The organism is Hamadaea tsunoensis DSM 44101, from assembly GCF_000428945.1.
Classification (GTDB): domain Bacteria; phylum Actinomycetota; class Actinomycetes; order Mycobacteriales; family Micromonosporaceae; genus Hamadaea; species Hamadaea tsunoensis.
In genome coordinates, this window is the sequence record NZ_AUAX01000002.1 from 1 (window position 1) to 57,671 (window position 57,671).

At 71.4% G+C, this 57,671-nt stretch carries 44 protein-coding genes (1 of these 44 running past the window's edge); 31 read left to right on the plus strand and 13 right to left on the minus strand.

Features of this window, described 5'->3' with window-relative positions:
• Positions 1-414 (plus strand): non-reducing end alpha-L-arabinofuranosidase family hydrolase (locus G401_RS42955; protein ID WP_034590608.1); only part of this gene is annotated, 414 nt, incomplete at its 5' end.
• 70 nt (positions 415-484) lie between these two features.
• Here G401_RS42955 and G401_RS0102660 read toward each other — a convergent pair.
• Entirely contained in the window at positions 485-1,714 is a 1,230-nt protein-coding gene (locus G401_RS0102660; RefSeq protein WP_051366045.1) for a PP2C family protein-serine/threonine phosphatase, read from the minus strand.
• Positions 1,715-1,999: 285 nt separating this feature from the next.
• Here G401_RS0102660 and G401_RS0102670 point away from each other — a divergent pair, with 285 nt between their 5' ends.
• The 6 genes from G401_RS0102670 to amaP all read left to right on the plus strand — a co-directional run bounded on the left by G401_RS0102670 (position 2,000) and on the right by amaP (position 4,591).
• The gene (locus tag G401_RS0102670) at positions 2,000-2,458 is read left to right on the plus strand and encodes an Asp23/Gls24 family envelope stress response protein (RefSeq protein ID WP_027341295.1); all 459 of its coding nucleotides are present in this window, start codon (positions 2,000-2,002) and stop codon (positions 2,456-2,458) included.
• Entirely contained in the window at positions 2,458-2,829 is a 372-nt protein-coding gene (locus G401_RS42960; protein ID WP_034590609.1) for a hypothetical protein, read from the plus strand. Before G401_RS0102670 ends, G401_RS42960 begins: the two co-directional genes overlap by 1 nt.
• Entirely contained in the window at positions 2,826-3,014 is a 189-nt protein-coding gene (locus tag G401_RS0102680; protein WP_027341296.1) for a DUF2273 domain-containing protein, read from the plus strand. The genes G401_RS42960 and G401_RS0102680 overlap by 4 nt, the downstream gene beginning before the upstream one ends.
• On the plus strand, positions 3,011-3,421 hold the full coding sequence (locus G401_RS0102685; RefSeq protein ID WP_027341297.1) for an Asp23/Gls24 family envelope stress response protein: 411 nt from the start codon (positions 3,011-3,013) through the stop codon (positions 3,419-3,421). The genes G401_RS0102680 and G401_RS0102685 overlap by 4 nt, the downstream gene beginning before the upstream one ends.
• A 64-nt stretch (positions 3,422-3,485) precedes the next feature.
• Positions 3,486-4,019, plus strand: a complete 534-nt coding sequence (locus G401_RS0102690; protein WP_027341298.1) for a DUF6286 domain-containing protein — start codon at positions 3,486-3,488, stop codon at positions 4,017-4,019.
• Positions 4,019-4,591 carry an alkaline shock response membrane anchor protein AmaP gene (gene amaP, locus G401_RS42965; RefSeq protein WP_034590610.1) on the plus strand — a complete coding sequence of 191 codons (573 nt, stop codon included), beginning with the start codon at positions 4,019-4,021 and terminating at the stop codon, positions 4,589-4,591. Before G401_RS0102690 ends, amaP begins: the two co-directional genes overlap by 1 nt.
• A gap of 111 nt (positions 4,592-4,702) precedes the next feature.
• Here the strand turns inward: amaP and G401_RS57015 are convergent, their stop codons facing one another.
• The 4 genes from G401_RS57015 to pnuC all read right to left on the minus strand — a co-directional run bounded on the left by G401_RS57015 (position 4,703) and on the right by pnuC (position 7,084).
• Entirely contained in the window at positions 4,703-4,924 is a 222-nt protein-coding gene (locus tag G401_RS57015; protein ID WP_211240655.1) for a hypothetical protein, read from the minus strand.
• A 91-nt stretch (positions 4,925-5,015) separates the two neighbouring features.
• Positions 5,016-5,255 carry a hypothetical protein gene (locus tag G401_RS57020; RefSeq protein WP_211240656.1) on the minus strand — a complete coding sequence of 80 codons (240 nt, stop codon included), beginning with the start codon at positions 5,253-5,255 and terminating at the stop codon, positions 5,016-5,018.
• Between the two features lie 67 nt (positions 5,256-5,322).
• A complete protein-coding gene (locus tag G401_RS42975; RefSeq protein ID WP_245601587.1) occupies positions 5,323-6,462 on the minus strand; it encodes an AAA family ATPase in 1,140 nt (379 codons plus the stop codon).
• 1 nt (position 6,463) lies between these two features.
• On the minus strand, positions 6,464-7,084 hold the full coding sequence (gene pnuC / locus G401_RS0102710; RefSeq protein ID WP_027341299.1) for a nicotinamide riboside transporter PnuC: 621 nt from the start codon (positions 7,082-7,084) through the stop codon (positions 6,464-6,466).
• A 114-nt stretch (positions 7,085-7,198) separates the two neighbouring features.
• Between pnuC and G401_RS0102715 the strand changes: the two genes are divergently transcribed.
• The 8 genes from G401_RS0102715 to G401_RS0102750 all read left to right on the plus strand — a co-directional run bounded on the left by G401_RS0102715 (position 7,199) and on the right by G401_RS0102750 (position 25,042).
• Complete coding sequence (locus G401_RS0102715; protein ID WP_027341300.1) at positions 7,199-7,795, plus strand: hypothetical protein; 597 nt, start codon at positions 7,199-7,201, stop codon at positions 7,793-7,795.
• Between the two features lie 198 nt (positions 7,796-7,993).
• Positions 7,994-8,860: a DUF4132 domain-containing protein gene (locus tag G401_RS0102720; protein ID WP_027341301.1), complete on the plus strand. Its 867-nt coding sequence runs from the start codon at positions 7,994-7,996 to the stop codon at positions 8,858-8,860.
• Positions 8,857-13,590: a hypothetical protein gene (locus G401_RS42980; RefSeq protein WP_034590611.1), complete on the plus strand. Its 4,734-nt coding sequence runs from the start codon at positions 8,857-8,859 to the stop codon at positions 13,588-13,590. The genes G401_RS0102720 and G401_RS42980 overlap by 4 nt, the downstream gene beginning before the upstream one ends.
• An 11-nt stretch (positions 13,591-13,601) precedes the next feature.
• Positions 13,602-14,735: an ATP-binding protein gene (locus G401_RS0102730; RefSeq protein WP_027341302.1), complete on the plus strand. Its 1,134-nt coding sequence runs from the start codon at positions 13,602-13,604 to the stop codon at positions 14,733-14,735.
• Complete coding sequence (locus tag G401_RS0102735; protein WP_027341303.1) at positions 14,728-18,105, plus strand: DUF5682 family protein; 3,378 nt, start codon at positions 14,728-14,730, stop codon at positions 18,103-18,105. Before G401_RS0102730 ends, G401_RS0102735 begins: the two co-directional genes overlap by 8 nt.
• On the plus strand, positions 18,102-19,802 hold the full coding sequence (locus tag G401_RS42985; RefSeq protein ID WP_051366047.1) for a hypothetical protein: 1,701 nt from the start codon (positions 18,102-18,104) through the stop codon (positions 19,800-19,802). The genes G401_RS0102735 and G401_RS42985 overlap by 4 nt, the downstream gene beginning before the upstream one ends.
• A gap of 67 nt (positions 19,803-19,869) precedes the next feature.
• Complete coding sequence (locus G401_RS42990; RefSeq protein WP_051366048.1) at positions 19,870-22,398, plus strand: AMP-binding protein; 2,529 nt, start codon at positions 19,870-19,872, stop codon at positions 22,396-22,398.
• 85 nt (positions 22,399-22,483) lie between these two features.
• Positions 22,484-25,042: a P-loop NTPase fold protein gene (locus tag G401_RS0102750; protein ID WP_027341304.1), complete on the plus strand. Its 2,559-nt coding sequence runs from the start codon at positions 22,484-22,486 to the stop codon at positions 25,040-25,042.
• Here G401_RS0102750 and G401_RS0102755 read toward each other — a convergent pair.
• Genes G401_RS0102755 through G401_RS0102765 form a run of 3 tightly spaced genes read right to left on the minus strand, consistent with a single transcriptional unit; the run spans position 25,021 to position 29,798 of the window.
• The gene (locus G401_RS0102755; RefSeq protein WP_027341305.1) at positions 25,021-25,680 is read right to left on the minus strand and encodes a hypothetical protein; all 660 of its coding nucleotides are present in this window, start codon (positions 25,678-25,680) and stop codon (positions 25,021-25,023) included. The two genes, G401_RS0102750 and G401_RS0102755, sit on opposite strands and share 22 nt — an antisense overlap.
• A 43-nt stretch (positions 25,681-25,723) precedes the next feature.
• Positions 25,724-28,540: a tetratricopeptide repeat protein gene (locus G401_RS0102760; RefSeq protein WP_027341306.1), complete on the minus strand. Its 2,817-nt coding sequence runs from the start codon at positions 28,538-28,540 to the stop codon at positions 25,724-25,726.
• 10 nt (positions 28,541-28,550) lie between these two features.
• Positions 28,551-29,798, minus strand: coding sequence for a CHAT domain-containing protein (locus tag G401_RS0102765; protein ID WP_169734132.1), 1,248 nt, complete (start codon positions 29,796-29,798; stop codon positions 28,551-28,553).
• A gap of 87 nt (positions 29,799-29,885) precedes the next feature.
• Between G401_RS0102765 and G401_RS52255 the strand changes: the two genes are divergently transcribed.
• The 6 genes from G401_RS52255 (at position 29,886) to G401_RS43010 (ending at position 42,390) form a co-directional block, all read left to right on the plus strand.
• Positions 29,886-31,058: a toll/interleukin-1 receptor domain-containing protein gene (locus G401_RS52255; protein WP_084556748.1), complete on the plus strand. Its 1,173-nt coding sequence runs from the start codon at positions 29,886-29,888 to the stop codon at positions 31,056-31,058.
• Between the two features lie 217 nt (positions 31,059-31,275).
• A complete protein-coding gene (locus G401_RS43000; protein ID WP_157545241.1) occupies positions 31,276-32,886 on the plus strand; it encodes a PP2C family protein-serine/threonine phosphatase in 1,611 nt (536 codons plus the stop codon).
• The gene (locus G401_RS0102780) at positions 32,883-33,905 is read left to right on the plus strand and encodes a cobalamin B12-binding domain-containing protein (RefSeq protein WP_027341309.1); all 1,023 of its coding nucleotides are present in this window, start codon (positions 32,883-32,885) and stop codon (positions 33,903-33,905) included. Before G401_RS43000 ends, G401_RS0102780 begins: the two co-directional genes overlap by 4 nt.
• A 56-nt stretch (positions 33,906-33,961) precedes the next feature.
• Entirely contained in the window at positions 33,962-34,783 is an 822-nt protein-coding gene (locus tag G401_RS43005) for an MEDS domain-containing protein (protein WP_051366050.1), read from the plus strand.
• Positions 34,780-35,748: a sensor histidine kinase gene (locus G401_RS0102790; protein WP_027341310.1), complete on the plus strand. Its 969-nt coding sequence runs from the start codon at positions 34,780-34,782 to the stop codon at positions 35,746-35,748. The genes G401_RS43005 and G401_RS0102790 overlap by 4 nt, the downstream gene beginning before the upstream one ends.
• A 141-nt stretch (positions 35,749-35,889) precedes the next feature.
• Positions 35,890-42,390 (plus strand): RHS repeat domain-containing protein, encoded by a 6,501-nt coding sequence (locus G401_RS43010; protein WP_051366051.1) that lies wholly within the window; start codon positions 35,890-35,892, stop codon positions 42,388-42,390.
• Positions 42,391-42,493: 103 nt separating this feature from the next.
• Here the strand turns inward: G401_RS43010 and G401_RS43015 are convergent, their stop codons facing one another.
• Positions 42,494-43,351: a DUF1996 domain-containing protein gene (locus G401_RS43015; RefSeq protein WP_051366052.1), complete on the minus strand. Its 858-nt coding sequence runs from the start codon at positions 43,349-43,351 to the stop codon at positions 42,494-42,496.
• Positions 43,352-43,644: 293 nt separating this feature from the next.
• Here G401_RS43015 and G401_RS43020 point away from each other — a divergent pair, with 293 nt between their 5' ends.
• Positions 43,645-45,900, plus strand: a complete 2,256-nt coding sequence (locus G401_RS43020; RefSeq protein ID WP_034590614.1) for a discoidin domain-containing protein — start codon at positions 43,645-43,647, stop codon at positions 45,898-45,900.
• Positions 45,901-46,048: 148 nt separating this feature from the next.
• Entirely contained in the window at positions 46,049-46,402 is a 354-nt protein-coding gene (locus G401_RS43025) for a hypothetical protein (protein WP_157545243.1), read from the plus strand.
• Between the two features lie 45 nt (positions 46,403-46,447).
• Here the strand turns inward: G401_RS43025 and G401_RS0102815 are convergent, their stop codons facing one another.
• Complete coding sequence (locus G401_RS0102815) at positions 46,448-46,855, minus strand: hypothetical protein (protein ID WP_027341311.1); 408 nt, start codon at positions 46,853-46,855, stop codon at positions 46,448-46,450.
• 127 nt (positions 46,856-46,982) lie between these two features.
• On the opposite strand from G401_RS0102815, the gene G401_RS52260 reads away from it, so the two are divergent.
• Positions 46,983-47,726: a class I SAM-dependent methyltransferase gene (locus G401_RS52260; RefSeq protein WP_051366054.1), complete on the plus strand. Its 744-nt coding sequence runs from the start codon at positions 46,983-46,985 to the stop codon at positions 47,724-47,726.
• A gap of 97 nt (positions 47,727-47,823) precedes the next feature.
• The gene (locus G401_RS43035) at positions 47,824-49,548 is read left to right on the plus strand and encodes an MFS transporter (protein ID WP_051366055.1); all 1,725 of its coding nucleotides are present in this window, start codon (positions 47,824-47,826) and stop codon (positions 49,546-49,548) included.
• Between the two features lie 7 nt (positions 49,549-49,555).
• Here the strand turns inward: G401_RS43035 and G401_RS0102830 are convergent, their stop codons facing one another.
• Positions 49,556-50,161: an MBL fold metallo-hydrolase gene (locus G401_RS0102830; protein WP_027341312.1), complete on the minus strand. Its 606-nt coding sequence runs from the start codon at positions 50,159-50,161 to the stop codon at positions 49,556-49,558.
• 59 nt (positions 50,162-50,220) lie between these two features.
• On the opposite strand from G401_RS0102830, the gene G401_RS0102835 reads away from it, so the two are divergent.
• Complete coding sequence (locus G401_RS0102835; protein WP_027341313.1) at positions 50,221-50,862, plus strand: TetR/AcrR family transcriptional regulator; 642 nt, start codon at positions 50,221-50,223, stop codon at positions 50,860-50,862.
• Positions 50,863-51,024: 162 nt separating this feature from the next.
• Positions 51,025-51,936 (plus strand): LLM class flavin-dependent oxidoreductase, encoded by a 912-nt coding sequence (locus tag G401_RS52265; RefSeq protein ID WP_051366056.1) that lies wholly within the window; start codon positions 51,025-51,027, stop codon positions 51,934-51,936.
• 93 nt (positions 51,937-52,029) lie between these two features.
• Here G401_RS52265 and G401_RS0102845 read toward each other — a convergent pair whose 3' ends face one another.
• Together G401_RS0102845 and G401_RS0102850 are read right to left on the minus strand one after the other, a co-directional pair.
• The gene (locus G401_RS0102845) at positions 52,030-52,962 is read right to left on the minus strand and encodes a 5,10-methylenetetrahydrofolate reductase (RefSeq protein WP_027341314.1); all 933 of its coding nucleotides are present in this window, start codon (positions 52,960-52,962) and stop codon (positions 52,030-52,032) included.
• A 198-nt stretch (positions 52,963-53,160) separates the two neighbouring features.
• Positions 53,161-54,576: an FUSC family protein gene (locus G401_RS0102850; protein WP_169734133.1), complete on the minus strand. Its 1,416-nt coding sequence runs from the start codon at positions 54,574-54,576 to the stop codon at positions 53,161-53,163.
• A 115-nt stretch (positions 54,577-54,691) separates the two neighbouring features.
• Here G401_RS0102850 and G401_RS0102855 point away from each other — a divergent pair, with 115 nt between their 5' ends.
• The 4 genes from G401_RS0102855 to fdhA all read left to right on the plus strand — a co-directional run.
• Positions 54,692-55,153 carry a MarR family winged helix-turn-helix transcriptional regulator gene (locus G401_RS0102855; RefSeq protein ID WP_027341316.1) on the plus strand — a complete coding sequence of 154 codons (462 nt, stop codon included), beginning with the start codon at positions 54,692-54,694 and terminating at the stop codon, positions 55,151-55,153.
• Positions 55,154-55,516: 363 nt separating this feature from the next.
• Complete coding sequence (locus G401_RS43045) at positions 55,517-55,948, plus strand: ester cyclase (RefSeq protein WP_211240657.1); 432 nt, start codon at positions 55,517-55,519, stop codon at positions 55,946-55,948.
• Between the two features lie 225 nt (positions 55,949-56,173).
• Positions 56,174-56,584, plus strand: a complete 411-nt coding sequence (locus G401_RS0102865; protein ID WP_027341317.1) for a GlcG/HbpS family heme-binding protein — start codon at positions 56,174-56,176, stop codon at positions 56,582-56,584.
• Between the two features lie 22 nt (positions 56,585-56,606).
• A protein-coding gene (gene fdhA / locus G401_RS0102870; RefSeq protein ID WP_027341318.1) for a formaldehyde dehydrogenase, glutathione-independent crosses the window boundary here: on the plus strand, positions 56,607-57,671 show its 5' portion. The gene runs 150 nt beyond the window's last position; only the first 1,065 of its 1,215 coding nucleotides appear in the window; its start codon is at positions 56,607-56,609; its stop codon lies beyond the right edge, outside the window.

A 57,671-nucleotide genomic window follows, 5' to 3' on the forward strand; every position in this document is an offset into this window, starting at 1 on the left:
AACTTCCCCGGCAGCTTCGGCTCCTCCTACACCACCGTCCTGAGCGACTCGACCAACAACCTGTTCGAAGCCGTCCAGGTCTACAAAGTCCAGGGACAGAACCAATACCTCATGATCGTCGAAGCCATCGGCAGCCAGGGCCGCTACTTCCGCTCCTTCACCGCCACCAGCCTCAACGGATCCTGGACACCACAAGCCGCCAGCGAAAGCAACCCCTTCGCCGGCAAGAACAACAGCGGCGCCGGCTGGACCAACGACATCAGCCACGGTGACCTCGTCCGCAGCAACCCCGACCAGACCATGACCGTGGACCCCTGCAACCTGCAACTGCTCTACCAGGGCAAGTCCCCCAGCGCCGGCGGCCCCTACGACCAGCTGCCGTGGCGGCCGGGCCTGCTGACACTTCAGCGATAGCGGTACGAGCTCGCTCGACGGGGCCGCGACGTACGGTCGCGGTCCCGTCGTCCGCGAGGAGGCGACTGCGTCACGGCAACGCGTCTTCGACGGCGCGGGCCGACCATTCACAGACCACGATGGTCGAGTCGTCGTCGGGCGGCCCGCCGTGGAAGTCGACCACGCCCTGGTTCAACCGCCGTGCGGTCTCCGGCACCGTCTGCCCATCGGCCGCCAGCGCCCGCGCCGAGGCGATCAATCGCTCCACCGTATAGAACTGCCCGTCCGCGTCGCGTACGTCGACAGCGCCGTCGGTATAGAAAAGCAGCCGGTCGCCGTCCTGCAGCTGGTGTTCGCCGGGCCATGCGGTGTCGGGCGCCATGGCCAGTGGCAGTCGGCGGCCGCCCGAGAGAAGGGTCGTGCCGCCGTCCGCGCCGAGGACCACCACGGGCGGATGACCCGCGTTGACATAGGTCACCTGCCCGCTCGTCAGATCCATGCGGAGCATGACGGCAGTCACGTAGGTGGTGGTGCCGAACTGCGCGGTCAGTTCCGCCTCGGCATCGTGAGCCATCTCGGTGAGGCTGGCGCCGTTGCGCCGCGCGGCGCGGGTCGCGGACAGGGCCACCGCCACGGCAAGGCCGGCTTCCAGCCCGTGCCCGACCGCGTCGAACACCCCCACGTAGGCGATGTCGTCGTCGAGGGCGTAGTCGTAGGCGTCGCCTCCGATCGCGTACGCGGGCCGCATGCTCGCCGAGAGGATCCACCTGTCGGCGGTGAAGGTGGAAGGCGGCAGCAACTGGCGGAGCAGCACGGATTTGACGGTCATCGGCCGGCTGCTGCGGGTCTGGTGCAGCCGGTCGCCGTAGGGCAGTTTGGCCGCGATCAGATGTCCCAGAAGGTTGGCGAACTGCACGACCGGGCCCCCGTGGTGGAACGCCTCGTCCGGGTCCGAGACCTCGGTCGCGACCCGCAGGACGCCGAGCCGCTCAGCGCTGTCCATGAGGGGTATCCAGGTCACCGCGGGCTGCTCAGGGTCGGTCTGCGGTTGTCCATTCTGGAATGTGAGCCCCGCGAGGCTGCCTTCCACCGGCTGCGAGTCGCCGTCATGGATGCCCGTTCCGGTCAGCTCCCGAAGATGGTACTGCTCATAGTCAACCAGGTAGATTGTGAAGTCGCGGGCGAGGCCCGCGGTCACCGCCCGCAAAAGCTGCGGCAGTTCGTCGGGCGAGGTCAGATTCGCCTCGCGCAGCAGATCCAGGATCGCTTCGTACCATTGTTCGGACCGAGACAGCACGGTCAGTCCAGCCGGATCGAGCACCGAGGCGATCTCATGGTTCCCACAGTAGGCCTCCGAGTGGCTGTCGGCCGGGGATGCCGCCGTGAGTGCCGGCGACCGGATCCTCGGCGGTGAGGACGGGATCCTCGAAACAGACGATGGCACGCAGGCCACCACGCCCGGGGACATAGCGACGCCCTTGCGGCGGAGGCACCCCCCGACCGCCACCGCGATCTCCTCCGATGGACTCTGACCTGCGCAAACTCTCGGTTGAACTGGCGAGAACGGGGTAATCGTGCCGTGGCTCGAAGTGAAGGAGGGCTGGCCATGACACAAACTCTGGAACAGAGCGCGGGACAGGCGCCAGAGAAGAGCAGGTCGCCGGGGCTCGACCGGCTTACCACCGACGTGGGCAAGATCAGCGTGGCGCAGGGCGTGGTGCAGAAGATCGCCGGTATGGCCTGCCGCGAAGTAGCGGGCGTCCACTCGATGGGTACCGGATCGACCCGTGCCTTCGCCGCGATCCGCGAACGTATCCCCGGCAGCGCGGGACCCAGCGTCTCGCAGGGGGTCAGCGTCGAGGTAGGCGACACACAGGCGGCGGTCGACCTCGACATCGTGGTCGACTACGGCGCGAGCATCTCCGACCTGGGACACAGCGTGCAGCGCAACGTGAAGCAGTCCGTGGAGCGGATGACCGGGCTCGAAGTGGTCGAGGTCAACGTCAACGTCGACGATGTGCACATGCCCGACGAAGATCAGTCCACACCGTCTCGGGTGACGTGATGGCGGCGGCCGCGCCGCTGCCGGCGACCGCCGAGACCGTCGACGTGGACGCGATCGCCGCCGCGGTACGCGCGTGTCCGGGAGTCGCCGATCTGGACGCGGGCCATCCCGCTGAGCTGGCGACGTATCTCCCGGGGCGGCGGGTGGCCGGAGTGCGGGTCGCCGACGCCACCGTGGAGGTGCAGGTCCGCGCCCAGTGGGGCAGGCCGCTGCCGGAGATCGCCGGCGAGGTGCAGGTCGCGGTCGCGCCCCTGGCCGGGGGACGCCGGGTCGATGTGCTGATCGCCGACGTCGTGGACATCTCGACGCCCGCGAGCGCCGCCTGGACAGACGGCGTGGAACCGCCCGTGAGGGGAAGTGGAGAACAATGAACCGGACCACTGTCGGCGCCGCGATCGGGTTGATCCTGGGACTCGTCGTGGTCCTGGTCGGCTTCTGGCAGATGCTGGTCGTCGCCCTGTTCACCGTCATCGGCTGGGCCGTCGCGAAGGTCGTCAGCGGAGAGCTGGACCTCGGCGACCTGAACCTCAGCCTCCAGCGACGGAGTCCGCGGTGAGCGTCGCGGAGCCCGCGGCCGTCTCCGTGGCCGATCTGCCGCTCGGCCGCATCCACATGGCGGACGGCGCGGTCGCGAAACTCGCCGCGTACATCGCCGGTGAGGTACCCGAGGTGGGAGGGCCCGCCCGGGGCCTCGGCAGGCTGCCCGTCGGCGGCCTCACGAGCATGGGCAAGGCCGACCTGGACCAGCGGCCCACCGTGTCGGCTCACGTCGACGGCGGCCATGTCGCCGTCGACGTGGTCGCGAGCGTCCGATGGCCGGCGTCGGTCGCTCTGACGACCGAGCGGCTTCGGCAGCATCTACGGGATCGGCTCGCGGAACTGACCGGTCTTCAGGTCGACGAGGTACGCGTCGACATCACGAATCTCATCACGGCGCCGGCCCGGTCGGCCCGGGTCGCTTGACGAAAGCCCGGTCCTCGAAAGCCCGGCCCACGAAAGCCCGGTCCGCGAACGAAGGAAGCGATCGATGAGGAGAATTGTCAACCGGCTGCTGGGCGTGGTTCTCGCCCTCGCCCTCGTGGCAGGTGCAGCGGTCGTCATCGTGGAAGTGGTCGGTGTGCTTGTCGGCGCCCGCCCGGTGCTCGTCGACTGGCCGGCGGCTCTGGACTGGGCTCGGCGTACGCGATGGGATGCCGGCGTCGTGCGGACCGCAGGTGCGGCGATCCTCCTCGTGGGCCTGGCTTTGACCGTGTTCGAACTGTGGCCGTCGCGGGCGGGTCGCCTGCCGGTCGACAGTGATGAACCGGGCCTGGAGGCGGCCGTTACGCGTCGCGGGGTACAGCAGGAGGTCAGGGCGGCGGTCGCCGAGGTGGACGGGGCGTCGCCGAGGCATGTGTCGGTGCGCCCCGGCCGGATTCGAGTGCGGATCGCCTCGCGCATCGCCGGGCAGGAACCGCAAGGTCTGCGGGACGCCGTTCTGGCATCGGTCGGTTCGCACCTGGATCGGCTCCACCTTCGCCGCCGGCCGAGCCTCGCGGTCAGTGTCGAGAGGAGATCCTGATGCATGCCGATCGTACGAGTCGTGTCGTCCTCCTGCTGCTCGGGCTGCTGATGGTGGCGGCCGGGCTCGCGGCGACGCTGGCGTCCTCCGGCGTGTACGGCAATGCCTGGGCGGCCCGGACCCTGACGGGAAACCCCGTCGGTACCTACGCCGGCGCCCAGGGCCGATGGCTGTGGCCGGTGGTAGGCGTCGTCGCCCTGGCGATACTCGTGCTCGCCCTGCGCTGGCTCGTCGCCATCCTGTTCGGCACCGACCGCGTCCGTGATCTGGCCTTCCCGACCGGGAGCCGGGACCGTGTCGTCCTGGCGGCGTCGGCGGTGAGTGAGGCGGTCGCGGCTGAGGTGGAAGGCTACCGTGGCGTGCGGACCGCGCGCGCCCGGCTGGTCGGATCCGACGAGCACCCGGAGCTCGCGCTACGGGTCGAGACCGACATCGACGCCGATCTCGCCGCCGTCCGCGAACGGATCGAACACGATGCCGTCGCGCATGCCCGCCAGGCCCTCGACCGGCCAGAGCTGCCGGTACGCCTTGACCTGGAGACCAAAGCGCAGCCGGGCCGCCGGGTCCTGTGACCCGCCGCGCGCACATGTCCGCTGCCTGAGTTCTGGTCGTGGCGCTGTGACAGCGCGTCCAGGGCGTGGCCCCGCGCCTGACGGTGGGTCCTCACGGACAGGCTGTAGGTCTCAGCACGCGACATTCCACTCCCAGGGCAGATCCCCGTCGCAGGCAGCGCAGACGAAGTCATCTCCCTTGACGATGTTGACCTGGCCGCAGTCCGGGCAGCGGCGGAACTCGAAAGCCGCGGTGAAGCCTCCCGGATGCGCCAGTCCCGCCCGTTCGCACGCGGCGGCCACGGCGGGCCACGAAGCGGGCTCGGGGCAGTATCCGGTCGACTGATTGCTCACCGCGACGACTGTCCAGCGCCCGTCCTCCCAGGCAAAGTCGATCTCTCCGGCGCTGAGTACGGCATGACCGGCCGCGCAGGCGACGTGCTCGCTACGCCTGGGCGCCCACCCGCAGATCGCCGGCCTCGTCGACCACGAACGTCTGCGGCCCGCTGCGATCCGCCTGCGCCAGGGCCGCCAGCCACGCGGTCAGATCGTCCACCGACGCGATCAACCGCCCGCGCTCCCCCGGCGTGATCGCGGCAAGCACGTCCGCCGGGCCGGCGTACGCGTACGGCCTCGGATTCTGCGCCGCGCACATTGCCGCCTCCAGGTCCTTCCAGTAGTGCATGACCGCCAGCGTGGCCCCGTCATGCCTCACCGACCCGGCACGTGGTACGCGACCGGGGCGCCGGTCTTCATCTCGTCGGGGAAGTCCTCGAACAGGAAGGGCTGTTCGCCAATTCCTTCTCTTGGTCGGTCCGGCTCGGCGGTACGAGCGGATCGGCGAGGCTCCAACCCTGCCTGATCAGCTCGTCGCAGGCCGAGAGCGCCACGGCCAGCCGCGCCTCGGGTGCCCCGCTCACCTCGACGAACGGCAGCCCCCGCGTACGCAGTTCGGACCGGAACCGCTCGTTCATCCACGTGCGCAGGTGTTCCCCGTCGCGCAGCCCGTCGTCCTCGAAGGGCACGTCCTTATCGTCGGTGAGCAGGTACAGCGCCGGCCGACGGGCGGCTGCGCGGACCGCCGGAGAGGTCGAGCCGAGATACCGTTCCTCCCAGATCGCGGTGGCCCACGAGTCGGTGTCGCAGACGAGTATCGGCGACCCCGTACGCGCCGCCGCGTCCTCGGCCGCGTTCTGCGCCTCGGCGACCTCGACGAAGTCGTCCCGATCCCAGGTCACGTCGAAGACGGTCGCCTCCGGGTCACGCGTACGCAATGCGGCCAGTTTCCGCTCGGTGAGCTCACGCCCGTACTCGGGCACCCAGCCCGTGGCCGACCAGACTCCGCCTCGATCTCGCAGTGCCGCGGCCAGCGCCCGGGACAGCGTCGTCGTGCCGGTCGACTCCGCGCCGACCACGACGATCCGCCGGGTGAACCAGGCCCGCACCGGAGGCGCGAGCATGTCCCAATACGCCACCGGATCCATGCGTACGGCGGTTCCCGACACCGGGGCGGCGGCCCGGCGGGGATCGACGGCGACATGCTGTGCGCCGAAGCGCCGCGCCAATTCCTCCCCGTACGCCTCCGAGCTGAAGACGGCATCCACGTCCGCGTCCAGAACGGACTGGAACACCGCGCAGTGGGCGTCCCACACCTCGGGGTCGGCGTAGTCGATCGGATGGTCGTCGATGACGCCGGCGACGCGTACACCGTCCGTATCGGCGTGCACCTCGCGCAGCCAGTCCAGCCGCACAGCGAGCGGGATCGACTCCCGGCTCGACGGCGCCACCACGACCGTGACCCGCTCGCACGCGGCGGCCGCCACCCGGATCAGATGATGATGTCCCGCATGGGGCGGATAGAACTTCCCGACGACCAGCCCGTGCCGGTACACCTCACACCGCCACGGCCGGCACTCGCGGCTCCCGCTGCCACGTGCGCAGGCCCAGCACACACAGCGCCAGGAAGCCCGCGTACAGGATCGAGGTCAACCACAGGCCCTTGTACGCGTAGAGCGGTATGTAGACGACGTCGGCGGCGATCCACAACCACCAGTTCTCGAGCAGCTTGCGAGCCTGGCCATAGGTAGCCAGCAACGACAACGCCGTTGTCAGCGCATCCGGGACCGGCACCGTGGAGGACGTGAACCGGTCGAGGAAGACTGCCAGCCCGGCGGTGAGCACGACTCCCGTCCCCGCCAACGCCAGCCACTCCCCGCGCGTCGTACGCCGAACCGGCATCGCGTCGCGTACGGAACCGTGCGCTGCCCACTGCCACCATCCGTATGCGCCGAGCACCACGTACAGGACCTGCAGTCCGGCATCCGCGTAGAGCCCCGCGTACGCGAACACCACCATGAGCAGCAGCACGTTGAGGATGCCGACCGGCCAGTTGGCAATGTGCTGGCGTACGACGAGCCACACGCACAGCGCCCCGGTCGCGAACCCGAGCAGCTCACCCCATGTGGTCGGAGTACCGAAGAGGGTGAAGGCGGCCGAGGTCAGCCAGGCGAGCATGAGGTCCTCCCGTGATCAGGTCGGCACACCCTACTCTGCCGTTCCATGCCGTGCGCGCCGTCTCCACGAGGTAGCCGCCGCCACCGAACGGGACGGCAGCCTATCGTGTCTGGCATGGACGGGGCTGAACTATGGTTCGACCGGGCGGACAAGCTGGCGACACTGGGAGGTCATGAGGCGGAGGCCGAGCGCCTTCTCCGCGACGCGATCGCCGCCGGTCATGAACCCGCGTTGGCACGGTTGGCCGATTTCCTGTGGTACGAAAGCGGTCGCGACGAGCAGACCGTCTTCACGGAGGTGGCGGAGCTGCTCTCGCGGGCAGTGGACAAGGCGGTGCCGGGCGCGGCCAACGCCTTCGCCAACGTCCTGGTCGACATGGAGCAGGACGAGCGCGCGGAAGCCATGTACCGGCGGGCGATCTCCGCCGGTGATCGGGCGGCGGCAACCAACCTCGCGGCTCTGCTGCATGGACGCGGCGACGACCGCGCCGCCTATGACGTCCTGGTCCCGGCCGCGAAGGGTGGCGACGACTTTGCTTATCAGATCCTCGGCATGAACCTGAGCCCGACCGATCCGGTGTGGGCCGACATCACCGAGGCCTGGTCGGCGGCGCGGGCGACCGACGACCCACCGTCGGTGTTCTGTCATAGGCCTGGCGCCTGGGCTCTCGATCTGACCGACAAACCGGGTGAGACCCAGGCCTCTGCGTGATCAAGCGGATTTCCAGGCTCTCCGGCAGCTTGCGTGGGCGATCTGGTGGCGGACTCGCACCGCTCCCATGATCGAGGTGGGTTTCCGCCTCGATCATGCAGGTGGTTGCGCCTTTCCCGTTTCATCGGGACCGACCCGGCGCGGAATGTCGGCCGCCGGTGGCACAATCCGCCTCACGTTTTCGACGAGGGGATGGCGATGGGCTGGCTGCCGGCGGGTGCCGACTACGAGATAACCCTGGACAAGGGCAAAGTCGTCGCGCGGAATGCGCAGGGCAAGGCGCTGCGGAGCCTGCCCAAGGCGCTCAAGGAGCACGAGTCCGTCGCCGGGCTGCGCCAGGTCGCCGAGTGGCTGGCCCGGCATGAGGCGTCCTGCCGGGCCGAGGCCGAGCAGTGGATGATCCGTTCGCTGCCGGTGCCGGTGAGTGTGCTGGCGCAGGTGTGGGCTGACGAGTCGTGGCGGTCGGTGCTGCGCGACCTGGTCGTCGTGCCGGTACGCGACGGTGCCTGGGATCTGGCCGCCGCCGGTCTGCTGCGCGACGCCGACGAGGCGAAAGGCTTGGGTGTCGTGGACCTCGACGGGGAGTCGGCGTTCATCACCACCGAGACGGTCGCGATCCCCCATCCGGTACGCCTGCCGGACCTCGACGATCTGCGCGAGTTCGCCGCCGACCTGGGCGTGGAGCAGGGCACGTTGCAGCTGTTCCGGGAGGTCTGGCGCAAACCGGAGGGCGAGGCGGAGCAGCGCCGCGAGCTGTCCCGCTACGCGCAGGGGCACTTCAAGGAGCTGCGGCACGTGCAGAGCCGGGCCGGCGCGCAGGGCTACCGGGTCCAGGGCGGCACGGCGGTGTGCCGGATCTGGGAGGAGGGCGCCGTCGTGGTGGCGTCGGTGTGGATCGGCGAGGGCGATCCGAGCTATGAGACGGAGACCGGCGACCTGACGTTCGCCGACGCTGCCGGGGAGAGCGTGCCGGCTGCCGGCGTACCGCCGGTCGCGTGGTCGGAAGGTCTGCGGATGGCCGCCGCGCTGTACGCCGGCCGCGTGGTCGAGGAGGAGGCGCGATGAGCGAGGTGCTGCTGGACGCCGGGGCGATCCTGCCGGGCGGGACCCGGGCCACCGCGACGGACACGGTGACGGCGCGCGCGTACCGGCATCCGGTGCTGGACGGGCGGACGGTCGTGCGGCTGGTCGGTGCGGCCGTCGGCCCGGCCGAGGACCTGACGATGGAGTTCCTCGGGTTCGCCCCGGCCGCCGCGCCGGTGCCGGTCGGCGTCGCCCGCCGTCAGGCGCTCGGTTTCCCGGCCTGGGCGCTGGTGCACGATCCGGCCAACGGGCGGCACGCGCTGGCGCTGGTCAAGGAGATGGAGAAGCTGGCCCGGGTGGCGCGGTCCAAGCCGGGCAACGCCCGCGACGGCTACGAGGAGCTGGCCGGGCGGCTGGGCGCGGCGGCTCCGCAGTTCCTGCCGACGTTCTGGGAGCAGGCGGGGCGCGCGTTCGTGGCGGCCGACAACCAGCGGATGGCGGGCTCGTGCTTCACCGACGCCCGCCGGGCCGAGCAGGTGCACGGTCTGGTGATCGACGAGGAGCGCGTACGCGATGTGCATCTGGAGTTCGCGTTCGCCGGTGCGCTGACCGCCACGATGCTCGGCGAGTACGCGCGCGGCGTGTCCGACCGCCGGCCGGCCGCGGAGGCGTACCAGCTGGTGAAGACGTTGGCGTTGCGCCGGGTGGCGGGCGGTCTGGCCCCGCACGCGTCGATGGCCGCCGACCTGGCGCGGCTGGCGAAGGCCGCCGGGCTGGACGCCGAGAAGGAGGCCGACGCGGTCGTCGGCCAGCTGCTGGGCTATCCGGCGATGGGCCGCGCGCATCCGTCGGTCTGGAAGTCCTATCGCAGGAGCCTGGTGCGGCTGGGCAAGCGCGATGCGGAGGTCCGGGGCCGGCTGCTGGCCATCGTCCCGGAGCCGCCGGGCTGGCGTACCGACATGACGGACGAGTGGCTGGAACTGCTGGAGGCCTGCGGTGCCGCCGCCGATCTGGTCGCGCCCGCCGGGCCGGGATCGGCGAGCCGCTGGCTGGAGCGGATGCTGAGCGGGCGGCGGGTCGCGCGGGCCGGCCACCGCAACGTCCTCATGGTGTCCCTTGTGGAGCGTATGGCGCCGCGGCTGATCGCCGAGGGCGGCGTCGAACTCGCCGCGAACCCGTGGGGTGTCGACCTCGACATCCTCGACGTGTGCCTGGCCGCCGGCGTACCGGTGCGGATCGGCAGTCCGCACAACAATTCCGCGCCGGAGTTCAACGTCGCCTCGTGGGCGATCGACACCCGGCCGGGCCGCCGCGACCTGGCCCCGATCGCCGCCGATCCGGTGTGGCGGCCCGCGTTGGCGCGCGGCGTACGCGCCGCGATCTCACGGATGCGCGACGGGCGGGCGCTGACGAGTCCGGCGCTCGCCGACAGCACCCTGCGCGAGGCGTTCGGTGCGCCGGGGGTCCAGTCGGTCCTCATCGGACTGATCGAGGAGCAGACGACCCGGGCGGGCGGCAGTACCGTCGTCGAACTGGACCACGACCTGACCGAGCTGGCCGCGCTGTGGTCCCCGGCCGGCATGGCGCTCGCCCCGGCGGCGTTCCGGCGGCTGATGGACATCGACGTGCCCGCCGTCCTGGCCCGGTCGCTGCGGGCCGGGCTGCCGGCCGAGCTGGGCTGGCCCGGGTACGAGGAGGTCGCCCGGCCGAAGAAGTCGCTGCGGGTCGGCGAGAGCTGGCCGGAACTCGTGCTGCACGACGAGCACTCGGCGCACGTCGTCGCGCCGGACGGTCAGGCGTCCGAGCACGTGTTCCGCTACCCGCCGAACGGGCATCCGCAGGCCCGGGCGGGGTACTCGTCGACCAGCTGCTGGCTCGTCGACGGTGAGCTGCGGGTGGGCTGGTCGGCGTACGTCGACAACGTCTTCTACTGGGCGTCGCGGCCCGACGAGCGGATCGAGGGCGATCCTCAGCCGCCGTCGGAGGGCTGGGGTGTGCGGAGTCTGCCGCTTGCGGTCGCGGGTGGCGGCGTCACCACCGGCGGGCGGCCGATGCACGCCGGGGACAGCCGACGCCCCGGCGATACCCGCTACCCCGTCGTCAGTGACGGGCAGGCGTTCTGGCGGTGCGAGTTCGTCCGCGACTCCGACGTGTACCACTGGCGGTGGCGGGAGTTCGATCCGCGTACCGGTGAGGCGGGGCGGATCAGTGAGCCGTCGTTCTTCGCCGCGGCCACGTCCGGGCAGGTGCCCGGGACCGCGGTGGTCCCCGAGTCGTGCGAGCTGCGGCCCGCTCCGGCCGAGTTCGCCGGTTCGCCGCTGGGCTGGCGCGACGGGCTGGTCGGCTGGCGGGTGGTCCGCACCGCCGACGGTACGCAGATCGGCGAGGGCCTCGACGGGCGCCGGGTCGAGTGGCGGCCGGACGTCCGGCGGCCCGGCATCGCCGAGTTCCTGGTCGGCGCGCTGATGCTGCCCGGCGCCACGGCCCCGCTGCCGTTGACCCGCGTACGCGGCTACGGCCAGCAGAGTGTTCGGCTGTGGACGGCCGACGGCCGGTTCGTGCTGGCCGAGCCGAGCGAGCCGACCTCGACGCTGCCGCCGCTGGACTGGTGGCATGCGCTGCGCCCGCGCGACGAGGCGGGTTCGGCGGCCCTGCGCGCCCTCGACGAGGTCACCGCGGCGGCGCTGATGGCCGTCGACGACGAGGTCACCGGGACGGAGAAGGTCAAGGCGGCGGTGGCGGCGACGGTCGCGGCCCACCTGCCGGCCGTGACGGACGCGGTGCTGCGTGACCGGATCGTCGAGGTGGTGTCGCGCGCGGTGCGGCTGCGCCGCCGGATCGCCACGGTCGCCGCGCATCTGGAGGCGGTCCCGCGGCCGGCGCCGGCCGTGGCGACGGTGTCGGACGAGGCGCTGCGCCTGGCGTGGGACGGCCTGACCGACGGGCACCGCGGTTACTACCACAGCGGCCAGTCCGGCGCCCGGTATCAGACACTGGAGCAGATCTCGCAGGTCGCCGAGGTGCTCGCGGGCGCCACTCGTCCGGCGATCCCGGGCGTGTCCGCCGCGTGGACGCAACTGCTGGCGGGGCTGGGCGCGGTGGCGATGCGGGCCGCGGCCCCGTCGACCACCGACGCCGACCGGACGGCGCTGGCGGCGCTGCTCGCCGAGGTCGCCGGGACGCCCCTGTCCGGCGACGGGCCGCCGCTGCGGGTGCTGGAGCTGATCCATTCCCGGACGGCCGAGCATCCGATCGAGGTGACCCGCGACGGCGACCGGATCACGGTCATGTTCCCGGTCGAGCAGCGGTACGTGGCCAACGGCAGCCACTGGCGGCGCTCCGCCCTGCAGGTCTCGCCGGACGGAACGTTCGCGGTCCCCGAGGGCTTCACGGTCGCCGCGGAGGCCCGGGTCTCCACGCGGCACGGCGGCGCCCGGCTGCGGGAGTTCTGCGCCCTGCTCGCCGAGCGCGGTCCGGCCCCGTGGCGGCCCGCCGCGGCCGAGCAGTTGGCGGCGGCCACCGGCATGACGCGCGCCGAGGCGATCCTGCTGCTGGCCGGCCTGCCCGGGATCGCCATGTGGGAGGCCAACTTCCTCACCGCCGAGCAGCGCGGCGTCCTCGGCATCACCGCCACGCACGCCAAGGTCGCCCGCGCTTCCCTGCAGGAGCTGACGCCCCAGCAGCGGGTCCGGCTGCTCGACGCGGCGCTGCCCGTCGAACCCGCCGACCTGTGGGAGCACGGACCGGATGTGGACGCGGTCGCGCAGGCCTGGATCAAGGTGCGCGGGCGGCGGGTCGTGATCCCCGAGGACCTCGTCGCGGACCTGGCCCGCGTCGTCGACAAGGCCAAGGTCACGGCGCTGCTGCAGGCGATCACCGCGCCGTCGGACGGTGATCTGCTGTCCACGGACGGCCGCAGCACGTCGCGCGCCTACTACGAGCTTGTCACCAGGTCCGACACGGGCGAGGCCTTCGACGGGCCGTGGCTGTGCGCCGCCGCGATCGCCCTGCCTTGGCTGGCGTACCGGTTGAGCTGGGATGATCCGCTGCGGGCCGCGCTCGCCCCGGCCCTTGCCCTGGTACGCGCGCGGCTGCGCAATCCGGATCTGCTGGTCGGCCACGGCGTGCACGATCCCGATGAGCGACCGGACATCGGCCCGGCGCTGGTGGACGGGCACGCGACCGGTTACTACGCGTCGCATCACGTCGCCCCGGCCCAGCTGACCGGCCCCGACGATCCGGCCCTCGGCTTCATCGACGAACAGAACGGGACCGCGCTGCGGGTCGTGCTGTCCGGCTGGATCGACGACGTCGTGTCCACACCGGACGGTGCTCACGGCGACCCGCACGATCCGGCCGTCAGCGCGCCCGGTCTCGTCACCCAGGTACGCGAGCGGTTCGGGCTCGACGATGCGGCCGCCGCGTACTATCTGCAGCTTCTGGCCCTGCCGGATCCGACCGACAAGGCGGTGCTGGCCTGGAACGGCTGGAAGCCGGCGCAGTTGAAGGCCGCGCAGGCGGCGCTGGCGGCGGCCGACCTGGTGGTGGCGGCCAAGCGCGAGCGGGCGGGGCGGCCGGTGTTCCTGCCGGGCGGCTGGCAGCCGGCCAAGGCGCCGCGGCATCCGGTGGAGGCGTGGAAGCAGCCGTTCTACCTGGACGCCGCCCAGGCGCAGCTGGTGACGCTGCCGCTGCCGCGCCTGTTCACCGCGGCGTGGGACCGGGTCGTCGCCGGTGACGTGCCGCGTTACCTCGATCTGGCGAGCAAGCCGTGACCGCCCAACCGATGCAGGGAGAGACCGTGACCGCCCGCCAGATCGACCCGCCCGAGTTCCGGTACGCCGACGAGCTGGACTTCCTCGCCGCCGCCGACGAGGGACGGCGCCCGCCCGGCTGGCGGCTGACGCCGCGGGCGGTGGTGACGTTCATCGCCGGTTCGGGCGGCGTGCCGGTCGCCGGGCCGGACGGCAAGCGGGTCGTGGAGCCGAAGTTCGTCGGCGAGCGGGCGCTGGTGGAGCGGTGCGTCGTCACCCTGGCCGGGGAGCGCGGGCTGCTGCTGGTCGGCGAGCCGGGCACGGCCAAGTCGATGCTGTCGGAGCTGCTGTCGGCGGCGATCTGCGGCACGAGCGCACTGGCCGTGCAGGGCACCGCCGGGACCAGCGAGGATCAGCTGCGCTACGGCTGGAACTACGCGCTGCTGCTGGCTCAGGGGCCGTCGGCGGAGTCGCTGACCCCGTCGCCGATCCTGACCGCGATGGCCACCGGCGCGGTGGCCCGGGTCGAGGAGATCACCCGATGCCTGCCGGAGGTCCAGGACGCGCTGGTCTCGCTGCTGTCGGAGCGGCGGATCAGCGTGCCGGAACTGTCCGGACAGGACGGAGCCGTCGCGTACGCGGCGCCCGGGTTCTGCCTCATCGCCACGGCCAACCTGCGCGACCGGGGCGTGTCGGAGATGTCGGCCGCGCTCAAGCGGCGCTTCAATTTCGAGGTGGTGCCGCCGATCGCCGACTTCGACGCCGAGGTCGCGCTGGTCACGCGGCAGGCGAGGGCGGCCGTCGAGCGCGGCGGCGCCCCGTTCGCCGTCGACGACGCGGTGCTGGAGACGCTGGTGACCGCGTTCCGGGATCTGCGTACCGGGCAGAGCGCCGAGGGGTGGGAGGTCGAGCGGCCGTCGTCGGTGATGAGTACCGCCGAGGCCGTCGCCGTCGCCGCTTCGCTGGGGCTGTCGGCGGCGTACCTGCCGGGGCCGGATCCGCTGTCGCTGCTGCCCGGCCACCTGCTCGGCGTGGTACGCAAGGACGATCCGGCCGACGCCGCCCGGCTGCTCGCGTACTGGGACGGGGCGCTGCGGCGGCGGGCCGAGAGCGGCTCGCGGATGTGGCGGCAGCTGTGGGAGCACCGGGACGTGCTGCGTGACTGATCCAAGGGCCCGGGTCGAGGAACTGGCCGGGCACGACCGCGTCCGGCTGATCGGCGTCCGGCACCATTCCCCGGTGCTGGCCGCCGCCGTCGGTCCGCTGCTGGACGCGTACGCCCCGCAGACTCTGCTGGTCGAGCTGCCCGCCGAGATGCAGGACTGGGTACGCTGGCTCGCCGACCCGGGCACGGTCGCGCCGGTCGCCCTGGCCGCCGCCGGGCCGGACGGGCCGCGCGCGTTCTACCCGTTCGCGGACTTCAGCCCGGAGCTCGCCGCCGTGCGGTGGGCGCAGCGGGCGGGCGTCCCGGTGGTGTGCTGCGACCTGCCCCTCGACGATCCGGCGTGGCGGGACCGCGAGCAGGCGGGCGGTGAGGAGCCGGACGGGCCGACGCTGCGCGGGACCGTCCACAAAGGTCTCTCCGGCCGGGCCGGGGACGATCTGTGGGACCGCTGGGTGGAGGCCGCCGCGCCGGGCAGCCCGCCCGAGGCCGTCCGGCGGGCCGCGCTGGCCGCCGGCTGGGCGCTGCGCCACGACGCCGGATCCGCGGTGGATCCGCTGGACCTGCGGCGCGAGGCGTGCATGCGCGGCCACATCGCGGCCGCGTCCGGCCGGATCGCCGTCGTCGTCGGCGCTTTCCACGCCCCCGCGCTGCTCGACGGGCCGACCCTCACCGGGATACCGGCCGGCGGGGCCGTCATCTCGCTCGTCCCGTACACGTTCGACCTGCTCGACGCCCGTTCCGGCTACCCGGCCGGCATCCGCGATCCCCGGTGGCAGCAGGCCGTGCACGCCTGCGGGGCCACCCCGGACGGCGTACGCGCGGCGGCGCACGGGTTCGCCGTCGAGATCGCCCGCGATCTGCGTACGCACGGGCAGCCGGCCGGTCCCGCGGAAGCGGCCGAGGTCGTCCGGCTGGCCGACGATCTGGCCGCCTTGCGGTCGCTGCCCGCCCCGGGCCGCGGCGAACTCGTCGAGGCCCTGCAGACCGTGCTCGCCCAGGGCTCGCCCACCGGGGTCGGCCGCGGCGTCGCCCGTGCCATGCGGACCGTCCTCATCGGACACAAGCGCGGCAGCCTGCCACCGGGCGCCCCCGTCACCGGGCTGCGGCCGGCCGTCGAAGAGCTGCTCGCCGCGCTGAAGCTGCCCGGCCCTGGCGACGCGTACCGGCGGATGCGCCTCGATCCGCTGCGCTCCCCCACCGACCGCGCCCGCGAGGTCGCGATCCAGCGGCTGGCCGCGTGCGGCGCTCCCTACGGCCACGCCGATCAGGGCGGCGGCGAGACCCTGACCACGGCCTGGCGGCTGGAGTGGACGCCCGCCGCCGACGCCGCGCTGGCCGTGGCCGGGCTGCACGGCGTCACCCTCGACCAGGCCGCGGCGGGCATGCTGGCCGCCCGGCGGCGCCGCGAGCGGGACGCCGGCGGCAGCACCGCCGAGCAGGCCCTCGCCGGTCTCGCCACGGCCGCCGCCTGCGGGCTGCCGCGGCTGGTGGACCGGCGCCTCGCCGACGTGCGCCAGGCCGTCTGCCACGCCGGCACCATCGAGCAGATCGTGGCCGCGCTGCACCTGCTGCGCCGCCTCGAACACGGCCTCCTCCCCGGCCTGACCGACTTCCCTTCCGCCGCCCCGGGTGTACGCGCGGACCTGCACGCGGCCGCCGTCGGCGCGGTCGCGGGCCTGGCCGGATCGACCCGGGTCGACGACGCCCGCGCCCTGCGCGACCTCGTCCAGACCGCCGACGAGGCCGGTGCGGTGCTGCGGCTGCGGCACGAGATCGACGCCCTCGCCCGGGCCGGTTCGCCGCTCATGCGCGGGGCGGCGGCGGCCGTCGGGGTCCTGCTCGGCCACGAGGACCCGGCCGTGTTCGGCACCCGGGTGGCGTCCTGGGTGGACCTGCCCGCGAGCGAGGCGACCGACCGGCTGCGGGGGGTGCTGAGCATCGCGGGCTCGCTGCTGCAGGCGGGCGGCGCGCCGCTCGATCCGCTCGTCGAGGCGGTCGACGGCCTGCCCGACGACGAGTTCGTCCGCCGCCTGCCGGCCCTGCGCGGCGGCTTCGACGCGCTCAGCCCGGCCGACCGCGACCGGTTCCTGGCCACGGTGTCCGAACGCCACGGCGACATCGGCGACCGGCTGCCGGCCGACCCGCTCGCGGTGGCCGGCTGGCTCGCCGCGGACCGGGCGGGCCTGGCGGCGCTGACCGCCCTCGGGCTCTCCACCGCACCGGCGGCGCCGCAAGCGGCACCACGTGAACCCGTCGCGCCCCGGGCCACGGGGACGATCACCGCCCAGGAGCGGTGGCGGCTGCTGCTCGGCCGCGAATCCGACAAGCTGAGCGAGGGCCGCCGGCCGCTCGCCACCGCCCTCGACGAGCTGTACGGGGCCGGTCGGGGCGAGGGAGCGTACACGGTGGACGGCGGTGGCGGCGGGCGCGAGCAGGCGTACCCGGACGTCCGGGACTGGCTGGAAGACCTCGAAGCACTGTTCGGCACCGCCGTACGCGACGAGGTCCTCGCCCGGGCCGCCGAGCGCGGCCGGATCGACGCGGTCCTCGCCGCCGATCCCGACCGGGTCCGGCCCTCGGTGGACCTGCTGCACACCGTGCTCTCCCTGGCCGGCGGCCTGCCCGAGGCCCGGCTGGCGAAGCTGCGGCCGCTGGTCGCCCGGCTCGCCGCCGACCTGACCGCCCAGCTGGCCCGGCGGATCCGGCCGGCCCTGACCGGCATCGGCACACCGCGGCCGACCTACCGCCCGACCGGGCGCCTCGACCTCGCCGCGACCCTGCGCCGCAACCTGCACACGGTCCGCACCGGCGCCGACGGCCGCCCCCAGGTGCTCCCCGACCGGCCGGTGTTTCGCAGCCGCGGCCGCCGCAGCGTCGACTGGCAGGTCATCCTGCTCGTCGACGTGTCCGGGTCGATGGAGCAGTCGACGATCTGGGCCGCGCTGACCGCCGCAGTGCTGGCCGGGGTGCCCGCGCTGCGTACGCATTTCGTCACGTTCTCCACCGAGGTCATCGACCTCACCGACCGGGTGGCCGACCCGCTCTCGCTGCTGCTGGAGATCCGCGTCGGCGGCGGTACGCACATCGCGGCCGGCCTGCGCTACGCCCGCCAGATCATGACGGTGCCCAGCCGGACCCTCGTGATCACGATCAGCGACTTCGAGGAGGGCTTCGCCGTCGGTGATCTCCTGGCCGCCACCCGCGCCCTGGCCGACGACGGCGCCACCCTGCTCGGCTGCGCCAGCCTCGACGACCGCGGCCGCCCCCGGTACGCGACCGGCGTCGCCGCCCAGCTGGTCGCCGCGGGTATGCTGGTCGCCGCGCTCAGCCCGACCGAACTGGCCTCGTGGATCGGAGACAAGGTCCGATGAGCCTGCCACCCGTCGCCGCCGGGGTCGCGGCCGACGCCGTCGCCGCACTGCCCGCCCGGCTGCGCGCCCGCCTCGACGCCGCCGTCGAACAGGCTCGCGGGTGGCCGGTCGAGTCCGGCGCAGCCACCGTCGTCGTCCGGCCCGACGAGCAGACGACCGTCACCCTCACCACGCCGGTCGCCGCGGACGCCGACGCGGTGTGCAGCTGCCTGCTGGCGCCGCGCTGCCTGCACCGCGCCGCGGTCCTCAACGCCGCCCCGATCCTCGGCCCCGGACCCGAAACCGCCGACGTCCCCGCCGAGCCCGCGGTCGAGACACCGTCCATGGTGGAGGCGAACGCCGATCAGCGGGACGCGGCACGGGTGCTGCGCTCCGCCGCGGCGGCCCTGCTCACCGCCGGCATCTCCGGCACCGGCGCCGTCGCCCAGGCAGACCTGCTGCGCGCCGTGCACCAGGCCCGCGCCGTCGGCCTGCACGCCGCCGCCTCGGCCGCCGTCGAGGTCGTCGAGCTGGTCCGCGCCGCCCGCCGCGACGATCCCGCCTTCCGGCTCGGCGACGTGACCGACCGCGTACGCGAGCTGCTGGTCGCCTGCCATCGCGTGGCCGGCGGCGACGGCGCTGCGCTCGGCGTGCCGCGACGCGACTACGAACCGGTCGGCGACCTGCGGCTCTACGGGCTCTTCTGCGAGCCGGTGCGGGCGGCGACCGGCCACGCCGGAGCGGCGACCTACCTCGCCGACGCCACCGGCCGCGTCTGGGTGGTGTCCGACGTCAAGCCGGTGGCCGCCGGAGTCACCGTCGCCGGGACGGCCTCCGCGGTGGACCTCGGCGAGGTCCGGCTGAGCCACCACGACCTGTCCCGGGCCGGCTTGCTGGCGGTCAACGCGCACGCCTCCTCGGCCGGACGGCTCAGCCACGGCCGCGCCCGCCAGGCGGTGGCCGCGCCGGGCGCGTCCTGGTCCGATCCGGCCCTGGACGGGCTGTGGCAGGCGCCCGCCGCCGAGCAGGCCGACCGCTGGCTGGCCGCCGCGAGCCTGCCCGTGCACGACCGGCGCGCCGCGGACGACCTGGCCTTCCTCGACGGCCTGGTGGCCGGCGCCGACCGCGGCGGCCTCATCGTCGTCACGACCGACGGCCTCCTGGTCACCGTCGCCGCGCCGCACGAAGACCCCGCCCTGCCCTACGTCGCCAACCTGCGGCAGCTGTCCACCCACGCCACCGGCCATCCCGTACGCCTGATCGGCCGCTTCCTCGGCGCCCGACGCGTCGCCGGGTTGGCGCTGGCCGCACCGTGGCTCCCCGACCGGCACGGCGGCCACCTCGACCTCGGCGCCGCCCGCCTGACCCGGGCGGACCTGCCCGACGCGGCTCCCCTCCCGATCGGGCCGGCCGCACCGGCACCGGTCGCGCCCCTGCACCTCGTCCGCCACCACCTCGAACGGGTCGTCGCCACGGGACGGGCCGCGCTGCTGTCCGGAGTGGACAAAGACGCGTACCGACTGACCGCCGCGCATCTCGGCACCGGCGCGAGCGTCCTGCGCGGGCTGGGAGCGGCCGGCATCCGGCGTACGCGTGACACGTTCGGCCGCCTCGACCCGCACGACGCGGACCTGCTGGCGGAAGCGTGGCTGGGCGCGGCGGTGTACGAGCAGGCGGCGACGCGAGAAGTCATCCGCTCGACGTGGCAGACGAGATAGCGGCAGACGGGATAGGGCTGGTACCCGGCGGTCTCCGGCCGCCGACCGAGTCCTCTATCATCGCCCGATGCCGGACGCCTCTGAACGTGCCCTCGTCCCCTTCGTACGGGACCTGGAGATGTTCGGCGACCGGCCGGCCCTGATCACCGAAACAGACACCGTCAGCTATCAGGATCTGGCCGCCCGCGCGTACGCGGTCGCGGCGCGACTCGGTCCCGTCCGGCGGCTCGTCGCCGTCACCGGGGGGAACACCGTCGACGCGATCGCCACCTATCTCGGTGCGCTGCACGGCGGCCACACGGTGCTGCTGCTGGGTGGCGACTCGGAAGCCATCGTCGACCGGTACGACCCGGACGTGCTCGCCGGCCCGGACGGGAACTGGCGGCTCGACGTACGCCGGCCCGGATCGGCGCACACCCTGCATCCTGATCTGGCGCTGCTGCTGAGTACCTCCGGTTCGACCGGCTCGCCGAAGCTGGTCCGGCTCTCCCACGACAATCTCCAGTCGAACGCGACTGCGATCGCCGCGTACCTGGGCATCGGCCTGGGTGACCGGGCGGCGACCAGCCTGCCGATGCACTACTGCTACGGACTGTCGGTGATCCACAGCCATCTGCTGGCCGGCGCCGGGATCATCCTCACCGACCTGTCGGTGAGCGAGCACCGGTTCTGGGACCTCTTCCGGCAGGCCCACGGGACGGCGTTCGCCGGTGTGCCCTACACCTTCGACCTGCTCGACCAGATCGGGTTCGCCGACCTCGACCTGCCGGACCTGCGCTACGTCACCCAGGCCGGCGGCCGCCTCGCCCCCGACCGGGTGACCCGCTACGCGGAACTCGGTCGCGCACACGGCTGGGACCTCGTGGTCATGTACGGGCAGACCGAGGCGACGGCGCGGATGGCGTACCTGCCGCCGCGGCTCGCGGCCACCCGTCCGGAGGCGATCGGGATCCCGGTGCCCGGCGGCTCCTTCCGCATCGACGTCGACCCCGAGGACGGTCTCGGCGAACTCGTCTACCAGGGCCCGAACGTCATGCTCGGGTACGCCGAGAGCCCCGCCGACCTGGCGCTGGGCCGCGAGGTCGACGAGTTGCGTACCGGCGACCTGGCCCGGCTCGCCGACGACGGCCTGTACGAGATCGTCGGGCGGCGCAGCCGCTTCCTGAAGCTGTTCGGCCTCCGGATCGACCTTTCCCAGGTCGAGGACTTCGTCCGGCGTACAGGAGTGGATGCTGCCTGTGCGGGCACGGACGACCACCTCGTCGTCGCGGTCGCCGGACGACCGGGCGCCGACGATCTGACCCGCCTGCTCACCACGCAGTTCAAACTGCCTGCTCACGCGCTGAGCGTGCACGTGCTCGACGAGCTTCCCCGGCTGGCGACCGGAAAGATCGATTACACCGCCGTCGTGGACCTGGCCGTCCGGCAGGGTGCTCGCAGCGACGGCGCCACCGACGTCGTGACCGCGGTCTGCGACCTGTACGCCGACATGCTCCGCCGACCGGTGCGCCGCACCGACACGTTCAGCGGGCTCGGCGGCGACTCGCTGTCGTTCGTGCAGACGTCGATCAGGCTGGAACGGCTGATCGGCCGCCTGCCGCAGGACTGGCAGCACGCCACGATCCAGGATCTCGCCGAGGCGCCCAGACCGGCGTCGCGCCGGCGCGCCACGATCGAGGTCAGCGTGGCCCTGCGCGCGGCCGCGATCGTCGCCGTCGTCCTCGTGCACTCCAAGGTCCTGATGGCGGTCGGCGGCGCGCATCTGATGCTCGGCATCGCCGGCTTCAACCTCGCCCGGTTCCAGCTGGACGACGCACCGGCCCTGCAGCGCGTACGCCGGGTGCTGTCCAGCCTGACGCGCATCGTCCTGCCGATGATCGTGTGGGTCGCCCTGATCATCGTGACCGTCGGCGACTACTCGCCGATCAACCTCTATCTCGGCTACTACCTCACCGGAGCGGTGAACGCGCATCACGAGGCGCAGCTGTGGTTCATCGAGGTGATCGTGTTCTACACGCTCGGCGCGCTGCTCCTCGTGACGAACCCGTGGGGATACCGCCTGGAACGACGCTTTCGGTTCGCCCTGCCGATGGTCCTGGTCGGGCTGGGCCTGCTCACCCGCTACGACCTCGTCCCCGGCATGACCGCCAGCCCGTGGGTGTCCAGCCAGGTCACGCCGCTGATGGTCATCTGGATCTTCGCGCTCGGCTGGGCGACCGCCCGGGCGGACAAGATCTGGCAGAAGCTGCTGCTGACGGCGATCATCCTGGTCACGATGGCGGACTACTTCATGTACCCGATGCAGCAGGAGATCGTGACCGCCGGGCTGCTCCTGCTGGTGTGGGTCCGGACGCTGCCGAGCTTCCCGCTGCTCAACAAGGTCCTGGGTACGCTGGCCGCGAGTTCGCTGCTCATCTACGTCACCCACTACCAGGTGTTCCCGCGGTTCGCCTGGATCGCGCAGCCGAACATCATCGGAGTCGTGATCTCGCTGCTGTTCGGCGTGGGCTGCGCCGCGCTCGTCCAGCGGCTGCCGTCACCCGCGCGGCTGTTCTCGCGTACGCGGGCCGCGAAGCCGGAATGGGCGCAGATGTAGGGGCGCTGCTCGGCTTCGCAGTCGACATCGCGACCGTCCACACTCGCCGCATTCCTCTACGCTGAGTGCCGCAGATCCGACGCCGATGGAGGTCTTCGTGGCGGTCGCGTCACCCGGTCCCGACGAGCTTCCGCCTGGCCCGCACAGGGACCTCGTCGAGGCGATCCATGCGCTCTACGACTTGGCGGGCAAGCCCAGCGCGCGGGTGATCAGCCTCGCCATCCGGAAGGACGGCACGCTGGGCGAAGCCGCCTCGCACGAGACCATCTCCGCTCTCCTGCGGGGAACGTCCTTCCCATCATGGCGACGGGGAGAGTCCATCGTCATCGTTCTGAACAGGATGTGCCAGCGACCCGAGGACGAGAGCCGGCTGCTTCCGCGGTTCCAGGCGCTGTGGCTTCGGGCCGAGTCCACCCGCTCCGCGGCCCAACAGGCACCTTCGCCGTTCTCGTCCGGGCCGGTCGGCGGCATGTATCAGGGCGCCCCCGCGCCGCCCGTCCCGGGGGACGCGCCGTTCTCTTCCGCGCCGCGTACGCTCGCTGTTCCGGCATACGACGCGGACCAGGTCGACGACGGGCCACAGGACGATCTCATCGGCATCGCCGTCGAGGTCGACGCCTTCGCCCACCTCCTGGCCGCCCGCCAGCTCACCCCGCCCCTGGCCGTGGGCCTGTTCGGCGAATGGGGCTCCGGAAAATCCTTCTTCATGCGTACGCTGCGGGCGCGTATCGACGCACTGACCCGGACTGCCCGCCAGCAGCCGCAACAGCAGTCGATCCATCCGCGGATCGCGCAGATCGAGTTCAACGCCTGGCACTACGTCGAGGGCAACCTCTGGGCCAGCCTGGTCGCCCACATCTTCGACAATCTGCGTACCTCGCCGGAGGAGCACACCGCGGAGCTGCGGCGGCGCCGGGCGACGGTGGCCGCGGAACTGGCGAGTACGCAGGAGGTCCAGGAGCGGACGGCGGTCCGCCTGACGGCGCTGGCGCAGCAGATCGAGGGCGCGGAGCTGGCGCTCGCCGAACTGCACGAGGCGCAGGAGAAGAAGCTCACCGAGCTGAAGGATCTGCGGCTGCGAACGGTGGCGCAGGCGATCGTGATCCCGGCAGGCGAGGCGAAGAGCATCCAGAACAGCCTCGACGAGATCGGGGTGACCGCGGTCGGCACGAAGGCCGAGGAGCTGGCCGCGGCCGTGGAACGAGCCCGCGACCTGGTACGCCGTGGCGGCGCGACCGGTGGCGTCTTCCTGCGACGCGGCTGGCGGTGGACCCTGCTGGTCGGCGTCGCCGTGCTGGCCGCGCCGGTGATGAGCATCGTGCTGAGCCACCTCGACCTGACCGGGACGACCAGAGCGGCCGGTACGGTCGCCGCGTTCCTCGCCGCCGCGGCGGCCGTCCTGAATCGCGGGGTCGGCTGGAGCGCGCAGATGCTGGACCGGCTCGACCGGGCCGATCAGAGCCTGCGGGCCCGGCTGTTCACCGCCGAGGCCCTCCACGCGGCACGGATCGACGCCGTCAAGTCCGAACTGGACGGACTGCGGGTGGAGGAGAACGCCCTGCGCAGGACGCAGGAGGACGCTGAGCACGCGGCGGCGCGCATCCGGGAGAAGCTCGCCCAGCTGACCCCGGCCCGGATGCTCGCGCAGTTCGTCAGCGAACGCGGCGACACCGACGACTACCGCAAGCTGCTCGGGCTGACAGCGCTGGTCCGGCGCGATTTCGACCAGTTGAGCCGCCTCGTCACCGAGTACAACACCGCCGGCGACGCCCAGGAGACCGGCCTCGACTTCAACCGGATCGTCCTCTACATCGACGACCTCGACCGGTGTCCGGCACCTCGGGTGGTCGAGGTGCTGCACGCCATCCACCTGCTGCTGTCGTTCCCGATCTTCGTCGTGGTCGTGGCGGTCGACGGGCGCTGGCTGGGCCGCTCGCTGGACCTCGAACACCCCGAGATGTTCGGTGTCGCCGGCCCGGGCGCCCTCCACGGCCCGTCGGCGACCAGCCAGGACTACCTGGAGAAGATCTTCCAGATACCGTTCTGGGTGCCTCGGCTGGACGTGGCGGCCCGCCGGCGGCTGATCATGGGGCTGGCCGACGTCGATCCCGAGTCGCTGTCCACGACAACCGTGCTGCCGGTGCAGACGCCGGCCGACCTCGACGACGACGAGACCGACGAGGACGAGCCCTACCTGGAGATCAGCAGCCTGGAGATCGACGCCGCCGACCTGAGCGCCATCGACAGCCTGACCCCGCTGCTCGGCGACTCACCGCGGGCGATCAAGCGTTTCCTCAACGTGTTCCGCCTCGTCAAGGGCATCGCGCTGGGCGGCACCCGCCCGATCGACAGCGTCGAGGAGCGGTATCGCGTACTGCTGCTGCTGGCCGTGGTCACCGGGATGCCGGAAGCCGCGGCGGTCCTCCTGCCGGCCATGTCGAAAATGGGCGAGGAGTCGCTGCCGGAACTCGTGAACATGCTCTACCGCGACATCAAGGATCCGGTCGTCCTCCGCGATCTCGAACAGCTCATCGACTGGCTGGTGACCACACCGGTTCCCGCGGAAACGCTGGACCTGGTGGCGCTGCGGCCCTGGATCCCGACGATCGCCCGGTACTCGTTCTACGCACCGGTGGGCAGCTGACGACGGCCGTGCCGGCCGGCTGGAGTCGCGGTCGGATGCAGCAGGGGGCGGTAGCCTGCGGCCAGTGCCCCCACGGAAGCCGGCGGGGTCAGCACCTCGACCAGCCCGGCGGGTGGACGAACCGGCGGCCCGTAGCCGGCGAAGGCCCAGGGCCGTAGTCCGCCGTCCAGCACCAGGGCCGGAGCGCCTTCGTAGTCGACCATCGTCCCGTCCGGCAATGCGTCCACAGTCGACGGCCAGGTGCGCTGCCGACGCGTACGCGAGTCCACCCGGGACGCATGCAGCACAGTGTCCATCTCCGTCGCCCGCGGCCGCTCGGCCAGACCGGAGTGGGCCTGCCACGCGGTCGCGTACGCGAGATAGGCGCCACGCCGGCAGTACGCGCAGGGCCGGTGCCCGGCGGCCAGGGCCGTCGCCTCGTCCAGGAAGAACAGCGCGGTCCACCGACCGGGCGGCATCGGCGCCCGCTGCACGCCCTTCCAGTCCAGCACGCAGCAGATCCACAGCTTGGACCGCCATCGCGACGCGCCCAGCGTCAGGCCGGAGCCGTGCAGGCAGCCGCGGTTGCCCATGAGCAGGCCGCGGCCCCGGTCGGCGACGATCTCGCCGTACGGCGTGACCCGGTTCTGCAGCGGCATCCGTCCAGGCTAATCGGGCCCACCGACAATCCGCCGCCGATGCCTAGCGGTGGTTGAGGCCGGCTGCGACCCGCTGTAGTCGGGCGGCGAGCTCCGGCGCGCGGTGGGCGAGAGCTTCGAGATCAGGCCGGGTGTCGAGCGCGTGCTGCCAAATCACCGCGCGGCCGAGGTCGAGCAGTTCGGTCGCGGCCGTGACCTTCCCGGCATTCAGGCTCCAGGCGGCGGCGTCCGTCGCAAGCCCTTCGAACAGGTGGATGTGAGTCTCGACCGATCCGCGGTCGAGACCGTGCCAGGAGGCGACCGGCAGGAGGCGGGTCGCCTCGGCGAGACTCGCGGCGGCCGGCTGCGTAAGGCCGTGTTCTGCTGCCAGCTCACCTCGGAGGCTGGCCGCTTGCAGCCGCTGCACCGCCGGCGCGGTCGTCACCCTGACGGCTGCGGCCAGGATCGCCAGTGCTTGATCGAGGGTGCCCACGCCGGCGTCGTGCGACATGGCCAGCAGGCGGGCAAGGTTGATCGAGTACACGGTGCGGTCGGGATGCTCCTTGCCGACGGTGTCGAGGGCCAGGGCGCAGTGGCGCAGGCCCTCCTCGAGGTCCGGCAGCCACCTGGTGATCGAGTAACGGTCGGCGAGGGTGAAGCCGAGGTTGGACAGGAGGGCCGGCTGGTCGTGAAAGCCCGGCGTCGCGCAGGCTACGGCCGCGCGCGCCGCGTCGACGGCCTCATCGATGTCGGCGGGCTGCTGCCCTTCGACGGCGCGCAGCCGCAGTGCACTGGCGAGGTTGGTCCACTGACCGCACAGGTCGGAACTGCCGGGTGGGGTCGCGGCGAGGGCCGCCCGTGCGGCGGTCACCGCCTCGTCGAGGTCCGTCGGGTCTCCGAATCGCTGGTAGCGGCTCTGCAGGGCGGCGCCGAGCGCCGTCTGGCACATGGCCTGCACGATGGCCGTATCCGCGACGGCGTGGATCCCTGCCCGTGCGACCGCGACGGCCTGGTCGATGTCCGGGGTCGCGCCGCGGCTTTCGAACCGTGCCCGCAGCACCGTGCTGAGGTTGCCCAGGCGCCGGGCGCGGGATGGATCGTCCACATCGGTGGCTGCCACCGATGTGCGCGCGGCTTGTACCGCGTCGTCCAGGTCCACGGGATCGCCCGTGGCTTCGTGGCGCAGCGACAGGAACGCGGCGAGGTTCGACTGGTACAGCGCACCCGCACGGCCGGCGGCCGACTGCGCCAGGGCTCTGGCGTGGGTGACGGCCTCGTCGAGGACCCCGGGATCCCCGCCGTGCAGGTACCAGCTTTGCAAAGCCGCCGCCAGGTTGTTGCTGAAGGCGGCTGCGCCGGCGCCCGCGGGATCGACTCGGGCGGCGGCCCCGCGGGCGGCTTCGATCGCCTCGCTCAGGTCGTCGAGGTTCGCCGTCAGCTCGAATCGGGCGTGCAGCGCCAAGCCGAGATGTGACTGTGCCAGCGGGCGGTCGGCATGATCCGGCGCGAAGGTCGCCACGGCCTCCCGGCCGACGCTGATGGCTTCGTCCAGGTCTTCAGGGCTGCGGGTCGCCTCATGGCGGGCATGCAGGACGCTGCCCAGGGTGGAAAGGAACGCTGCCCGGTCCGGCCGGCCGTTTCCGGTGAGGGCTACGGCCCGTCGGGAGAAGTGAAGTGCTTCGTCGAGTTCGGCGACATCGCGGCTCCGAGCGAAGCGAAGCTGCAGGATGTCGGCGAGGTTGGACAGGCTGGTACCCAGGTCGGCAGGGGTCGCCGCCTCGGTCGCCGCTCGTGCGGCCAGGGTCGCCGCATCGAGGTCGGCCAGGTCGCCGAGGCTTTCGTAGCGCGTACTGAGGCTGGACGCGAGGCTGGTCAGGCTGGCCGCGGAGACCTGACCCGCCGCCGTGTCGAGTTGGACGGCGTCCTCTCCGCACTGGACGGCCTCGGCGAGGTCGTCGAGGCTGCCGGTGTGCTGGTATCGCACGCGTAACGCCTCGCCGAGCGCGACCGACAACGTCCCGCGATCCTCCGGGTCGGGCGCACCGGCGAGGCCGGCCCGGGCATGGCCCACGGCGGCCTCGATGTCGGCGGCGTCGGTCCGCAGGAGGAAGCGCGTCAGTTGGGCGTTGCTGGCGTTGGCCCGGATCACCGCGTACGCGATGGAATCGGTGTCGCCGCCGGGAGCCGAGACGGCTTCATTCAGGGTGGCGACCGCGGCATCGAGGTCTGCGGGGTCGCCGGCGAGGTCGAACCGCGCCAGGAGAGTCGTGCCGAGATTGGACAGCAGAAGTGCGCGATCCGGGGCGTCGGCGGGGGCGAGGCTGACCGCGTCGCGCGCGAGCGTAGCCGCCTCCATGGCGTCATCGGGGTTTCCGGTGTGCAGGAACCGTTCCCGGAGAAGGGCCGAGAGGCTGCTCAGATGACGAGGCCGCTGGGGGTCGTCCGCGGGCGTCGCGACGGCGCGCAGGTGGTCGACGGCTTGGTCGAGGGCGGCCAGGTCGCCGGAGCCGCTGTACTCCTCGTATCCGGTGATCTCCGGTTGCTCGACGGTGTCCAGGGCACCGCGCAGTTCCGCGGGCAGCAGCGTCTCGTCGACGTCGCGCAGGGGCATGAACAACGCGATGCTGATCTGCAGCTCACGCTCGCGGTCGGCCGGGTCGACGACGTCGGAGCGCAACCAGTACAGCCAGGCCACCGCGAGCACGGCCTCCGCGTCGAGAACGTCCCCGCCTTCGTCCGGGTCCCATCCCACCGTCGCCAGCAGCCGGGTCGCGTCGACGGCCGCATCCCCGTCCAGGAGGAGCCCAGGATGCCTGCTCCGTGCGTACTGCTCGACCCGCTGTTCGATCTGGAGGAGGAGTTGGTCGCGCTGCTCGGTCACGCCCGCCCTCTCAGGGACCGTTGTGTGTGAACGGAAGCCAGTCGCTCATGCGGGCACCGCTGTCGCGGAGCGTACGCACGGCATCGTGCAGCGCGAACGGCGCCCGATCCGGGCGGAACGTTCCATCGGCGCACAATTGCGGGTACACCGCCTCGGTGACCTGCGCGGCCACGACGGAGTGCACTCGCCACAGGGTGGCTATTACATGCCGGTAGCCCGCGTAGTTGAGCGCCGCGGCCAGGCTGATCGACTCGTCGGGCAGGTTGACGCCGCCCGTTGCGGTCATGCACGCCGCGAGGAACACGAACTCGCCGGAGCGTCGGCCTGAGTTGATCCGCGGGATGGTCAAGGTGCCGTCGGCGAGCATCAGCCCCGCCCGGGAAGGATCGTAGACGTCCTGGTAGCCGTGGCAGCTGACATGCGCCCATCGGTGGTCGGCCAGGGCCGTCTCCACGGCGGCCATGGTGGCGTCGGCACCCTCGAGAACGGTGACCCCGGCGGGAAACGCGGCCGTGACGGCCGCCCGCTCCCGGGCCGCGTCGGCGGCGAACTGCACCTGGTCGAGCGTCTCGGGCACCCCGACGAACACCAGACCCGGGTGGCGCGGAGGCTGCGGCGCCGAGGGTCTCCTGGACTCGCGGAGAGCACGCAACGTGGGCGTGTACGACGATACGGCTCGGTCCAGGACCGTCCGGTCATCTCCGGCACCGTGGTAGCCCGCTCCGTGCAGGGGCAGGAGCGTCAACTTGCCCGTCGGACACCACCACAGCCGGGGAGGATCCGCCCCTGCCGCAGGCGGGCCGCCGATGCCGAGATCGGCGAGCACCGGCTGGGCCACGGTGTCCCACAACCATTCCATGGTCGCGCGCAGCACCTGCTCGCGTGCGTGCCGACGGGCCGCGCGGGTCTCGAGCCGCCGGCTGAACGACTGGTCGGGAGCCGGTGCCGCGTCCTGTAGCGCCTGAAGGTAGGCCGCGGTGCGGGTGGTCACGTCGGCGGCGGTGAGACCGGGCAGCCGCACGGAGCGGACGCCCGCCGTGGTCACGACCAGCGCGTCGCACCGCCACCTGCTCACGTTGACGATGACGACCGGTCCTTCGGCGGCAGCCTCCCGCAGTGTCGCCAGCGGCGGAGGTTCGAGGAAGTCCTCGAACCCGTCGAGCCTTCGGACCTGCTCGACAAGGCCGTCCCACTCGCGTGCCAGGGCCATGCGACGGTCGGTGTCGCGGGACACGGCTCGCTGACGCGGATCGGTCACGGGCCACCCCTCTTGATCAGATTGGCACCGGCCTGTCCGAACGGTACGCTGCCGCACCGGCGGCGCCCATCCCCTGAAGGAGCGGCAATGGAACCCTACGATGAATCCGGCCTGGTAGGGCAAGTGCCGCTGTTCCTGACCGATCCCGCCCGGGCCGTGGACAACGCGCCGGACGACATCCCCATTGGAATGATTCGCCTGCGCGGATGGCAGTTGCATCGACTGCCGCCGCTGGGGTCCGATTTCGGACATCAGGTCGGCTATCTCGTTCGGACGAACTGCGAGTTCGAAGTCGCCGCGGGCGTACCGGCCCCGGAGTGGGCCGAACTCGAGTTCACCTTTCCCGAGGACGTCACCGTTCTCGACGTGCTGCCGCGCAGCGTGATGCAGCCGGAGCAAGGACGGGCCTACCGGGTCAACCGCCTCCTCAACTTCGTGCCACGCGACGGTGCCGACCCCGGCGGGTGGGACGGCGATACCGTGGCGTCGGATGTCGCGCTGCCTGCGATGTCGCCGCAGGTCGACTGTTTCGGTGTCGGCAGCCGGTTCGTTCGCTGGCGTTACACCGGTACGCCGTCGGCCGAACTGCCGGTGGGCAGCAAGACCGGCTGGTTCGTGCTGCTGGCTGCACCGGACCGGGAGATGCTGCCGGTCCTGGCGTCCGGGCGGTACCAGCTCGACCTGGATCCGGAGCTGGATCTCGTGCCGGCGAGCCGCCGCGACGCGTTCACCGTCCGGCTCCCGGGCCCGGCAGCGGCCGATCCGTCGCACCTCGGCACGGTCGTACGGGCTGAGCGGCCTCGCGTCTTCCTGTCCTACTCGCAGGATCCGCCCGAGCACCAGGCCGACGTCATCAGGCTGTGGAAGCTGCTGGAGAGCTGCGGTGTCGACGTCGAGATCGACCAGGAGGGCCTCGACAGCCGGCGCATCTGGACCGACTGGACGACCACGCAGATCCTGCGCGCCGACTTCACCGTGGTGATGGCGTCACCGGCGTACCTCGCCGCCAGCGAGGATCGGCTGCCGCCCGGCCGCAACCGCGGCGTGCGCTCGGAATACCTGCGCCTCGCCGACCTCATGCACCGGGACATGCCCCGCTGGACGCGAAAGATCCTGCCGGTCGTGCTGCCCGGGCGGTCGATCGACGAGATCCCGCTCATCTTTCTGCCGGGCACCGCCGACCACTACATCATCGACGACATCACGCCGGAGGGCGCGGCGAACCTGCTGGAGGTCATTTTCCACGGCCGGGCGAGGTGACCCCGATCACCTGGTCTCGCTCGAAGGCCGACGCGGGGCGGCAGCCTGCCGGTCAGCGACGGCGATGATTGTGTCCGGCCCGGTTCGCCGGACCGATCGCAGCGGACGTCTACGAATCGCGAGCCGGATGTCTCCGACATCTCGTGCGGTGTCCTCCGGACGGGGTCCGGACAATTCCTGACGTGTCAAGCGGGCCCGTGCATGGCAGGCTTGCCCCATGACCGACGACCAAGGAGGCGGTTCCGCGATCCGGAGCCGGACCGGCGCCTCGCGCCGTGCCCGCCTGGCCTCGGGAAATCCCGCCGCGGGCGTATTGACCGCCATGCTCGACGGTATCGAGGACGCAGCGGTCGCCCTCGACGGGAACGGGCTCGTCCTGGTCGCGAACGCTTCCGCCGTGCGTCTCCTCCGGGCGAAGGCGGGCGCCCCGCTGGCCGTACCGGGGGCGCTGGGGGTCGCGCTCGCCGGGCCTGAGCCCGCCTTCGAACTCGACCACGGTGACCGGCGCCTGCAAGGACGTCGGATCGTCGCCGACGGCCATGTCGTCTGGTATGTCCGCGACATCACCGAACAGGTCGTGCGTACCGATGCGCTGCTGGCGGAGCGGTGGCGCTCGGCGTTCCTGGCCGAGGCCGGCCGGCGGCTGGGCGGGTCGCTCAACGTCGCCCGGACCGCCCGCACGACCGCCCTGCTCGCCGTTCCGGTGCTGGCCGACAGTGCGCTGGTGATCCTGCCGGGTACGCGTACCCACCTGGACTGGTTCCGGGTCGACGACGCGCCGGACGCCGAGCTCGGCGCCGGCACCCTCCACCGGGGCGACCTGGCCGCGGACTCGCCCATCGGGCAGGCCCTCGACGGTCTCACGGTGCCGGACGATCCGCGGCTCGCCGAGACGCTCGGCGGCCTGCTGGCGGACGGTTTCGGGGAGATCGGTTCGGCGATGGTCGTCCCGCTGCCCGGGTACGCCGCCGCAGCCGGGGCGCTGGTGCTGGCCCGCCGCGCCGGCCGGGCCGATTTCGAGCCGGCCGAGGTGCACCTGGCACAGCAGTTCGCCGCCCGGGCCGGGACCGCTCTGGCCGCCGCCGCGCTGTACGCGGATCAGGCGTACACCGCCGACGTGCTGCAACGCAGCCTGGAAGTGCCCGAACTGCCGGCGATCCCGGGTGCCGTCCTCGGCGGCACCTACCGGCCGGCCCGCGAGCAGCTGCGTATCGGCGGCGACTTCTTCGACGTCTTCCCCGATCCCGACGGCGGCTGGATGTTCCTGCTGGGCGACGTGTGCGGCAAGGGGATCGAGGCCGCCGCGCAGACCGGCCGGACCCGGCAGACGGTGCACGCGCTGCGGCTGCTGGAACCGCGCCCGCTGCGGCTGCTGGAGCTGCTCAACGCCGCTTCGCTGAACGCCGACCGGTCCGACCTGGTCACCCTGGTGGTCGGTTCGCTGCGCCGGATCGACGGCGGCCTGCACGTCACGCTGGCCACCGGCGGCCATCCGGCACCTCTCCTCGTACGCGCCGGCGGCGGCACCGAGCCGGTCGCGGTCCGGGGCATGGCGGTCGGCATGGTGCCCGAAGCGCAGTTCGGCGAGACCGACGTCGTCCTGGCGCCGGGCGACATGCTCGTCGCGTACACCGACGGTGTGACCGAAGCCCGGGGCGGTGCCGGCGGCCGCGAGTTCTTCGGCGAACGGCTGCTGGCCGAGGTCGACGCGTACCGGGGGGCGCCCGCGCAGGTGATGGCCGAGCGCATCGCGCAGCGCGCCTCCGAATGGGCCCGCGACGGGCTGCAGGACGACGTCGCCGTCCTCGTCGTGCAGGCCGCCGCGTGACCGCCGTCACCGACGAGGACCGGGCGGCCTATCTCACCCTGCTGGCGGAGGCGGACACCCCTGCGGCGCTCGGGTTCGCCGGCGGCCTGCTCGACCGGGGCGTCGCGCCGGAAGGCGTACTGCTGGATCTGGTCGCGCGCAGTCAGGCGCGGGTGGGCGAGCTGTGGGCTGCCAACGAGTGGAGCGTCGCCCAGGAGCATGCGGCGACCCACGTGAGTGAGCAGGTGGTGGCCGCGGTCGGGGCCCGCACGGCCGTGGGCGCGTCGCGCGGCCTGGTGGTGGTCGCCTGCGTGGACGGCGAGTGGCATTCGATGCCCGCCCGGCTGCTGGCCGAGGTGCTGCGGTTGCACGGCTGGAACGTGCGGTTCCTCGGCGCGAGCGTCCCCGGCCCGCACCTGCTGAGCTACCTGCACCATTACGGTCCCGACGCGGTCGCGCTGAGCTGCTCGCTGCCGCTGCGCCTGACGACCGCGCGCCGGGTCATCGAGGCCGCGCGGGAGGCGGGTGTCCCGGTGATCGCCGGTGGCGCGGGCTTCGGCCCGCAGGCCCGCTGGGCCTTGCGGCTCGGCGCCGACCTCGCCGCCGCGGGCGCGCTGGAGGCCGTACGCGCCCTGGACGGCCGGCCGCCGGGTGGCCGCCCGCTCGCGACGGTCCCGGCGGCCGTCGCCGCCGACGACGAGCATGTGCTCATCGCCAAGCGCGGCCGCGAGCTCGTCGACGTCGCGCTCAAGAAGCTCGAAGAGCACTTCCCGGTGGTACGCGACTACACGCCGGCCCAGCGTGAGGCGACCGAGTTCGATCTGACCCAGATCGTCGAGTTCCTGTGCGCCGGGTTGTTCGTCGACGACGAGCACCTGTTCGTGTCCTTTGTGGAGTGGCTGGCGGTCGTGCTCGGGTCGCGGCGGGTGCCCCTGGTGACCGTGGACATGACCCTCCAGTGGTACGCCGGGGTCCTCTACGACTTCCCGCGGGCGCTCTCGCACCTGGCGGCCGGCCGGCGGGTGCTCGCCGCCGGATAGCGGGCGCCAGGTCAGGGGCGGTGGCGGGGCGGCGCCTGCGTGTTAGCGTTGCGGCCATGCGCCGCTCCGGGTTCGTCGACTCCGTCGACGGGCTCAGCCACCACGATCACGTCGGCTGGGTGTTCGACACCCCCGGCGACTTCCGTGCGGCCGCGACCCGGTTCCTCGCCGACGGGCTGGCCGGCGGCCAGCGCGTACTGCTCGTGACCGGCGACGTGGACGGGGCCGACCTGAGCGACGATTTCGCCGCCGCCCGCGACACCGGTGCCGCCGTCGTCCTCGACGTCGGCATGTACCGCTCCGGCGACCCGTACGTCCCGGTCGAGACGTACGCCCGGGCGGTCGACGAGGCGCTGGCCGACGGGTTCACCGGGCTGCGCGTGGCGGCCGACGTCACGTCGCTCGTGCGGACCGCCGAGGACCGGGCGGCGTTCGCCCGCTACGAGCGGCTGGCCGACGAGCTGATGATCCGCAGCATGTTCTCCGCGCTGTGCGCCTACGACCGGGCCGAGCTCGGCGCCGCGGAGGCGGCCGAGCTGGTCTGCGTGCATCCGGTGGCCCGCCGCTCGTCGGTGCCGCTGAGGCTGCACAATTCCGAGACGCCGGGGATCGCCGCGGTCCTCGCCGGGGACGTCGACATGCATGGATACGCACTGCTGCGGACGGCGCTGGACAGCGCCGACCTCACCGGCGTCGACGGCACCGTCACGATCGATGCGCGCGACCTCGCCTTCATCGATCATCGGGGCCTGATCCAGCTCGTCGAGCACGTCCGCGCCCGCGGCGCGACGACCGTCCTGTCGGTCGGCGCCCGCAGCGTCATCCGACCGCTCGCGCAGCTGCTGCGCCTGCCCGACCTGCAGGTGGTGACGGCATGAGATCGGGTCCCGCGGCCGGGCACGAGGGCATCCTGCACGAGACGGCGTTCTACGGAGCCGACGAGGAGTTCCTCGCGATCGTGCTGCCCTTCCTGCGCGACGGCGTCGCCGCCGGGGAGCCGACCGTCTCCCTGTTCGGCGAACGCAACCAGGCACTGATCCGCGCGGCGATCGGCCCCGCGAGCGGCGTGGTGTTCATCGACGGCGGCGAGCACTACCTGCGGCCGGCCGCGGCGATCCGCAGCCACCGCGAGATGCTGGCCGGCTACGTCGGTGACGGGGCGGCGCAGATCCGCATCGCCGGCGACGTACCGCACCCGGGCGTCGGTGTGCCGTGGGAATGGTGGGCCCGCTACGAGGCCGCGGCCAACGAGGTCTACGACGAGTTCCCCATGTACGGGCTGTGCCCCTACGACACCCGGATCACGCCGCCCGAGGTGCTCGACCACGCACGGCGTACGCACACGCATCTGGTGACGGCCGACGGGCTGCGCCATCGCAGTGACGCGTACCAGGAGCCCCGGGAGTTCCTGGCCACGGCCGTGACCCCGTGGAGCGAGCCGGTGGAGGCCGCGCCGCCGATCCTCGAACTGGGCGATCCCGCGCCCGACCTGGCGCGGGCGGCGCTCGCACCGCTGCAGGACATCGCGCGGCTCACCGACGACGACTGGCACGGCCTGCGGCTGAGCGTGACCGAGGCGGTCACCAACGCGCTGCTGCACGGCCGTCCGCGGGCGCGCCTGCGCGCCTGGGCGCAGCCTGGGCGGATCGTGGTCACCGTCACCGACCAGGGACGCGGTCCGGCCGATCCGACGGCCGGGCTGATGCCGGGCGCGGGGCCCGGCGGCCTGGGTCTGTGGCTGGCCCACCAGCTGTGCGCGTACGTGTCGCTGCAGCGCGACGACGAGGGGTTCACGATCCGGCTGATCGCCGGAGCGCCCTCGCTGGGCTCGCCCCTCTCGTAGCGGTCGCTGCGCCCTTGCGGAACTCGTACGGGTTTCCGCAACGCTCACCTCGCCCGATCACAGACGCCTGGTCCGCCGGTTCGATGCGGGACAAAGGTGCGCCGCGCCCTGTGGCGTACCAGGTCGTTCCTGGAGGAACACATGTCCCCATCCGACAGCCGGCCGCCGGATCCGGTGGCCGTGCCGCGGCGCTGGCGTACGCCGGTGCTGGCGGTTGCCGCTCTCGTCGGCGCGATGTTGTCTCTCACCGGTACGCCGGGCGCCGGGGCAGCCGCCCCCGCGAAGCCTCCGTCGTCGCCGTCGATTCCCGGGCAGGCCCCGGCGGCGCCGCCGGTGTCGGCGGTCGAGCCGTCGATCGCGCGGGCCGCCGCCCCCGTCTGGCCGGCGCCGGTCAGCGGAACCGTGCGCTTGTCCGGATCCCCGGCGGCGGTGGCCGGATCGGTGGTCTCGGTCGCCGCGCCACGGCGGGCGGCCGCCGACGCGAGCACCGGCACGGCCAGGAGTGGCGGCGCAGCGGCCGCCGTCACGGATCAGGCTGCCAGCCCGGGTGCGGTGGCGGTGCGTACCCTCGACCGGAGCGTGATCGCCGCGGTCGGCGGTGTGGCTGCCGGAGCCGTCCTCACCCGGGCCGACGGGGTCGCGGGGCGCGGGCCGGTCGCGGTCTCGATCGACTACTCGGGCTTCCGGTACGCCTATGGCGGCGACTTCGCCGGCCGGGTGACCCTGGTGAGCCTGCCGGCGTGCGCCCTGACCACGCCGGAGGCCGACGGTTGCCGGACTCGCACCTACCTGCACGCGGCCAATGACCAGGCGGCGGGCCGGGTGACCGCGACCGTCCAGGTAGGAACGGACACGACGGCCGCCGGCAGCGCCATGACGGTGGTGGCGCTCGCCGCCACGCCATCGAGCGGTGCGGGCGACTACCGGGCGACCGACCTGTCGCAGACGGGAACGTGGGCGGTGTCGACCGGATCCGGCTCGTTCACCTACTCGGTGCCGATCACCGCGCCGCCCGCGCCCGTGGGCAAGACGCCGTCGGTGAAGCTGGACTACGACTCGCAGTCGATCGACGGCCTGACCTCGGCGACCAACAACCAGGCGGGCTGGGTCGGGATGGGCTGGAAGCTGAACGACAGCTTCGTGCAGCGGCACTACCGGTCCTGCAAGGACGACGGCGAGTCCTCGTCGAACAGCGAGCTGTGCTGGGACTCGCCCAACACCACCGCCGGAACCGACCCCGGGTTCGCGTACTACACGATCACTCTCAACGGCGTCTCCGCGGTCATGGTGAAGGACCCGGCCAACGCCAACCTGTTCCACCTGTCCGACGACCCGGGCTGGCAGATCCAGCACATGACCGGCGGGCACGGCGCCGACGACGAGTACTGGGTCGTGTCCACTCCGGACGGCAGCCGCTACTACCTCGGCTGGGGCCGCGACGAGGCCGACTCGTCGGCGACGAACTCGGTCTGGACCGCTCCGGTGTTCGGCAACGACCCGGGCGAGCCGTGCTACACGACCGGCACGCTGTCGCCCTGCACGCAGGCCTGGCGCTGGAACCTCGACCGGGTCATCGACGCCAACGAGGTCGAGTCGGCGTACAAGTACAACGTCGAGACGAACAACTACTACTCGACGCTGGGCTCGGACGTCGAGCGCGCGTACGACCGCGGCGGCAACCTGCTGGAGATCGACTACGGCTGGGCCACCCAGATCACGGGTTCGACCTTCACCGACAAGATCACGTTCAACAACGTCAACCGCTGCCTGACCCGGATGGCCGCGACCGACCCGATCCGCAACACCGACCCGGTCTGCCCGACGATCGCCTCGACCCCGTCGGACTATCCCGACGTGCCGACCGATCTGATCTGCGCGGCCGGCGACTCGGGCAAGTGCGCGTCGCACGCCGACGCGCCGGTGTTCTTCACCACGCAGATGCTGCTCGAGGTCAGCACGTGGACGCTCAACCAGGCCGGTACGGACTGGGACCACGTGCTGAACTACACCCTGCGGCACTCGCTGGTGAACCCGACCGGCACGGTGACGAGACATCTGTGGCTCGACTACATCCAGCGCAAGACGTACGCCGGCGGGACGAGCCTGTACCTGCCCGTCATCAACTTCGACGGCAGCGACATCGACAACGAGGTCGGCTCCGGGGAGCTGAACTTCCACCGGGTCACGACCGTCCACACCGACCTCGGCGGGACGATCTCGGTCACCTACGGCCACCAGAACACCTGCGACGCGACGCACCTGCCGACCGAGGCGAACAACACCATGGACTGCTTCCGGCAGCAGTGGACGCCGGAGGGCGGCAGCCAGCAGTGGGGCTGGTTCAAGAAGTGGCTCGTGAAGACCGTCGTCATCGACCCGAGGGTCGGGTACGCGGGCTCCCACGACGGCGATCCGGTGCAGACGTACACGTACGACTACTCGGTGGGCAAGCCGGGCTGGCGGTTCCCCGAGGATCCGACGATGCGCCGCGACGACGAGTCGTGGAACGAGTGGCGCGGGTACAGCCAGGTCATCGTGACCACCGGGTCGGCCGCCGGCAAGTCGTCGACCCACTACTGGCTCTACCAGGGGCTCGACGGCGACCGGAAGGTGAAGGCGCCGGCGAGTGACGCCGACTACAAGTCGGTGACCGTCACCGGGACGGCCGGCGTCTCGTCCACGGACTACTCGTGGGCGGCCAACAAGGTGCTGGAGACCGAGACCCTGGACAGCGCCGGCACGGCCCAGGAGCACACGATCCACCACTACTGGGCCACGACGATCGCCGCGTACCCGGGGGTGAAGGACGGGCGGTTCATCCGGGAGGACAAGACGACGACCCGGACGAAGATCTCGACCTCCACCACGGCCGACACGACCTGGCGGGAGCGGATCACCGACAGCACGTTCGACATGGCGCAGGAGGCGACGAAGCTGTTCGGCCTGCCGGTGCGCAGCGAGGACCTCGGCCAGACCGGCGGCGCCGCCGACGAGCGCTGCGTCGTCACCACGTACGCGTTCAACACCGACCAGTTCTCCAACAGCAGCGTGCTGCGCTTCATGGCCCTGCCGCAGGAGGTGAAGCACTACGGGGCGGCCTGCGCGACGGCTTCGACGTCCAATCAGGACAGTGACGTCGTCACCCTGTACGACTCGGCGGCCGGTCTGGCGACGAACAAGCCGACCGACGGCAACGCGACCGAGACCGACACGTACCTGAACGCGACGTCGGTGGTCAAGACGAAGGCCACCTACGACACCGGCGGGCGGATCCTCACCGCGACCGACGGCCGCGGCAACACGACCACGACCGCGTACAGCCCGGCGGCGAACTGGCCGTGGAGCGGGACGAAGGTCACCACGCCGGTGCCCGACCCGACCGGGACGACCGGCTCGGCGACGGCGTTCAGCTCGACCACCTACCGGTCCCAGTTCGACGGCCAGACCACCCGCGTCACCGACGCCAACGGGCACGACACGCGGATGGCGTACGACACGGCGGGCCGGCTGCTCAGCGTCTGGATGCCCGCCGAGTCGGCGAGCTACCCGAACCAGCCGGCGACGATGAACTTCACCTACACCATCCCGACGGCGGTGGTCAGCACGGTGCCGGACGCGGTCACCGGGCCGGCCGTGACGGTGGCCAAGACGCTGCAGGCGGCCCCGTCGACCTACCTCACCTCGGCCACCTACGTCGACGGCAACGGCCGGGTACGCGAGACCCAGGACAGCGCCGCCGACGGCTCCGCCGGCCGGATCGTGACCGTGACCCGGTACGACGACGCCGGCCGGTCGGTCGGCACCTCGTCGGGCTTCTTCAACGCGTCGGCGCCCGGCTCGGGCATGCTCAACCCGACGCTCGCCGCGATCCCGGCGTTCGGTCAGTCCATCCTGGACTACGCCGGCCGGGTCACCGAGTCGCAGCTGCTGAAGAACGGCGTCCTGCAACCGCAGCAGCACGCGTACACGGCGTACCACGGGGACTACGTCACGACGACGTCGCCGACGGGTTCGGTCGGTGACGCGTACAGCGACGTGTTCGGCAACGTGACAAGCGTCGTGCAGCACACCCCGGACCTGACCCCGGCGAGCATCACGACGCAGTACACCTACACCCCGGCCGGCGCGCTGGCCACGATCGTCGACGCCGGCAACCACACCAGCCGCTACACCTACGACTGGGCGGGGCACGAGCTCACCAGCAGCGACCCCGACGCGGGCGCGACCAGCAGCACGTACGACGCGAACGGCAACGTGGTCGCCACCGTGGACGCCAAGAACGTCACCTTGTCCACCGTGTACGACGCGATGAACCGCAGGACCGCCGTGTGGAGCGGCGCCGCCGGCACGGGTACGAAGCTGACGGCGTTCACCTACGACACCGCGCCCGGCGGCAAGGGCGTGCAGGCGTCCGCGAGCGCGATCACCGGCGCGGGCACCTACACCCGGACCGTGGACGGCTACGACGCCGACGGCCGCAACCTCGGCAACACCGTGACGATCCCGTCCGGTGAGGGCGCCCTCGCCGGGACGTACGACACGAAGACGGCGTACGACGCGGCGGGGCACGTCGTCGGCCAGACGTTCCCGGCCGTCGGCGGCCTGCCCGCCGAGACGGTGACCGCCGCCTACGTCGCCGGCCGCGCCAGCACGCTGAGCAGTCCGCTCGGCAGCTACGTCGCGTCGACCGCGTACGCGAACTACGGCCCGATGCTCGGCCGGGTCTACGGCACGGCGACGCAAGGGGTGAACCGCTCCTTCACCTGGGATCAGACGACGGGCCGGATCACCAACATCACCACGCAGGCGGTGCAGGCCGGGGTCGCCACGACCGCCCAGAGCGACACGTACTCGTTCGACAACGGCGGAAACGTCGTGCAGTTGGCGAGCACCGCGGGACCGGCGCAGCAGCAGTGCTACTCCTACGACAGCCTGTCGCGGCTGACGTCGGCGTACACGGCCACGGCGGCGGCGGTGGGTCCGTGCGGGAGCACTCCGGCCGATCACACCGGCGGTGTCGCTCCGTACGATCTCGCGTACCACTACGACGCGCTCGGCGACATCACGTCGGTCGGCGACAACGTCACGGGGACGACGAGCACCTACACCTACGGCGACACCGGACACGTGCACGCGGTGACCGACGTCGCGCGTACCGGCGGGGCGGGCGGGCACGACTCGTTCGCGTACGACCTCAACGGCGACGAGACCAGCCGCGCGGTGACGGGCGGCACGGCGACGCTCGCCTGGGACGTGCAGCACCATCTCGCATCGTCCACTGTGGGCACAGCGGCGACCCGGTTCACCTACGACGCCGACGGGACCCGCCTGCTGCGCAAGGACCCGTCGACGGCCGTGCTCTACCTGCCGGGCCAGGAACTGCGCCTGACCGGCGGCACCGTCACCGCCACCCGCTACTACACCAGCGGCGGCGCCATCGTGGCGATGCGGGTCGGCGACACCTCCGCCGCCCACCTGTCCTGGCTCACCAGCGACGGGCAGGGCAGCACCCAGGTCACCGTCAACGGCGCGACCGGGGCGTACACGCAGCAGCGCTACCTGCCCTACGGCAAGCAGCGCGGCACGCAAGGCCCGGCGGCCGGCACCGACCGCGGGTTCCTCGGCAAGAACTACGACAGCAGCACGGGACTCGTCGCCGCCGGCGCGCGGTACTACGACCCCGCCGTGGGCGCGTTCGTGAGCCCCGATCCGCTGTCGTCCCCCGCCAACCCGCAGACCTTGGACGCGTACGCCTACAGCACCGACGATCCGGTGAACGGCAGCGACGCGTCCGGGCTGATGACGGCGAGCCAGTGCGCCACCTACCTCTGCTACCAGCAGATCATGGCGGCGTCGGCGGCCGACAACGCGCGGTCGGCGGCGTCCTGCACGACGCAGAAGTGCCACGACCAGGTCGTGCACAGCAACTGCTACTGCAACGACGGCTTCACGGTGGCCAAGAAGCCGGGCGTCAAGGATCCCTGCGACAGCAAGTGCGGCAACGACCGGCTGAAGACCGGGGCGCTGAACGCCGACAGCCTGAAGGACACGGTGGACGCGGTCAGCCTGTACAGCGAACTGCTGTACCAGGCGTTCCCGTCGGCGGACATCAGCCAGTTGATGGCCTGGAACTCCGCCTGCGTCAGCGGCGACGCGTCCTGCCCGCTGCGGGTGACGTTCACGACCGAGACCGGCCCGTACTCGGCCTGGACGCTGCTGCCGAACGTGAACCTCAGCGGCGACGTGTTCGACCTCTCCAACACCGCCAACCCGCCGGCGCCCTACTTCGAGAACTCCGTCAGCAAGGGCATCACCGGCGGTCTGGGCGCATCGGCTCCCTTCAAGGGAGTCGACATCGGGGCGACGGTGGATCTGAGTTACGAGAAGACCAAGACGAAGGGCTTCAGCTTCCCGCTGGACAACGACGGCGGGAAGTGGACGACCGGCTGGCTGTCGGTCAAGGCCCGGGCCCAGTGGACGCAGACGACGATGACCGTCACGTACGCCGACGGCGCGCCGATGCAGACCCAGACCGGCTGGCAGGTGACGATACAGACGAAGTACGCCTCGGCGGGCACCGGTGACGACGGCGCCATCCCGGCTCCCGGCGCCGACGTGCTCAACGAGCTGTTCGGCGGCTGAGCCGGCACCACCAGGGGCGAAGCGCCCGGCCGGGATCACGATCTCGGCCGGGCGTTCCGCTTTTCGGGGTTCCCTGTCGAAAGCCGGTCAGGGCTTCTTGGGGTCAGGGCTTCTTGGGGTCCTGGCCGAAGCCGTTGCACTGGCGTCCGCCGTTGATGCAGTACCCGACCAGGTACGCCTGCCGGGTGGCGTCCCAGCCGTTCATGAAGTCGTAGTGGAACGTGTAGCCGGCCCCGGAGGAGTACGCGAGCCCGCTCGTGTCGCCGTTGTTCAGCGGATAGGGCAGCTTGATCTCCAGCATCGGCAGCGGTACGGGATGGTCGGCCGGACAGCGTCCGCTCACCGGGAACGCCATGTGCGACTTGTGGTCGGCCGTGTCCAGGTGGACGCCGTCCCAGCAGCTCGGCGCGGTCAGGCGTACCTGGAGGGTGGAGCCGGCCGGGCAGGACGCCGGGATGTCGGCGCCCTTGTAGCCGGTGCACTGCCAGTTGCCCTGGAAGTGCGCCACGTCAGGCGTACGCGCGTCGCCGACGAGCAGCTTGAAACCGGCCGGGAACGGCTGGACGGTGCGGTAGTCGGTCACCCCGGACTTGTAGTAGACCGTCGGCTTGTCCGGCTGCAGCGGTACGCCGCGCTGGAGCAGCGTCGGGAACCAGTAGCCGGAGGCGTCGAGGGTGTCCTCGCAGGTGGTGGCGCCGCCGACGAGCGACTGCGGGGTGGACGCGGCGTTCGTCGACGGGTTGCCGATGAACGAGTGGTTGTGCGAGGCGCCGGCCAGGCCCGGGAAGACGATCGGGTCGTCGTTGAGGCTGTGGTTGACCGTGCAGTTGGCGTGCATCTCGTGGTACTGGGTCCGCGGCGGGTCGTCGGCCGCGTGGGCCGGGCCGGCGACGGCGGCGGTCAGCAGCAGCCCGGCGATCGCCAGCGGGGCCAGCCGGGAACGGATGGATCGGATGCGCATGTCGACTCCTTGGGCATTGAATCGAGCATCGGCAATGGATGGTGCCGGACGCTAGCAGCGGTCCGAAACAGACGGCAATCGGTTGCCATAATTTGCCAGACGGTCTTGGCCCCGACCGTGCCGCTTGAAGATCTTTTTGGCAAATCGGTGGCAAGCGATTGATCGGCGCCGCGCCGCGGCCTACCGTCTGTCGGCACCGGCGCTGCTGCCCGCTCGCCGGTCGTCCTCGCCATCCGCACCGTACGCACGCACGATGCGGTGCTGGCGCATGCCATCCGTCCACAGGAGATGCGATGCATCCGACTTCTTTCCCCACCCGGACACCCGACCGGCGTCGAGCCCTCCTCGCCGTGGCCGTCCTCACGACGGTGCTCGCCGGGTTCGTCGTGCTGGCCGTCGGGCCGGGAAGCGCCGCCGCGGCCTGCGGCAGCACGAACGTCGCCCGTAGCCGGCCCGCGACCGCGTCGTCGATCGAGGCGACCCGGCTGTCGCCCGACAAGGCGGTCGACGGCGACGCCACGACCCGCTGGGCCAGCGCCCAGGGCGTGGATCCGCAGTGGATCCAGATCGACCTCGGCACGACGACCGACCTCTGCCAGATCGTCCTCGCGTGGCAGACCTCGTACGCGACCGCGTACCGGCTGGAGGTGTCGGCGGACGGCCAGAGCGGCTGGAGCACGCTGTACACGACCTCGGCCGGAACCGGCGGGACCCAGACGATCCCGGTCACCGGGTCGGGCCGGTTCGTGCGCATGTACGGCACCGCCCGCGCGACCCGCTACGGCTACTCCCTCTACGAGTTCTCCGTGTACGCGGCCTCGGGTGGCAGCCCCTCCCCCAGTGCCAGCCCCAGCTCCAGTCCCAGTGCCAGTCCGAGCCCCAGCCCGTCCGGTTCACCGTTGCCGGGCGGCGGCGACCTCGGCCCCAACGTCGTCGTGTTCGACCCGAGCCAGCCGTCGGCCGACATCCAGGCCCGGCTGGACCAGATCTTCACCCAGCAGGAGAAGAACCAGTTCGGCGGCGAGCGCTACCAGCTGCTGTTCCGGCCCGGCTCCTACAGCGGGCTCAACGCCCAGCTCGGCTTCTACACCTCGCTCAGCGGCCTGGGCCAGAACCCGCAGGACGTCCAGATCCACGGCGACATCACCGTCGACGCCGGCTGGATGGCCGGCAACGCGACCCAGAACTTCTGGCGGTCGGCGGAGAACCTGTCGCTCTACCCGGTGTCCGGTGTGGACCGGTGGGCGGTCGCGCAGGCCGCGCCGTTCCGGCGGATCGACGTGCACGGCGGGATGACGCTCGCCTCGCCGAACTGCGGCTGGGCCTCCGGCGGCTTCATCGCCGACAGCCGGGTCAGCGGCCAGATCAGCTCCTGCTCCCAGCAGCAGTGGATGACCCGCGACAGCACCATCGGCAGCTGGAAGGGCTCCGTGTGGAACATGGTGTTCTCCGGCGTCACCGGCGCGCCGGCGCAGAGCTTCCCGACACCGCCGTACACCACCCTGGCGACCTCACCGGTCACCGAGGAGAAGCCGTACCTGTACCAGGACGCGACCGGCTACCGCGTCTTCGTGCCGTCGGTGCGTACCGGCTCCAGCGGCGCGACCTGGCTCAACGGCAACACCCCGGGCACGTCGCTGCCGATCAGCCAGTTCTACGTGGCCCGGCCCGGCGTCACCGCCGCGACCCTCAACCAGGCCGTCAGCCAGGGCCTGCACCTGCTGTTCACGCCCGGCGTCTACCACCTCGACCAGACGGTGGCGATCAACCGGCCCGGCACGGTCGTCCTCGGCCTGGGCTACGCCACCATCGTCGCCGACAACGGCGCCGTGCCGATGCGCGTCGGCGACGTCGACGGCGTGAAGATCGCCGGCCTGCTGTTCGACGCCGGCACCGCCAGTTCCCCCGCCCTGCTGCAGGTCGGGCCCGACGGAGCCGGCAACGACCACGCCGGCGCGCCCAACCTGATCTCCGACGTCTTCCTGCGGGTCGGCGGCGCGGGACCGGCGCAGGCCGCCACGGCCCTCGTCGTGAACAACAACAACACGATCATCGACCACATCTGGGCCTGGCGGGCCGACCACGGCAGCGGCGCCGGCTGGACCACCAACCCCGCCGACACCGGGCTGCTCGTCAACGGCCGCGACGTCACCGCGTACGGGTTGTTCGTCGAGCACTTCCAGAAGTACAACGTGCTGTGGAACGGCAACGGCGGCCGGACGGTGTTCTTCCAGAACGAACTGCCCTACGACCCGCCGTCCGCGGCCGCCTGGTCCCACGACGGGATCACCGGGTACGCGGCGTACAAGGTGGCGGACTCGGTCACGTCCCACGAGGCGTGGGGGCTCGGCAGCTACTGCGTCTTCACCGCCGACCCGAGCATCGCCGCGTACCACTCGTTCGAAGTGCCGGCCACGTCCGGGGTGAAGTTCCACGACGTGCTGACCGTGTCCCTCGGGAAGGGCTCGATCACCCACGTCATCAACGACACCGGGGACGCCGCCCTGCCGAGCAAGGTCACGCCGCACAACGTCGTCAGCTATCCGTGACGCGATGCGTACACCGCTTCGGTTGCTCCTGATCGTGGCGTTGCTGATCGTCGGGGCGGGCTGCGCATCGCGGCCTGCCCCGCCCGCACCGACGGCGACGTCACCGTTCGGCGGCACGGACACAGCCTGGATCGAGATCATGATTGCCATGGACGAACAGGTCCAGCCCCTCCTCGACCTGGTCGAACAGCGCGGCGCCGACGTGCCGGCGGCGGCCGGCGTACGCGCGTCGGTGGCCGCGGAACTGCCCACCCTGCGGGCGCTGCACGACGAGGCGGGACTACCCGCCGGCAACCCGCACGAGGGCATGCTCATGCCCGGGCTGATCAGTGCCGACGAGGTGGCCCGGGCGGCGGCCCTGCCCGTCGCGAACCTGGCCGCACGCGCCTCCGCCGACCTGCGGGAATTCGTCACGCATCGCGCGGACCTCGCCCGCGGCGAGGTGGCCGGGGGCCACGAGGAGCGCACCCGGGCCCTGGCGCGCCAGGTGCTTTCCTCCTGAGCGCTCCTCGGGGGTCCCGCGGTGGGACCCCCGAGGGCGGCGCCGTCACGCCGCGTCGAGGGCAGCAGTGATCTTGCGGGTCATCTCGGCGATGGTCGGCGTCTGGTTCTTCGGGTCGCGCACCGCGGACTCGACGGCGAGCATGACGATGCCGCGGAAGTTGCTCGCCTCGGCCGGCGACTGCTTCTTCAGCAGCGACATCGCCTCGGTCAGCGCCGGCAGGACCTGGTCGGCGAGACCGGCCACCGTCTTGCCGTTCAGCTGCACCGCGCCCTTCCGGGCCGCGAGCACGTGCCCGACCGGTCCGGTCGCCGAGGCGATGGCGATGGAACCGTCGGTCGCGATCCGGTGCGGCGAACCGCCCGCGGCACCGGCGGCGGCGACCAGCGACACCGCGCCGTACGCGGCCGTGCGGATGGTCTGCTTGTCCTGGTCGGAGAAGGTGATGGACATGATCGGTACTCCCTTTGTCGGTGGTGCTTTCCGGTGATGGGAATACGATCGCCCGCCGCCCTGTCATGAGCCTGTTCCGGTCCTGTCACGGCGCCTGACACGCGCCTGCCCACATACCGTGCCGGGTATGGACGTCTACGGCGGTACCAGGGTCGCGGACGCGTACGCCTTCCACCGGCCGCCGGTGCACGCTCCCCTGCTCCGCCACCTCCCACCGGGCTTCCGCGCCGGACGCGCCCTCGACATCGGCTGCGGGGCCGGCCTGTCCACCGCCGCCCTCCGCCCGTACGCCGATCAACTCGTCGGCGTCGAGGCCAGCCCGGGAATGCTGCGCCATCGGCGTACCGTGGCGCCGTTCGCCGGCTTCGCGGCAGGGACCGCCGAGCACCTGCCGTTCCGGGAGCACTCCTTCGACCTCGTCGCGGCGACCGGCGTACTCAACTATGTGGACATCGACGCGGTGCTGCCGGAACTGGCCCGAGTGCTCACGGCCGACGGAACCGTTGTGGTGTACGACTTCGGCGAGGGCGGACACGACCGCCTGGCGGACTGGCGCGCGGAGTTCGAACGGCGCTGGCCGTGGCCGCCGGGCTGGCGGCCGTTCGACCCGCGGCAGGTGAACCTGGGCGCCCACGGCTGGAACCTGCGCCACTACACCGACGTCCACCTCCACATCCCGACGGACCGCCCGACCTACCTGCGGTACGCCCTCGCGGACCTGAACGTGGACGCGGCGATCCGCGACGGCCGGGCGACCCTCGCCGAGATCCGCGACTGGGCCGAGCCGACCCTCGCCGAGGTGTTCGACGCGGCCGAACTCGACGTCGGCTACCGCGGCTACCTGGCGATCATCGACCGGTGCCTGAACTGAACGTATGAATCTCTCGATATATGCCCCGTAGGCGAGTCATAGAGCGCCTGTGCCGATAAAGGGCATTTCGGCCATAATCGGGCCGTCGAGTGCGACGATGGTGAGGGTCGTCGGTTCACCGGACTTCGAGGGGCACCGCATGCCGCAACCACTGGCTTCGGAGGAGCCGACGCCGGATCCCCGTCGCTGGCTGGCTCTCATCGTCCTGCTCAGCGGCGCCTTCATGAACCTGCTCGACGTCAGCATCGCCAACGTCGCGCTGCCGTCGATCCGTACCGAGCTGGGCGCCAGCTTCGCCGAGATCCAATGGCTGCTCGCCGGCTACACCCTGGCCTTCGCGGCACTTCTGATCACCGGCGGCCGGCTCGGCGACATCTACGGCCGCAAGCGGATGTTCCTGATCGGCATGATCGGCTTCGCGGCGGCCTCGGCGCTGTGCGGAGCCGCGCCCAACCCGACCGTTCTCGTCGCGGCCCGCATCCTGCAAGGCGCGGCCGGCGCGATCATGGTGCCGCAGGTGCTGTCCACCATCCAGGTCACGTTCCCACCTGAGGAGCGGATCAAAGCCCTGGGAGCCTTCGGCGCCACCGCCGGGCTCGGCACCGTCTCCGGTCCCCTGCTCGGCGGTCTGCTCATCGAGGCCGACTGGTTCGGCTGGGGCTGGCGCTCGATCTTCTACATCAACGTCGTGATCGCGCTCATCGCCGTTCCCCTGGCCATCGTCCTGGTACGCGAATCCCGCTCACCGCAGGCCGCCCAGCTCGACCTCCTCGGCGTCTTCCTCGTCACCGCCGGGCTCCTGATGCTCGTCTACCCCATCGTGCAGGGCCGACAGAACGGCTGGCCGCTGTGGGGGTTCGCGATGATGATCGCGGCGATCGGCGTACTCGCGGTGTTCGTCGTTCATGAGCGCCGCCGCAAGGCGCCCCTGGTGCCGATGGAGCTGTTCAGCCGGCGGGGTTTCGCTGCCGGAGTCGTCGTCTCGCTGTTCTTCTTCGGCAGCGTGGCGTCGTTCTTCCTGGTGATGACGTTCTTCCTGCAGTACGGGCTGGGCTACTCCCCGCTGCGGGCCGGTCTGACCACGGTGCCGTTCTCGCTCGGGGTCGGGATTCTGTCCGTCATCGCCTCCCGGCTCACACCGCGGCTGGGCCGGGTCGTCGTCTGGATCGGCGCCCTCGTCATGGCCGCGGGCATCGCCGGCATCATCGCCACCATCGGACACTACGGACCATACGTCCACTCATGGCAGTTCATCCCGGCCATGGCCTGCGCCGGGGCCGGGATGGGCCTCGTCATCGCCCCGCTCGCCGACATCATCCTGACCGGCGTCGACCGCCGCGACGCCGGTGCCGCCAGCGGCGTCATCAACACCGCCTTCCAAGTCGGCAACGCGCTCGGCATCGCCATCGTCGGCGTCATCTTCGTCGCCATGCTCGGCTCGCAGGCCCCGGCGGCCACCTCCGCGGTGGCTTCGGAGCTGCGCGGCGCCCTGGCCAAGGCCGGCGCGCCGCCGGCGATCCAGGACCAGGCGGTCGCCGGCTTCCAAGCCTGCCTGCACGACCGCGTCGTCGCCGACGACCCGGCCGTCGAGCCGGAGAGCTGCAAGGCCATCGCCGCCCAGCAGGCGCAGCTGCCACCGCAAACCGCGGCCACCGTGGGACCGGCGTTCGCGGCCGCCGCCACCGAGGCGCGCGAAAGGGCGTACGGGACGGCCACTCAGCACACGCTGGCGTACCAGGTGGGGTTGATGATCATGACCTTCCTGCTCATGCTGCTGCTGCCGTCGCGCAAGCCGCGGACCGTCGGACCCGGCGCAGGATGATCGCGAGTCACGGTTGCCGGATGAGGTCCTGTAGCGCCTGCCGGTGGGATGGGGCACCGTGCGAGGGATAGAGGTCGTGGAAGTCGATCGTGCTCAGCATGTGCAGTGATCGTTCGGCCTCGACCGGGTCCGCGGTGAACTGTTCTGGCGCACGGGTGAGCGAGCCGTTCCGGGTGCCGACGAGATCACCCGCGAGCAGTGCATGATCGTCGGTGGCCAGGAGGCTCAGGTGGCCGGCGGTGTGTCCGGGCGTCGCGATGACCCGCAATCCCCGGATCGTGGCGCCGTCCTCGGCCCCCTTGACCGCGACGGGGAAGATGTCGTGCACACCGGCCCAGATCGACGCGCCCGGCGCTCGGGCGGTGACTTCGTGCAGACAGCCGATGTGGTCAGGATGGTTGTGGGTCAGGATCACGTCCGTCACGTCGCCCCAGTCCGCTCCGATCTCGGCTAGCTTCTGCGTGATCAGCTCCGCGCCGTTGTTCAGGGCGGTGTCGACGAGGGTGACGCCACTCGCGTGGGACAACAGGAAGCACCTGACGTCGAACGTCATCTCCTCCGGTCCGGCCATTCCCGCGGGCAGGTGCACGTCGGCAACGATCGAGTGGATCATGTTACGCTCCTGAATCGACGACACCAGCGATGTATTCGTTACACCGAAGGTAACCTCAATTGGCAGACCAGGGCAAGCGTTCCTACACTTCCGATCTGCGCACGGCGCAGGCTTCGCGTACGCGCGCGCAAATCGTCGCCGCCGCGGCCGCCTTGTTCATCGAGCACGGCTACGCCGCCACCACGATCGAGGCGATCGCCGGGGCAGCCGGAGTCAGCCGCAAGACCGTGTTCGCCTCCGCGGGCGGCAAGGCGGAACTGATCAGGCTCGCGTACGACCACGCGATCGTCGGGGACGCCGAGCCGGTCCCGCTGCGAGATCGGCCCACGGTCCAGGCGCTTGAGGCCGAGCCGGATGCCGCTCGGCTGCTCGCCGGCTTCGCCGAGCTGGTCACCGACATGCAGGGGCGCATCGCCGGGCTGCACGTCGCACTGGCGGCCGCGGCCGAGGCCGATGCCGAGACCCGGTCCACGTTCGACGAGCTCGAGCAGCAACGGCTCACGGCCATGCGACGACCGGCGACGATCCTGTCGCGACGGGGCGCCCTGCGGCGCGGACTGACCATCAACACGGCGGCCGACATCCTGTGGCTGCACAACGATCCGATGCTCTACCACCAACTGGTCCACAAGCGACAGTGGCGACCGGCGCAGTTCCAGGACTGGCTCACTCTCGCTTTGCAGACCCAGCTCCTCAAGTGAGTCCGCCCCGAACGACAGGCCACGAGGCGATCCGCGGGCCCGTTCAGCGGTGACGACATGCACAGCGTCCGGTTCGTCGCCACGGAAGGGTTACCCGTTCGTCACAGGATCGGGTAGGAGCGAGGGTCACCGGAGGCCGGCGAATCCCTAGGCTTGGCGACCATGCGCGTGGGATACGTACTGCCGATGGGCGACGACCGGGACGAGGGCGTACCGGCCACGGGCCGCGAGATCGTCGCCGCGGCACGGGAACTGGAAGACGGCGGATTCGACTCGTTGTGGGTCTTCGACCATCTCCTCATGCAGAGCCCCGGCGAGGAGCCGCAGGCGACCTGGGAGTCGTGGACACTTCTGGCGGCGCTGGCGGCCACCACCGGCCGCGCGACCCTCGGCACGATCGTCACCTGCGCCGGGTTCCGACCTCCGGGCCTGCTGGCCAAAATGGCCCACACCGTCCACGAGATGTCCGGCGGCCGGCTCCTGCTCGGCCTCGGCGCGGGCTGGCACGAGCCGGAGTACGCCGCCTTCGGCTACCCGTTCGACCACCGCTTCAGCCGGTTCGACGAGGCGTTCGCCATCATCACGGCGATGCTGCGCGAGGGACGGTCCACGTTCTCCGGCCGCTATCACACCACCGTGGACGCGCCGCTCCTCCCGGCGCCGACGTTGCCGCCTCCGCCGATCATGCTCGGTACGCACGGCCCGAAGATGCTCGCACTCACCGCCCGGTACGCGGACGCGTACAACACCGCCTGGCACGGTTTGCCGGGAGATCGCTTCTTCGGCGTACGCGAACGTCTGATGGAGGCCCTGACCGCAGCGGACCGCGACCCTGCGACGTTGCGGTTGACGGTCGGCATGATGTTGAGGCCGGATGACGCGGAGGCCGACGCGCCCGGCGTCGCCTGCGAACCCGATACCATCGCCGCGGCGCTGAGCGCCTGGGAGGCCGAAGGCGTGGACGAGGTCGTCGTCTGGGCCTACAAGTGCAGCAACGACCGCGCGCGGCGCGCTACCGAGGGATTGAACCGCTACCGCGCAGGCACAGCGAGCGATCTCCAACACGCACGTTGAGCAGACCTGGAGGCCGCAACGCAGGAGGTCAAGCCACCCGCTCGCGTACGCCGTCCCGGGGCCGCAACAGCAGCCCTTCCAGGTCCGCGGCCATTACGCGTCCAGGAGCGTACGCAGTTCGGCCGCGAGGGCGACGGCCGCTTCGATTTCCGCTCTGCGGATCGACACGCTCTCCACGTTGAACCCGAACGGCAGGCCCAACCGGCGGCAGAAGGCGCTCAGTTCGCGGGCGCTGGCCAGGCACTGGGCGTACGACTCGGCCAGCGGGTCCTCGGCATGCCGCAGCGTGTTCTCCAGCCACCGCGGTACGCCCACTCCCAGCCAGTGCAGGAACGACAGCGTCTTGAGCGAACCGCAGACCGACAGCGTCAGGATCACCGGCCGGGGTTCGGTCCCCCGCTCGGCGCAGGCGTAGAAGTAGTCCGACAGCATGCTCTTGGTCGCATCGACGTCGTACACCACCTGGGAGATGAAGAACGCGCAGCCGCGTTCCTGCTTGGCCAGCATCCGCAAGTGCTCGTCGCGCCCCCTGGCGTACCGCTCGGTGATGGCCACGCCCCCCAGCGTGAGCTCCGGACGGATCTCGGTACGCAGTGCCTGCGCCCGGGGAAGCTCGGTCAGCACGGTCTTCTGGCCCGACGACGGACCGACGAAGACGCCCATGACACGCCCGGCATCGGTGGCTTCCATCCAGTCGCGCATCTCCGACTCGGTGTACTTGCCCACGCAGCGGTACACGATCGCCGGGCCGTCCCACGCCTGCAGGTACTCGGTCAGGAACTCGGCCGGATCGATCGTGGGCAGGTACGGGAACGGCCGTTCCTCGGCGTTGCGGTCGCTCTCGTCGTCGATGTCGTACAGCGTCAGGCCGTCGAGGCCGAGTCCGGCGAGCCGGGCCAGCGTGATGTCGGCGATCTCCTTGATCTGCGCGACGGTGGCCGTACGCCGCGGCGGCGTGATGCCGAACAGCAGCACGCCGGAACGGGCGCCGGTGACCATCGAATGCAGCGTCGGACGATCAAGCATGCCACCACCTTAACGTCGCCGTGCGCCCTAGCCTGCGCCCGCGCCCTCTCAAGGCGATCAAACCGTCGCCGCGCCGCCTGCCCGCTCCTCTGACGCGACAACCGGGATGTCCTTGGACATCGTCTGCGCCGCTACGCGTACAGGTGAATGGAAGGGGGCGATGGCGCGCGAGTGAGGCACGGCCTGACGCAGGTCGCGCTAGTGATTCTCGATCTTCACGGCCAAGCGGGCCAGCGCGGCGTCGAGGTCGGCGAGCGGGCCGCTCGCGGCGGCGGCGGGCAGTGCGGGTACCGGTTCGCCGGGCGCCGCGAGGGCTTTGCGCAGCAGCCCGATCGCCTTGGCGCTCGCGCGCTCGTCGGGGCTGAACTCGGTGGCGGCTGTGGCATGGACGGCGGCGCGCGCCGACAGCAGCACCTCACCGGCGTCCTCGGATGGTACGTCGGACGTGACGTGGATCCGTTGCGCCACCGCCCGGTGGAGCCGGTGCGGCCGCGTGGTGGCGGCGAGGGTTTCACACGCTGCATCGAACGCGGCCAGCGCGCCGGCGGTCGAATCCCGGTCGCGGCGCGCCGCGAAGAACGCGGTGAGCGTGCCGAGGACCGCGAGAAGCCGGACCCGTAGCGCGTCGTTCCTGCGCACCGGCATCACGAACCAGCCCACCGCCACGGCTGTCGCCGCGCCCAGGGCGAGCGCTTCCAGACGGATGGTCAGGAGGTGCTGGGCCGGTTCGCCGAAGTACCCGTAGAGCAAGGACAGGACGGTGGTGATACCGCAGGCGTAGAAGGCGTAGCCGTACGGGCGCAGCGCCGAGGCGGTCGCCAGGGCGACGAAGATCGCGATGATGCTCGCGGTGCCGTGCGGGTCGGCCGCTGTCGCGATGACGGCGCCGATCACGGTGCCGGCCATGGCCCCCAGGCCGCGCTCGATGCCTTTGAGGACCACGTCACCGCGGCCGAGCGTACCGAGGTTGACGACCATCGCGCTGATCACCGCCCAGGGCCAGTGCGAGCCGAACAGCAGATGCCCGAGCACGAGCGCGACCGTGAGGGCGACGGCCATCTGCGACGCCGCCCGCGTGTGGATCGACAGCCCACCACCCTTGCGCTGCGGGCGCGCGGCCGGAGCGGGAACGGGACCGGGTTCAGGGACGCCGGACAGCCTGCCCTGCAGCCACCGCGCCGCACGGATCCAGACGAACGCGCTGAAGCCGGTGAGCGCGTACCAGCCGCAGATCGGCCACCACGACACGCTTGCGGCGCCGGCCTGGCCGGAGATCAGGGCCGCGATCAGCGCCGGCGGGATCAACGCACCGAGCCGCGTCACCCTCGGCCCGAACCGCCGCGCCCAGACCGCGCCGGACATCAGCACCACGAACGCCGCCCCGCCGATCATCGCGTACGCCGTCAGCTGGGAGCCGATCCACACAGTGGCGCCGGCGAGAACCGTGAACGTCGCCGCGGAGATGAGCTCCTCGGGCCACCACGCACCGACACGGCGACGCGCAAGCACGAAAGCGAAGACGACCCCTGGTACGCCGAGCACCGCTGCCGGGTAGCCCGCGGCGTGCCGCGCGATCTCGACAGCCGTGCAGAAGGAGGCCAGCACGGCTGCCATCACAGCGACCTGATAGTAGACTTTGCTTAACACATTGGTCCCTGAATGGTTCCACATATCTTGTAAGCGCCGTTTTCAGCTCGCCCCATACTACGAGATCGTTTAGTATTTCTCCATGGACACCGACGACGCCGCCCGAGCGCTTCTGGACGGCATGCTGCGACTGGGCTCCCGGTTGCGCCACGAGCGTCCGGCCGGGTCCCTGACAACCAACAAGATCATCGTGTTGGGGCATCTGCGCCGGAACGGCCCGTGCACCCCGAGCGCGGTGGCGCTGGCGGAGCATCAGCAGCCCCAGGCGCTGACCCGGACCTTCAACGAGCTGGAAGCCGACGGGCTGATCGCCCGGGAACGCTCGGAGGCGGACCGGCGCGCCTCGATCCTGTCCATCACCGTTGCCGGGACTCAGGTGCTTGCCCAGGACCTCGCCGAGCGCGTCGGCTGGCTCAGTGCCGCACTGGGTACGCTCACCGAGACCGAGCAGCAGCTGCTCGCACTCTCCGCCGGCCTGCTCAACCAGCTGGCCGATGCGTCCGCGACGCCGCGAAGGACGCCGGCCGACGGAAGCGCCTCGTGAAGCAGATCTGATCAGCCGCCACGCGGTCCAATATGGACCACGGGTACGGCGCGCCTCTCATCCCGGGCAGATACTGCGGGCCCACGCCTCGCTCGGCGGCATCCGGAAGCCCCCTCCGGTGCGCACGATGGTTGCACGATCAATCTCTCGTAGGAGATACGCGCGAAGCCGAAAGTCCGAAAGCGCTTGACGACCGGCGTCAACGCGCGTGAGCTGGACGTAGCGGTCGCAGCCGGTCCGCATGAGGCGGCAGTCGGCCCAGCGCGGATCCGGTGGAATGCCGAGACAGCCGATGACGATCATTCGCGACCGATCTTGCATGACTACGGGGGGCACGCCATGACATCAGAAGACCGTAAGAACATGATCCGCCGCGTATCCGACGAACTGTGGAACAAGGGCAACGTGGATATCTGCGACGAGGTGTTCGCCCAGAACTGCTCCTTCCACGACCCGAGCTTCCACATCGACGGCATTACGGGGATGAAGCAGCAGGTACGCGAGCTCAGAACCGCCAACCCGGACCTGCACATGGACATCCAGGAGGTGCTGGCGGAGGGCGACCTGACCGCCGCCCGGTGGACGATGGGCGGCACAGCCCGCGGGGAGTTCCAGGGCATCCCGGGCACCGGCAAGAGCTACGTGATGACCGGCATGATCATGGACAAGTGGCAGGGCGACCACATCGTCGAAGAGTGGGTCAACTACGACCTCGCGGGCACTCTGCAGCAGATCGGGATCATGCCCACCCTGGAACAGATTGCCCAGATGAGCAAGCAGCGGGCCGCCATGTGACCTGACAGCTGAAGCATGGCCGGCGCGTGTGCGCTGACGCGTGCGGGCCGGCCATAGCTATGGGAATGCCCCCTTGAGGGCGTTCGAGTAGCCTATTTCGAGCTCTTCCGAGCCTTCGGGCTCTTCCAAGCATCTCTGCATGCGCATGTCTTGCGGTCACGGACTTTGAGCCGGCGTTTCGCGCTGGTGTGCCGTGGGGCTGCCCGCGCTGCGTACGGGGGAATCATGAAGCAGATGAAGACAGCGACGCTTGAGGACGCACGACGGGTGATCGCCGCCGGCGAGGAGCGCGCCCGCGAACTCGGGCAACCGATGAACATCGCGGTCGTCGATTCCGGTGGCAACCTGATCGCGCACGAACGCATGGACGGCGCCTGGATCGGCAGCGTCGACATCTCGATCAACAAGGCGTTCACGGCGCGATCGTTCGACATCGAGACGGAGGCGCTGGGCGCCAACTCACAGCCAGGCAACCAGTTCTTCGGCATCCACGCCTCCAACGGCGGTCGCATCATGATCTTCGCTGGCGGCGTTCCACTGCGGTCCGACGGCGAGGTCGTCGGTGCGGTCGGCGTCAGCGGAGGCGACGGCAAGCAGGACCAGACAGTGGCCGAAGCCGCAGCCAGCGCCTTCTGAGCGCACGGAGGACATGATCAACATGGCAGGAAACAAGGCAGTCGTCTACCAGGGGCCCGGCCAGGTCAGCGTCGAATCGGTGGACTATCCGGAGCTCGCGCTCAAGCCGGGTCCCGGGGTTCCGGCTCTGAACGCCGACCGCCAGTGCCCGCACGGTGTGATCCTGAAGGTGGTCTCCACCAACATCTGCGGCAGCGATCAGCACATGGTGCGCGGCCGAACCACGGCGCCGGTCGGTCTCGTCCTCGGCCATGAGATCACCGGCGAGGTGATCGAGAAGGGCCGTGACGTCGAGTACGTTAACGTGGGCGACCTGGTCTCGGTTCCGTTCAACGTCGCATGCGGACGATGCCGCAACTGCAAGGAAGGCAAGACCGGCATCTGCCTCAACGTGAACTCGCAACCCGGCGGCGCCTACGGCTACGTCGACATGGGTGGCTGGCGCGGCGGCCAAGCCGAATACGTCATGATCCCGTACGCGGACTGGAACGTGCTCCGCTTCCCCGAAAAGGACGAAGCGATGGCTCGCATCCGCGACCTGACAATGCTCTCGGACATCTTCCCGACCGGCTACCACGGCTGCGTCACCGCCGGCGTCACCACGGGATCGACCGTGTACATCGCCGGCGCCGGTCCGGTCGGCCTGGCCGCCGCCACGTCGGCGTTCCTGCTCGGCGCGTCGACCGTCATCGTCGGCGACGTCAACAAGGACCGCCTTGAACAGGCCCGCAGCTTCGGCTGCGAAACGCTGGACGTCAGCGATGGCGAACCGAAGGACCAACTCGCGCAAATCCTCGGCACACCGGAGGTCGATTGCGGCGTCGACTGCGTGGGCTTCGAGGCACACGGACACGGCGCCGACGCGGGCATCGAAGCACCGGCGACCGTGCTGAACTCGCTGATGGAAGCCACCCGGGCGGGCGGCGCGCTGGGCGTACCCGGGCTCTACGTCACCGGCGACCCGGGTGCCACGACCGAGGAGGCCAAGGTCGGATCGCTCTCGATCCGGCTCGGTCTGGGCTGGGCGAAGTCCCACTCGTTCACCACCGGCCAATGCCCGGTCATGCGCTACCACCGGCGCCTGATG

Excerpts from the sequence above, each read along its gene's own strand:
- G401_RS0102690 (WP_027341298.1), top strand. The coding sequence starts at position 3,486 with ATGAGGAGAATTGTCAACCGGCTGCTGGGCGTGGTTCTCGCCCTCGCC.
- G401_RS0102680 (WP_027341296.1), top strand. The coding sequence starts at position 2,826 with ATGAACCGGACCACTGTCGGCGCCGCGATCGGGTTGATCCTGGGACTC.
- G401_RS43020 (WP_034590614.1), top strand. The coding sequence starts at position 43,645 with ATGCATCCGACTTCTTTCCCCACCCGGACACCCGACCGGCGTCGAGCC.
- G401_RS43000 (WP_157545241.1), top strand. The coding sequence starts at position 31,276 with ATGACCGACGACCAAGGAGGCGGTTCCGCGATCCGGAGCCGGACCGGC.
- G401_RS43025 (WP_157545243.1), top strand. The coding sequence starts at position 46,049 with ATGGACGAACAGGTCCAGCCCCTCCTCGACCTGGTCGAACAGCGCGGC.
- G401_RS43015 (WP_051366052.1), bottom strand. The coding sequence starts at position 43,351 with ATGCGCATCCGATCCATCCGTTCCCGGCTGGCCCCGCTGGCGATCGCC.
- G401_RS52260 (WP_051366054.1), top strand. The coding sequence starts at position 46,983 with ATGGACGTCTACGGCGGTACCAGGGTCGCGGACGCGTACGCCTTCCAC.
- G401_RS0102715 (WP_027341300.1), top strand. The coding sequence starts at position 7,199 with ATGGACGGGGCTGAACTATGGTTCGACCGGGCGGACAAGCTGGCGACA.
- G401_RS0102730 (WP_027341302.1), top strand. The coding sequence starts at position 13,602 with ATGCAGGGAGAGACCGTGACCGCCCGCCAGATCGACCCGCCCGAGTTC.
- G401_RS43005 (WP_051366050.1), top strand. The coding sequence starts at position 33,962 with ATGCGCCGCTCCGGGTTCGTCGACTCCGTCGACGGGCTCAGCCACCAC.
- G401_RS42960 (WP_034590609.1), top strand. The coding sequence starts at position 2,458 with ATGGCGGCGGCCGCGCCGCTGCCGGCGACCGCCGAGACCGTCGACGTG.
- G401_RS43035 (WP_051366055.1), top strand. The coding sequence starts at position 47,824 with ATGGTGAGGGTCGTCGGTTCACCGGACTTCGAGGGGCACCGCATGCCG.
- G401_RS42990 (WP_051366048.1), top strand. The coding sequence starts at position 19,870 with ATGCCGGACGCCTCTGAACGTGCCCTCGTCCCCTTCGTACGGGACCTG.
- G401_RS57020 (WP_211240656.1), bottom strand. The coding sequence starts at position 5,255 with ATGCACTACTGGAAGGACCTGGAGGCGGCAATGTGCGCGGCGCAGAAT.
- G401_RS0102755 (WP_027341305.1), bottom strand. The coding sequence starts at position 25,680 with ATGCCGCTGCAGAACCGGGTCACGCCGTACGGCGAGATCGTCGCCGAC.
- G401_RS52255 (WP_084556748.1), top strand. The coding sequence starts at position 29,886 with ATGGAACCCTACGATGAATCCGGCCTGGTAGGGCAAGTGCCGCTGTTC.
- G401_RS0102750 (WP_027341304.1), top strand. The coding sequence starts at position 22,484 with ATGGAGGTCTTCGTGGCGGTCGCGTCACCCGGTCCCGACGAGCTTCCG.
- pnuC (WP_027341299.1), bottom strand. The coding sequence starts at position 7,084 with ATGCTCGCCTGGCTGACCTCGGCCGCCTTCACCCTCTTCGGTACTCCG.
- G401_RS0102855 (WP_027341316.1), top strand. The coding sequence starts at position 54,692 with ATGGACACCGACGACGCCGCCCGAGCGCTTCTGGACGGCATGCTGCGA.
- G401_RS0102850 (WP_169734133.1), bottom strand. The coding sequence starts at position 54,576 with ATGGCAGCCGTGCTGGCCTCCTTCTGCACGGCTGTCGAGATCGCGCGG.
- G401_RS0102790 (WP_027341310.1), top strand. The coding sequence starts at position 34,780 with ATGAGATCGGGTCCCGCGGCCGGGCACGAGGGCATCCTGCACGAGACG.
- amaP (WP_034590610.1), top strand. The coding sequence starts at position 4,019 with ATGCATGCCGATCGTACGAGTCGTGTCGTCCTCCTGCTGCTCGGGCTG.
- G401_RS52265 (WP_051366056.1), top strand. The coding sequence starts at position 51,025 with ATGCGCGTGGGATACGTACTGCCGATGGGCGACGACCGGGACGAGGGC.
- G401_RS43045 (WP_211240657.1), top strand. The coding sequence starts at position 55,517 with ATGATCCGCCGCGTATCCGACGAACTGTGGAACAAGGGCAACGTGGAT.
- G401_RS0102815 (WP_027341311.1), bottom strand. The coding sequence starts at position 46,855 with ATGTCCATCACCTTCTCCGACCAGGACAAGCAGACCATCCGCACGGCC.
- G401_RS43010 (WP_051366051.1), top strand. The coding sequence starts at position 35,890 with ATGTCCCCATCCGACAGCCGGCCGCCGGATCCGGTGGCCGTGCCGCGG.
- G401_RS0102670 (WP_027341295.1), top strand. The coding sequence starts at position 2,000 with ATGACACAAACTCTGGAACAGAGCGCGGGACAGGCGCCAGAGAAGAGC.
- G401_RS0102830 (WP_027341312.1), bottom strand. The coding sequence starts at position 50,161 with ATGATCCACTCGATCGTTGCCGACGTGCACCTGCCCGCGGGAATGGCC.
- G401_RS42980 (WP_034590611.1), top strand. The coding sequence starts at position 8,857 with ATGAGCGAGGTGCTGCTGGACGCCGGGGCGATCCTGCCGGGCGGGACC.
- G401_RS0102720 (WP_027341301.1), top strand. The coding sequence starts at position 7,994 with ATGGGCTGGCTGCCGGCGGGTGCCGACTACGAGATAACCCTGGACAAG.
- G401_RS42985 (WP_051366047.1), top strand. The coding sequence starts at position 18,102 with ATGAGCCTGCCACCCGTCGCCGCCGGGGTCGCGGCCGACGCCGTCGCC.
- G401_RS0102865 (WP_027341317.1), top strand. The coding sequence starts at position 56,174 with ATGAAGCAGATGAAGACAGCGACGCTTGAGGACGCACGACGGGTGATC.
- G401_RS0102845 (WP_027341314.1), bottom strand. The coding sequence starts at position 52,962 with ATGCTTGATCGTCCGACGCTGCATTCGATGGTCACCGGCGCCCGTTCC.